This window comes from Chitinispirillales bacterium ANBcel5 (genome assembly GCA_029688955.1).
In the GTDB taxonomy this organism is placed as follows: domain Bacteria; phylum Fibrobacterota; class Chitinivibrionia; order Chitinivibrionales; family Chitinispirillaceae; genus Cellulosispirillum; species Cellulosispirillum alkaliphilum.
Genome location: JARUKZ010000027.1, coordinates 1 through 57,671, shown reverse-complemented (window position 1 = coordinate 57,671; position 57,671 = coordinate 1). Strand labels below are relative to the sequence as shown.

The window sequence follows — 57,671 nt, the reverse complement described above, 5'->3', positions numbered from 1 at the left end:
CTTGAAGTTCGCAGCTCAGATATTTCATTAAAAGTAGGAGCTGTTATCACCTCACCACCTTATCCGAATGCATATGAATATTGGTTATATCATAAATATCGTATGTGGTGGTTAGAGTTTGACCCTCTTTTTGTTAAAGAAAAAGAGATTGGTGCTCGTGCACATTATTTTAAGAAAGATTCTCCAACACCCAATGATTTTAAGAAAAATATGAGTCAGACATTTAATCTTATAAGGACAGTGTTAATTGATGGTGGCTATATTTGTTTTGTTATTGGTCGATCTAAAATACATGGAGAAATTATAAATAACGCAAAACTTATTAATGCTGCGGCAAATGATAATGGTTTCAATCTCGTTTATTCTACTGAGAGAAAAATAGCACCATCACGCAAGTCATTTAACCTTTCGCATGCAAAAATTAAAAAAGAATCTTTATTAATTTTTCAATAAAACTGGTGTTCTAAATGGAAAAATATCGATTGTTTTGGCCCGACTACAAACTATTCGAATATGAAATAGAATTTGCACATAGGGAAATACAGAAAATCACTAATAATACAGATATTAAAAACAATAGTTTATACGTTGAAGTAGTAGGTAGTAGAAACAAGCTAAGAAAACTTACATACTTTTCAGTTATCGAAGATAATAAAAACAGATACGAAACAGATCAGCATATATTGGAATCATATTGTTCTATTCAAAATGGTAATTCAAAACAATCTACCCGATATTCGGTTCATGGAATTCATGAATATAAAGGAAAGTTTAATCCCCAAATAATACGATTTCTTTTAAATTACTTAGGGATTTCTCCAAAGGAAAAAATATTAGACCCTTTCTGCGGCTCAGGAACAACTTTAGCTGAATCGATTCATAATGGCCCCAAATCAACTGGTATAGATATAAATCCTTTAGCAATTTACATATCAAACGCAAAAATCCTTGCCTTAAAATCTTCTCCTGAGCAATTGTCACAAGAATTATCAAGTATTAAAAAAAAATATACCTCTGAAAAAAACAGCAAGGTTTCATTACCTAATACCAAGCGAATCATTTATTTGAGAAAGTGGTTTCCAGAAGACACATTGTATTCAATTGAACTACTAAGAAATGTAGTATTTACTTATTCAAATGAACACAATCCCATTTTTCTTACAATATTGAGCAACCTCTTAAGAGAATATTCCCTTCAAGAGCCACTTGATTTGCGTATCCGAAGAAGAAAAAGCCCTTTCCCAGAAACAAACATTTCTTATCAGTTCTTTAAGAAATGTTCAAATTTCTTAATGCAGCTGGAGAGATTGCAAAAAGTATTTCCAATCCCCAAGAGTAGGTTGTCAAATGCAATCAACTTAGATATCACTAACCTTGATGAAAATAGTATTGATAAATTCAAGTTGTTTGATTTTGATGCAGCAATAACAAGTCCTCCATATGCTACAGCTTTACCATATATAGACACTCAACGGTTAAGTCTTGTTTGGCTTGACTTAATAGAGGCAGATAATATAAATAAATTTGAAACAAATCTTATTGGAACCCGCGATTTCTCTGGAGCTCAAAAAAATATCTGGAAGGCGGAATTAGAAACCAATATATACAATTTACCTGATGAAATCTTCAGTTTTTGTTTATCGTTAAGAGAGTGTCTAAATTCAAATGATGGATTTAGAAGACAAGCTGTTCCGGTAAATCTGTACCGCTATTTTGCTCAAATGCAAAAAATGTTTAAAAATGTTTCACGAATGTTGAAATCTAAAGCAAAATATTCTCTTGTTGTTGGGCATAACCACACAACTATAGGTGGGAATCGGTTTGATATTAATACACCCGACTTGCTAAGAATTTTAGCTGAAGCTAATAATTGGAAATTAAATGAGCAGATACCTTTACAAACCTATAAACGCTATGGTTTAAACCAAAAAAATGCCGTTTCAAAAGAAGATTTAATAATTTTGGAGAATAAATGATTGGTTTTTCTTTACATCCGAATGTTTATGCTACAGGCCCTTATCCTGGTTTAATTCGTATGCTTGAAACAGCTTGGGTTAGGAACACTACTCCAGGTGATGGTGAGTTTTATATCATTTCTGGATTCGCCAATTACAATGGAGGTGTCCGGTTTTATGATGTATTTGAAAAGCACATATCAGCAGGTGGTGGAGTTTCAGCAATATTTAGTGGTAGTACTTCTCAAAGATTGACAAGTAATCAAGTAGTCAAGCAATTATTAGAAATCGGCGCAGATGTTACCGTTGTAAATAGAAAGAGATTGCTCCATGCTAAATGCTATGGAGCCTACACTTCTCAAGGACAAAATTTGGTTGTTTCATCTGGTAACTTTACTGCACCAGGTATGTCTCAAAATGCGGAAGCTTCTTTTTTTGCAGATAATGAATTGATATCAAAAATTGGATTCTCTTGGAAAGATCTTTATTGTAGCCTATCTGATCAAAAATGGAATTTTTATAAACCTTCCTTAGAAAATTTGGAAGATCCGGCATGGAAACTGTTATACGACGAATATGAAAGAGAAGTGAAATTAGATGAGACAGAAGAAACAACCTTAATTATTGTATTAGGACACAGCGACACCGCGAGAATTCAGGCTCAACTTGGCTCCCCGACTTCAAAAGGAACCCAGTATTTTTGGCTCAGCCGTGACAGCTATGATTTTTTTCCTCCTTTAACAATTAGAAATAAACGTGGATATAAAGCGACTTTTTCTTGCTTGATAAATCTAAGATACGTCGATTTAGGTATAGTTGAAGAAAACACCAGAGTTACTTTTGAAGCTGAAAACAACCTTGATTTTAGACTAGGAACAGGGAGATTAAGAGGAACCAAAGTTGCAAATGAAGGAGATATTGCCGTATTGTCGAGAATCACCGAGTTTGATTACGAACTACGGATTATTAAAAAGGAAAATTCTCTTTATAACACATTGATACCTTACGCTATTAGCTTTATCGGTCATCGTGGTAAAAAATATGGATATCTAAATAACCAAGAGTTCGAAAAACTTACAGAAATTCAACTTGGAACTTAAGATATTTTTTTTGGGGGTGGGGATGAAAGACAGAAGAGCCGCTGCAAAGAGAATTGTAATACGGTAAAAGGTTAACAAACAGCAAACAACAGCGGTAGCCAGGTTTCGCTTTGCTGCACCCAAATTTTGCTCCATTTCATTCCGCAAAACTTCTGGCGTACCGCGGACCGTTGTGTGCCATTTTGTACAATCGTTCAAATATTTGTTTGCGCTAAAGAGAAAGAGTAAGAGGCGGGGCGGAGAAAGAGAAAAAGGAAGTTTAAATGGAAAAATGCTATTTATGTCATGATACTCTAACTGATACAAATAAAAGTGAAGAACACATAATTCCCAATTGCATTGGGGGTCGTTTAACATCTTGCGATGTTCTTTGTGAAGAATGCAATAATAAACTCGGCAAAACAGTTGATGCTGATTTCAGTAAAATGTTTCTTCCAATTGCATCCCAATTAAAAATTGATAAAGATCGCGGTGACAACCCGCCAGTTCCTGGCATAATGTCCCTAAGTAATGGTAAGGTAATAGAAGTCTCATATTATGATCATAAAGCGATTCCATCGGAACCATGTCATTTTTACAATGATTTAGATAAAACAGTAACAATATATGGTCACCCGAAAACTATTAAAAATTATGAAAATTTTGTAAAAAAGGATATGGCACTAAGGAGTAAAACTGAATACGAAATAGAAAATTGTGATAACATCTTTGGTGAGATGGTTTTTGAGTTTAATCTCATTAATGATACATTTCAAATTCAATTAAACAAAATAGCAACTAGCTTTGCTATTCACAATGGTGTCAAAGCTAGAGATATTGAACATATTGACCGAGAAAATAAAACAATTAAACCAAATAACTGTGTCCCATACTATCCTCTTGGAACTATTGCTCCAATTATTGAAGCCAATCGTACACTCATTGATCCATATTACCCTTCACACACACTGATTCTCTTTACTTATCAATTACCCAACGGTGCCAAAGAATTGTGGTGTTATATCGAACTGTTTAGCACCTTCCAATTCTATTCGCGTTTGAATCAGTGCTATAAAGGTGAACACATTTGGAAATCATACCAGCAAAAACTGTTTTCCGCAAAAGGTTTATCTGTGGCAGATGTTAATTGCAAGCCCAGTGATCTGCACATCCTTTGCCAGCAGTATAATATTGAATGCAAAGGAACTATTAAAGATATCCAGCGGGCTATTCTTAATGCATCTAATAAACAGAGCTATGAATTGAGCTATTGTCAAACATCAAATGATCTTATTGACAGTATTATCAATGGACTTGCTCTCAATGAAACAAAAGACATGGCTCGCCTCTTACATGCTAAAATGGAATACGACGCTATTGCAAGTAATGGTAGACCATACAATTATCTAAGAATATCGCATTTCGAAACTGTATCATCTACATTACCCGATAGTTCAGCTCACAAGTGTTTAGAAATATCTACACTTAAAGATCCTTCTATAAATCAATATGGTAAAACTAAATTTGCAGTACTTCAGGAATACATTATGAAGAAACATATAGAAGAATTAAAGCAAGGTTAATAACTAAGCAAAACAAGAGCCCCGCCGGAATAAAACTAAGGAGCGCAAAACAAGAATTTAACACTATAAAAATTAACAAAACAGCACACAACATCAAAAAGACAAAATGCCTGCCGCAGGCGCAACACAGGCACTTCGGCTGTTTTGAGACCCGTTGTGTGCAATTTTTCCGCAGGACATAAGATGCCGCGGAAGGAAAATCAGATCGCAGAGGAATTAGGAGCGCAGAGGAGTTGGAGTGCGGAAGGTATAAATACGAGTTAGGCTGACTCACTCTTCTCGCCTGGGGATATTCAATTGAATAAAGGATTGGACAAATGAATTCTATAATTGAAATAATATATACAAATAAAAATTATGTTGAAAGCTATAATAAGGCTATTGATTGTGTTGCAAGGGAAAGAAAATATTTAGCTACTGTAAATGGCTTTCCAATGGAAGGCTCAGAATGGTTTATAACTCATATGATAAAGAATAAATTTCCTCAATATTTTTTATTATCAAATCAAGAAGTAATTGGGTGGTGTGATATAACTCCAAAAGATATACCCGAATTTAGTCATGTTGGAACATTAGGTATGGGAATAATTAAAAATTATCGTGGAAAAGGATATGGCAAGAAATTGTTATTAAAAACAATAGAACATGCAAAAAACATTAATCATTTAGAAAAAATAGAGTTAACTGTATTTGAGTCCAATGAAATTGCAATTAGGTTATATCAATCCTTGGGATTCGAAATAGAAGGAAAAAGAATTAAATCAAGGAAAATAGATAATGAATATGATAATGAAATTGAAATGGGAATATTTTTAGTCTAACAAATGTCTCTACCGGACTGCTCTACTGTCATGGAAATTGTTGGGTATGGTTGATACCAGCCTAACACGCAGTTCGAGCGGACGGGTAGGGCATTAGAAGGCAGATGGAATGAGAAAGACCTGTAAGAGTAAGATTCAAGATCAGATCTGCGCGGATTAAAAAAAGAATCGGCGAGGAAATCGGAGCGGCAGGAAATAAGATGCTCCAAAACCAACGCACAACATCAAGCGTTTTTTCTGCATTCAAGATGCAGAAAAAACCTGTTGAACGCAGAGCTCAGGCCAGGCACTGTTTGTTATATCATTTATAGGAAAAAGTATTCAGAGCTTCTTTTGAGATTCCGGGGGGTTCAGTCGTGAGACAAACAATTTTTTCTTAAACAAGATACTGTATACGCCGATTTCCATCAACACATCTCTCCCAAGAAGTAATATAAGTACTCAATTTTGGTATAGCAAGCCTACAGGCATTCATAAATGCACATTAATAACAACAACATTACATACTAACTATCGCACATTTCACTCCTATGTTACCATTACAGACCTCCTGCCCGGAGGCATTATAAAGACCAGTTGTAATAACCCTGCATTACATTTTGAACATATCAGTGGATGTTTTCCTGTTCTCTGCAGTATCTGCTCCCACCAGCAGGTGAGCGTTTCTTTTGCAGCCAGCGCATACTCACCCAGTAGTTTCCTGCACAGGTTTATATGTTCGGTGCGATCACGGTTAGCAAAGAGACCAAAGTGTCGTATGCGCATAAAGCCACTGGGAAGAATATGCAACAGTAACCGTCTGATAAACTCCACTGCAGAGAGTGTCATTACCTTGCGTTTACAGTCGTTCCTGTAATCGGTATAGGTGAAAGTAACTTTTCCGTCTTTAAAGGAGAGGATTCGTTTCTCACTTATGGCTATGCGGTGCGTGTAATTACCCAGATAATTAAGCACTGCTTTGGGAGATGCAAACGAGGGTTTGATATAAACAACCCACTCCTTTCTGTAGAGAAGACTTATCAGATCGTTTAGCTTATGTTTATGGGTGTACTCTTCCAGAACACCGTAATATTTTATAACCCCTGTGGCAACAGCGTGTTTAAAGTACTCAATGAACTTACCGCGGTACACCTGTTTTATCACCTCTATATGAACGAAGAAGTTGTTTCTGCAGTGTTTCCATCGGTTGTCTTTCAAACGAAGTCCACCTGCGGGGATTATACAATGCAGGTGCGGATGGTCCGTAAGTTTCTGCCCCCAGGTATGTAACACAGCAATAAAGCCGATCTTTGCACCGAGCCACTTCTCCTGAGCAGCAAGCTGGTTTAGAGTATCTTTCACAGCACGGAACAGAAGCGAGTACATTACTTTCTTGTTGCGCAATACAAATGGATTAAGCTCAGAAGGAACAGTGAAAACTGCATGAAAATAGCTCACCGGAAGCATTTCCTCTACCCTGGCCTGGACCCATTGCATTGCACTGTACCCCTGACAGTGAGGACAGTGCCTGTTGCGGCATGAATGGAAATGTGTCTGGGGTTCATGGCAGCTCTCACACTCATACTGATGATAACCCATCGTCTCTGTGCGGCAGTTCATAATTGCGTTAACGGCCTTAGAGTGTTCAAGAGGTAACTTGCCATACTTATGAATGTAATCCTGCAAAGATGCGCTGAATATGTCTGCGAGTTTTATAGTGGTTTTCATCTGCGCCCCCCTTTTCTGGTTTTTGGGGTTGCATGTTTAGTGGTGCTTTTTTTGAGAGGTTTTGTAACTTTAGCAGGCTTTTTCACTGCAGAAGTTTTCTTCTTTGCAGCTGTGCTCCCTTTGGGACGACCTCTTTTCTTTGGTTTAGCTTTATCCACATCTGATCTGACTGATTGAGGGGAAGGGGCATCGAGTGGGCTTTTTACATTGGTAAGCATAGCACTGCTTACGTTAGTATAGAGGTTAGTGGTGTCCAGTCTGGAGTGTCCCAGCAGACGCTGAATTACCTGAATCGGTACACCGTCTTCCAGAAGATGAGTGGCAAAGCTGTGTCGCAGAGAGTGTGCTTTAAGACGGCGACGTAAACCGGTTTTAAAGCCTGCAACAGCGACGATCTCCTGAACTGTACGATTTCCAATGCGCTTACCTCTTACATTTCCTTCGAAAAGGCAGGTGCGAGGCTTGAATTTCAACCAGTATTCACGGAGAATATTCAGGGTTTGTGGAGAAAGAACAGTGATTCGATCCTTTCCCCCCTTACCATGGCGCACGTGAATAATCATGCGTTTGGAGTCTATATCAGAAACATCAAGATTAACACATTCATCGAGTCTTATTCCAGAGGAGTAGATAGTTGCAATAATGGCTTTGTATTTGAGATTCTCTTCAGTGGCGATTACTGCTCTTATCTCTTCCCTGCTTATGATATCAGGATGGTGCTTTGGCTCTTTGAGGCGTTTGTAAGGAGACATAATTTGAGCTTCGGGTAAAACAAATTCACAGAAGCATTTCAGGGCGTACATATGTATATTTAATGTACGGACCGCAAGCTTGCGCTCAAGCTTCAGATAGAGAAGATACCTGTGAAGCTCATCCTTTGTTAGAGTATCAGGTGAGCGTTTAAGCCAACGTGAAAAAAGAATAATAGGTTCCAGATAATTACGCTGAGTTTTTTCAGAGTAACCCAATAAGTGAAGATGAGCGATATAACGGGCACGCAGTGGAGTCATAAGACGCTCCTTTGAAGAGGGTGAGAAATCGCCTTCCACGAGGCAGTTATAATTAACTGGATTAAGCACCCAATTTAAATTATACCCTGCGTGGCCGTTTTTTTTCGTTATGCTATAGATGAAAGTTGGGTAAGAGGTAGGTTTTTACTGCCGAAGGCTTTGTTCAACAACCCCATAAGCTTCCGGGGACGTTATTACATTCGCAGCGGAAGTACTTTGCAGGAACTTAAAGGCGCCGCTCTGGATCGTTTTCTTCTGCAAAGACAGGGGCGAACCTGGGATTCGGTTCCTATGCCAGGAGTTACGATTGATGATTTGTCTTTTGCAAGTATCAAAAAGTTTCGTGAGTTGGCCGCTGCCAGTGGACGTTTAAGCGAGGTGGACTTATCGGCGAACGATCCGGGGTTGCTGGAAAAGTTAAAACTAACCGAAGGCTCCTACCTGAAACGCTCGGCAATACTGCTTTTTCATGAAGACCCTGATAGGTTTATCACCGGGGCTTTTGTCAAAATCGGTTTTTTTGTCTCTGAGTCTGAACTGGCCTACCATGATGAAATCCATTGCTCTCTTTTTTCACAGGCGCACACTGTAGTTGATTTACTCCGCACCAAATACATGAAGGCGGCTATCAGTTACAAAGGTATTCAGCGCGTTGAGCAGTACCCTGTTCCTTATGAAGCCTTGCGCGAGGCGGTACTAAATGCACTGGTACATCGGGACTATGCCGTACCTGCACCGATTCAGATTCGTGTGTATGAAAACAAACTGAAAATCTGGAACCCGGCGATCCTTCCGGAAAATTGGACTGTCGAGACATTGCTGGGGCCACACGCTTCTCAGCCATTTAATCCCGATATTGCCAACGCTTTTTTCCGCTCTGGAGAGATTGAATCCTGGGGCCGGGGCATTGAACGGATTGTTTCCGCCTGCCGCGATGCAGATACACCACCCCCTTTCATCACAATAGATGGCTACGATTTATGGGTTGAGTTTCCATTTTCTGAAGCTTATATGGCAGCGCTGCGAGGTGTATCTGCAACTGAGAGCACTGAGAAAAGTTCGGGAAAAAGTTCGGGGAAAAGTTCGGGGGTGGGTAGAAAAGAATCAACTACCCAAGAAACCACCCAAGAAACCACCCAAGAAACTACCCAAGAAACTACCCAAGAAAAAATTGTCCTTTTGTTGAAGCAACGGCCATCTATTACACGGCGGGAACTGGCACAACAACTAAGATTAAGTGAAGATGGAATAAAATACCATTTGCAAAATTTGAAAAAGCAGGATCGTATACGTCATGTAGGACCAACAAAAAAGGGGCATTGGGAAGTGTTAAAATGAAACAATCGGACAAATACAAGCTCGATGAACGCAATCATGTGGAAAAACCTCTGCTCGATCAGCTGTCCGGTCTTGGCTGGGAAATTATCGACCTGAAGGATGAGAAGCAGACACCGGCCCATACCTTCCGCGACAATTTCACCGAAGTGGTCATGCCGAAGGTGCTGCGAGAGCAGCTCAAAGTGATCAATCCCTGGCTTGAGGAAGATCAGGTTGAAGAGGTTGCTAAACAGTTAACGGCAAGTTTTCCGGGAACGGGCCTTATCGAGAACAACCAGTATGCGCTCCATCTGCTACTGGAAAATACAAGTGTCAGCGAAAACCGTAAAACGGGGGAGCAAAGCCCGACGGTTCGGTTTATCGATTTTCACACAAGCCCATTGACGAACAATCGATTCATCGCGGTTTGTCAGTTTAAGGTTAGAATCTTAGGCACCGAGCACCATATCATTCCGGACATCGTTCTGTTTGTGAACGGCTTGCCGGTGGTACTGATTGAGTGCAAATCCCCCAAGCTCAAAGATGCCATACCCGAAGCCATCAACCAGATGTTGCGTTACAGTGAGCAGCGCGGAGCCAAGGGGGAAGGCAGTGCACCACTTTTCTATTTCAACCAATTTGTTGTTGCTACGTGCCGACAGGATGCAAAATTTGGCACAATAACCACTCACAGCGAAAAACATTTCTATCGCTGGGCCGATCCCTACCCACGCACATTGAATGACCTCGACCACGGATCCGGCAGCCCCAACAGTCAGCAGCGCCTGGTGGCAGGCATGATGGACAAGAGAAATCTCATTGATCTTATCCGGACTTTTACCCTGTTTTCAACTAATGATAAGGGGCAGACGATCAAGATTGTCGGCCGGTATCAGCAGTTCAGAGCTGTTAAGCTGGCGGTAAATCGTTTGATTCAGGGAAAAACCCCGCGTGAGCGCAGCGGCATTATCTGGCATACACAGGGATCAGGCAAATCGCTCACTATGATGTTTATGGTTCGGGAGATGTATCTGCATTCGGTTTTATCAAACTGGAAAATCGTTTTTGTGACCGATCGCACTCAACTGGAGGATCAGCTTAATGAAACCAGTCGCAGCGTTGGTTTTACGGTAAAGGTGGCCGGTAGTATAAAAAAACTCAAAGAGCTTCTGAGCGCAGATACTTCTGATCTGGTGATGGCCATGATCCATAAGTTTCGCGAGGCTGACTTGACCGAAATTTTTCCACAACTCAACGACAGTCCCAATATCCTTGTCATGACGGACGAGGCTCATCGTTCGCAATACAAAATGCTGGGTGCGAACCTGGATAAAGGTATCCCGAATGCCGCGAAAATTGGCTATACAGGCACCCCTATTGACAAGACAGAGCGGGTGTTTGGTGACTACATCGATACATACACCATGCGCCAGGCAATCGAGGATGGTGTAACGCTTGAGATCGTCTATGAAGGCCGCACTCATAATGCAGAAGTACCTGACCAGGAGGGAATGGATGAGGCGTTTACGGACGTGTTCAGTGACTATAACCTCCAGGAGAGACTGGAAATTCTCGGCTATGGCTCGAGGGACGCTTATCTTGAAGCAGATTCGACAATAAAAGCCAAAGCTGGGGATATGGTAGAACACTATCTTACCCATGTGTTTCCCAATGGCTATAAGGCTCAAGTCGTCGCGACTTCAAGGGAAGCAGCGGTGCGCTATAAGAAGCACATTGATGCAGCTTTGAAAAAAAGGGCTGAAGAGTTGCAAGTGACAAACCCCTGCGGAGTAGATCCTGAACAACTTAAGAACATTCAATCGGATGTTATCATTTCCGGTGCACATAACGATCTGCCACATCTGAAACAATATTCGGACAAGTTAAAACATGAACGCAGTATCAAGAGTTTTAAGCTGAGCTATGGTGGTAAAGATGACGGGATTACCGGAGACATGGGCATACTCATTGTCAACAATATGCTTATTATCGGCTTTGATGCGCCCATTGAGCAGGTTATGTATCTTGACAAGGTTATCACTGATCACAATCTTCTTCAGGCAATTGCCAGGGTAAACCGGGTAAGTGATGATACGAAAGAAAAAGGTTTCGTTGTGGACTATGTAGGTGTGGGACATCACCTGAAGAGAGCCATCGATTCCTATGATGAACGGGAACAGAAAGAGATACTGGATGCATTGAGCTATCCGGAAGAGGAGATCCGCAATCTTCACAACAGCCATGCTGAAATTATGGGACTCTTAAAAAAACACCGTTTGACCGATCTTACCGATCATGATGCCTTCTTTGATGTTTTCTATGATGAAGAGTTACGGTTTGATTATATGCAGGCCTTCAAAAAATTCACCAAATGTCTGAATCTGCTCTTTCCGGCCCGGCAGGCATTGGATTTCATGCCTGACTACAACGCTCTTTCAGAAATCAATGTTCTGGCTGGAAAACATTTGCGCGATGAGCGTTTGAGTATGAAAGGAATACCACCAAAGCTGCGTGCGATTACTGACCAGTATCTGAAGTCTAAAAATATCGATCAAAAAATTGAGCCGATATCAATATTTGATGAAGACTTTCAGAAAAATGTCAGTAAGCGTAACCGCACCAAAACCAAAGCCGCAGAAGTGGAACACGCCATTCGCCATTACCTTGATGTTGAACTGGATGATGACCCGGATTTACAGGCCTCTTTTGCGGAGGCTCTTTCGCTGATATTTCAGGAATTTGATGATAATTGGAAGAAAATTTATGAAGAATTGGAGAGACTGCGCGAAAATATCAAGAATGCCAGCAAAGAACCAACTTACGGTCTCCACCGCAAAAAGCAGATGCCATTTTTTCGGGTTTTCAAAAAAGAGATCTTTGGGCTGTCTGAGAGCGACCCTGTGCAACCTGGAAAAGTAGCCGAGGAGCCGCCCAAATATGGTTTCAGTGAAGAGGACCAGATCTCTATTCTGGTTGACCTTACACAACAGGTGTTCTTAATCATAGAACGAGAACTGAAGCTTGCAGGTTTTTGGGAAAGCATTCCTGCTCGCAATAAACTCAGAGCCGAGATTCAAAATATACTTCTGCAGCCAAATTATTCAAAACTGCCAAATGTACTCCAGAACCGGGCCCGGATCATCAGCAGAGTTATGGAAATCGCAAAAAAGAATAACGATACGATCCTTTACTCGGAGTAAGCATGGAACTTGTTTATACAATCAAACGCTCGAATAAACGAAAAAAGATGTCCATAATCGTTGAACGTGACCGCAGTGTGGTTGTTCTTGCTCCGGAATCAATTTCTGAGGAGAAAATCCGTTCTGTAATCGAATCAAAACGGCAGTGGGTTTATGAAAAGACCAGACATGCGCAAAAGTACGCCTTAGCTCATCCACCCGGCAAAGAGTTGGTCAATGGCGAATCAGCTCTCTATCTTGGTCGTCAATATCAAATAGAAATAGTTCAAAACAGCTCAGAGGAGGTCCGTTTTGAGCAGCGATTCCTGATTCCGGAGAGACTTTCAGCAGAGCGCAAGAAGGTACTTCAAATTTGGTACATGGAAAAAGCCAGGGAGAAAATCCTTCCTCGGACTTCAAAATTTGCCAATGAGCTTGGGGTGAAATTCTCCAACATAAAAATTGTTGACAACCGCTTTCGCTGGGGTTCTTGTACAACCAGGGATAATCTGAATTTTAACTGGCGACTGATTAAGGCACCGATGTATGTCATAGATTATGTGATAATTCATGAGCTGACCCACCTATTAGAAGCCAACCACACACCCCGGTTTTGGAATATCATTGGGGCACACTCTTCAAAAGTGGAAAAGGCAAAACAGTGGTTACTGGAAAATGGACAGATTCTCGAGGAAGAGATTTGAAAAGGAACCAGCTTCCGCACGTCACATCGGCAAGATCGGTATAAGTCTGTGCTCCAGCTGAAATAAATGGGCAAGTTTTTTTTAAAGGAAGAAAAGGCGCATATGTATAGTGAATCGAGAGCATTGGGAACCCACCTCCCAACCACATCATATAACAGCGTGTAGCCGGTTCTGGTGGAGTATTGCTCTCTCCGAAATTGCCTCAGCTACGCTACGACAACTTCCGCTACACGCAATCAGCCTACCAGCAGCTAAAACCACACTTTTCCCCCAAATATCCTACACACCTCCAACAAATTTCCTCAAAAAAACCATTTCTTAAGCACTTGAATATGCTTTTTTCTGCGACAAAAACATCTATCCATTCGCAGAGGAGGTATACGTGAGCACGCTATGGCAGAGTTACATCGATCATCTTAATCTTAAAGGTTTTGCTCCCAAAACAATTTTTATAAGCAAAATATTTACACCTCCAGGGCCTTCACCTATATTAATACATTAATTTGCAAGCTAAGAAAAGAAATCCAATCTCCATAACATCAGGGGTTAGATTTAGGGTAAGCAGCGACTCTGTTCAACAAATGGGCCCCAGATGGGTGCAAAAGGTGTTGTAAGTACACAGGGGCGAACGGAAGTGAGCACCACGAGAAAACCTTAGGGATATAGATCCGCCCCGATCAGCGGCTCGTGAGTGTTTTCGCCGGTCTTTTTTTCCGGGGTCATCGAGTCCGCGAGTTTGGCCCCTCCCCGGCGAAATCACGAACAGAGGAGCCGGTGCGGGGCTCCCAGGGCGTTCGTTCATGCAACCCGTCCTGGGTTGCCAGCGTTTCTTAAGGACAGTAAGCCTTTTTTCGAAAAGATGGCCAGGCTTACTGCACAACTCAAAGGGCAATTTGCGGAGCCGGACAGACTTGAGGCTGAGATTAAGATGAATCTGGTGGGGTTGGCTATGAGTGCTAACTATAGGAGTAAAAAATGAGTAATAGTGCTGAAATCAGATGGAAACAACGATTTGAAAACCTTTTAGCTGCAGGTGAACAATTTAAAGATGCCTGTGCAAAAGAGAGTTACTCACAGCTTGAACTTGCCGGTCTTGTTCAGGTTTTTGAGTTCACCTTTGAACTATGCTGGAAAACATTTAAAGACAAACTTTATTATGAAGGATATGAGGTAAACAGTCCCCGACAGGCGATTCGACTTGCCTTTGAACAAGGACTTATCGCAGATGCAGCGGTGTGGTTGGAAGCACTGGAAAGTCGCGACAGGCTTTCGCACACGTATAATAAATCTATTGCCGATGAAGCAGAGAAAGTGATAAAAGAGGTTTACTTCCCAATGATAACAGATGCCATTGCTCGTATAAACGAGGACTATACCAGGTGAAATATGGCTTAACAGAGAAAGAACTGAAACTCATTAAAGACGTTTTAGCATCAAATTCAAAAGTGGAAAAGGCACTCCTCTTTGGATCGCGAGCTATGGGTACTTATTCCTATAATTCAGATATTGATATTCTGCTGGTTGGAAAGGAATTGACCCTTCGCGATGAATCACAGCTCATGAGTCAGATGGAGGCTTTGAATATATCCTACTCTGTTGATTTGATACGAAAGCATACGGTTACATCAGAAGCTGTGAAGAATCATGTGAGAGAATTTGGGGTGGTTATATATGAGAGAGAGGGTGCTGGGCGGGGTGGGAATGTTGAAGAAGGCAGGAGTGAATAAGTTGAGGGTGAAAACGTGGCCGCTGGAACCCGCAATCGCAGCTAGCTGCCATTCTGGGCTAAGGCCGAAGGAGATAATGCGGGATTTGTTTGATAGTTGTTTGATAGTACGCTGGGATGATACTGTATAGGTTAATCTCAAAAAGCGAAAACCTCAACATATAGTGGTTTTTAAGCGATTGGTTTGATTAATGGCTGTTTGATGGAAACTGAAACATGAGTCTGACTTCGAATCAAAAACACTCATCAGTGGCGAGGATTGTTGAAAAAGCAGATAAAGGATACCCGCTGGGTATGTCAGTTTTTGTTCTGAATGGGTTATTATAGAAATGTATGCCGGAGCGTGAGGGAAAAGAGCACTGGAAATGTGGCATTTACTGCACTTAATATATGTATCTTAAAAAGATATTGGAAATCAAAGATGATTAGTAAACTTTTTTCTTTATTGTTTTTATGCGCATGCTCCTTACATTGTATGGAGTTGGATGTCTTTTTGAATTATCATAAATATACAAATTACATTTATACAAGATCCTTTCCCGATGGACCCAGGGATAGCTTCATTTCTACCTATGAGAATTTTCAAATATATGACACATTACCTGTTCCTGACTTTTCATATATTAATAGGGAAACATCAACAACACCAAGGGAAGAGACTGTTTCTGTAGAAGAAATACGCCATCAAAAAATTAGTCTTCATATGTTTTTAACCTATGATATTAACGAGTTTTTAGATATGAAGATGCAGTACAACAATGGTTTACTTGGAGTTAGCTTAGGAATTGAAAAAGAGTTACAATTTTTCAGTTTTAAATACACGTCGTCATTATTTTATGAAAACAGAAGCTTCTCTCGAGGGGTTTATTACTGGGACGCTATCGAGATGAGCTTGGGTTACAAAGATTACAACCTGTACCTTAATCTACCTTCAGTTAATTTTGTCAGGCTAATAACATTTAACGATAATTTTAAATATTTTAGAAGAATGAGTACTCCTGAAATTGGTTGCCAAATCTTGAATATTAAAACAGGGATAGCAGGATTAGGCTATTCTTTTTCATATCTTTTTGCTCAATACGAGTTTAAAAACGGACGTATTGGTGCCATTAGAATAGGAGGCAACCCTATCTTTTTTGATGATGAGGGTTTATTTCTTGTATTAGGTGTAAGCCTACGTTTTGATAATTTTTTTAGTAAAAGACCGTGAATGGATAAAACGAAAAATGGAAAGGAATATGCCCCATGCGGAAAAAGACTTTCGGAGGTATAAATTTAAAAGAACACTGCACCTCTGTTCACCCTTCGCAGTAGTCTGCTACGGAAAACGAGCGCCCTTTGGGTCTACTTCGGCGGCGTTTAGCACAGGTCTGCGTTTTAGACCGCAGATGGTTGCCGGAAATGGGTATTTGGGGTATTTTAAGAAGAATCTTTCAACTTCATGGGATTTTGAAAAAGAAACGACAACTAAAAAATGAAAATACTATTTACAGTAATTCTCCTTCCAATTATAGTGTTTGGACAGACAAAGTCTGACTTTGAAAAGCTAATTGAAGAAACTAATCAATACCTAAATCAATATTCACTACTCTCTCCATTTGCTGATGAATATTATTCAATTTCGACTTTTGGTCTTTCTAAGAAGGAAATTAAAGAAGATTTTGAAGATGAATACTATGATGAAATGTTATCTGAAAACAAGGATTCAATTCAAAGTTATTATATGATAATGTACTTTCAAAGAAAGATTACGGAAAACATTAATCAAATAGTAAAACACCCATACTTTTGCAAAGTTTCTATTAAAGAGTTACTAAATTCTAATGAGCTATCAATAGTAGTTTCTGAAGACAATAAACTTTACAATTTCTCTTTTGATGAAAAAACAGGCGGAACATATCGATCCCGAATTTCTATTACTCATTACACAGAATTTTTTCCACAGGACTCAACTCAATTGGCAGAATTTAATTCGTTCTTTAAATCAGACGGTTATAACGGTATTTTTACACTTAAAACTGATGAAGGCACAAAATATGTTCTGACAAGTAGTGCAAGAGTGTGCTTATCTTGTTTTGAGACGTCTGTTCGCTTAATCACTTTCAAAGACAATGAATTCAAGGAAGAATTCAAGTATTCAGTAAGTAGTAGGGATTGGAATGAAGGGGTTTCATATAATCACGAGACCAAAACTATAGCTGTTGACTATCATATTGATGACCTTACACCACAGTGCTATTGTAGTGGCGAGACTGACGAAGATAAGTTCAGCTTTGATGTATTTGCTGACAATGAGTATTCGATAAATTGCAAATGCAAGTTCGTTTTCAATGGAAAGACATTTGAATTAGTTGAAGAAAGTTGGAAAAAGGTAGATAATGGGAATAGAAAAAAATAGAAACCGCATTAAGTACCAAAATGAGTTGCTAAAAAGTTGGGAAATGGCCACTAAAACAGTATCCCTCCACAAATAGAACCATTAGATTGAGAGGCGATTATGACACCAGACTTCAAAAAGCAGAGTACGTCAAAGATTACAAAATCTATATAATTTTCGATAATGGAAATACATGCGTTTTACCAATTTCTCACCGTGCTACTTTAAGTTCTTGAGCAACATAAAAAAAACACCAAACCCTTCACGCTTACACGGGGCAAGCAAGCCTCTTGGCGCCCCCGTGAGGAACCTAACTTCTGTCATCAGGCGTTACTGGGGGGTGGCCACCTTCGCCTCGGGCGACCCGTAGTCAGAAGAGGTATAGCTTCAGGATACACTAAAAGATGCAGATTTCAAAAATAGAATTACTTTATTCGTGCACGGCCTTCGGCGACCTACTTTGTCATTCCATTCCTTAAGGGTAAGGTATCCAGCGTTAAGAAACGCTGTTTTTGTTAAAAGCCCTTTCTTTCCAGGGCCAAAGAAAGTAGGCACTCGTAGGCCATGGATGGCCGAAGAGCACGATCTTCCGTTCGCCCCTGTGTACTTTCTTTGGCTTAGCAAATATCCAGACATGTTTACCTTGTACAACTTCATCTATGATATTATGATCAATTTTCTTCAGTTGTTTTTTTATGCTATTCTGTTGAAATCAAACAATAGATATTTAATTTTGCTAGTAACTCAAGTTGTTTTATCTTGAAGCGCCAGGACAGCGCTTTACGCCAAACTATTGAATATAACGTTCCCGGGTTACGATCTTTTTTCAATTTTAGATTACTCTTGTCCTATGCTGCCTTCGGCGACCTACTTTCTTTCCAGGGCCAAAGAAAGTAGGCAAAGAACGCCCTAAGAGCCCCGCACCGGCTCTTCTGTTCGTGATTTCGTCGGGGAGGGGCCAAACTCGAAGACTCGATGGCCCAAGAAAAAGACCGGCGAAAACACTCACGAGCCGGTGATCGGGGCGGATCGATATCCCTGACATTTTCTCGTGGTGCTCACTTCCGTTCGCCCCTGTGTACTTACAACACCTTTGCCTCAGGGTATCCCGGTAAGTGTTTTTATTTACTTCCGGGCGACCTGAAAGCAAAAGAGATATAGGTTTAGGATACACTAAACAATGCAGAAAAAGACAAGATATCCACAACTCTTTTGAAAGGATAAGTACAAAGATATCCTTTCCCTTCACGCTTACACGGGGCAAGCAAGCTTCTTGGCGCCCCCGTGAGGAACCTAACTTCTGTCATCAGGCGTTACTGGGGGGTGGCCACCTTCGCCTCGGGCGACCCGTAGTAAGAATTTTGAATGTGAGAATTTGGAATGTGGAATTCGAAGATGGGAACAGGGATAGCAATATATAAGAAGAACTTATTCAAAGTTTTGGGGCTCGTCAAACCAGAGCAGGTAAGGTTAAAAGAGTGCAGATCGAAATACATAAATGGTAGAGAATTGAAGCAAAGGGCTGCATTTGTATGGTTAAATAGAAATAAGGGAAAACCCAAAACCGCGGTAGGGACACTTCATCTTCTGAACATTTCCTCTTCCCGTGGATAGTCCAAACGAGTTACATTATCCGGAATTTTTAACATGACTAAGTTTTCATGTTAAAGAAATAAGGAAATTTTAACATGACCAGGTTTTCATGTTAAAGAAATAAGGAATTTTTAACATGACCAAGTTTTCATGTTAAAGAAATAAGGAATTTTTAACATGACCAAGTTTTCATGTTAAAGAAATAAGGAATTTTTAACATGACCAGGTTTTCATGTTAAAGAAATAAGGAATTTTTAACATGACCAAGGTTTCATGTTAAAGAAATGAGGATATTTTAACATGAACCGGGATGCTACAAGAAAAATTTCATCTTAGATTCAACAACAATTAGAGTACTTCATTCTGCGTGTAGAAAAAGTTGAAAAAGAGGATCATTAATGTAGATATTCTGTTTCCCAAAACGGTCTATTAAAAAAAGCCCCCACCTCCAAAGCAGAAGCAGGGGCTCAAAACAACTAAAGTAGCGTTGGTTTGATCAGTACTACTCAACAACTTCAATGTTAACATTAGATATGGTTACAGGTATATCACTCAACTCACCCAGATTGAACTCTAACCGTGCATTATCATCATTATCATTTTCCATGGTGAATTCTGCAGTAAAGGTTGTCATCTCCGGACTGAGTGAAATCTTTTCGCCATAGTATTCAGTATGCGGCATTTCGTTATGCTTGAAAGCCACCAGAATGTCTCTTGGTTCATCAGCAGAAGCATCGAAAGTGAGCCTGTAGGTATGACCGGTCATCAGGGTAAGGTCTCCCTGAAAGATCTGGATATTCCAGTAATTTGTTCCCTTATTTTTTATCTCGACCCTGGCCTGATTATCAGAGATATCTAAGGAAGCATCGGCATCATGATCGGTAAAAAGAAACCATGTCCAGCCCTTTCTTCCTTCTGAAAAATCACCATTTACCAGCCCGGGTGACTGAAACTCCACCTCTTCCTGAAATCTGGCCCTGATCCTCTTTGGACCATCCATTGTTACAGTCAGAGATTGTTCGGTATCGGTAACCGAACCAGCCCATCTTACAAAGTTAGCATTCTCATCGGGCTTGGCTGTAAGCGTTACAGTTTCACCCAGATCATAATACTCTTTTTCAGGCGAAACGGTGATACTTCCCGGTCCATCAGTATCTACAACCAGCCTTGGGGAACCATCATCATATTTAACTGTATTGATATCTCTTATCCATTGGCGAACAAACTTTCCCGATTCGGTCAGATGTCTTCCGGGTCTCCAGCGTCCTCTGGGAGATGCCCCCGGTCTAAGTGCCGCCGAAGCCTCATCGATATCACCCAATGACCAGTTTGCCATACTCAAATCGTGCTCCAACGCCCAGATAATCCACTCATCAGCTTCGGCCTTGTACACGTTACGGTCATGTTTTCGTCCCCCATCTGCATGTGATGTACCCCATTCAGTGATAAACAGCGCAATCCCATCATCCATTGCCTGCTCTGCAACGTCCCTTAGAGACTGACCATGTGATCCGGCATAAAAATGCAGAGCATAGGCGGTATTATCATCGGAAAGAGGATTAGCTGCCGGTTCATCAACGCGCTGACTCCATGTCCTTGTTCCTGCAATCACCAGATTATCACAATGCTCCCTGATAGCACTTATCACCTCTTCAGAATACTCCGCGATCTCTTCCCAACTCTGGTCGACCGGTTCATTGAAAATTTCCCAGATGAGATTGGGAGTATTGCCATATTTTTCTGCCATGTGTGAGAAAAACTCCTTAGCAGCTTCCGTGTGGATTTCATGAGTATGCCAGTCCACAATAACATAAATTCCGTTTTCTATGGCTGCTTCAATGACCGTTTCTACCAGATGGGTTTGGTTTTCCCGGTTGTATATCCAGCCCACATCTTCGCCGGTGAGATTTTTTTCAACCGCCATTGCTGTTCTGATTACATCGATTCGCCAGTCTTCAACCAACCAGTTGACCACTCGTGGGTTATAATATTTCTGCGGACCCCAGATCGACCAGTATAAACTCATCCCCTTCAACTGGACCGGTTCTCCATGTTCACCAACAATCCTGTTGCCATCAACACGAAGAGCACCATTAAGCTCCACCGGCGTTTCTGTGAATGCAAAAACAGAGAACGTAAGGGTCGAAATCAGTAAACAACTCAACAACATTAAACGTTTAACCATCAAAAATGCCTCCTTTTGGTTGTGTTAGCATTATAAATCTGTACTCTAAATATAGTTATTGATTCAAACACAATGTGGACAACTGAGGACAGGCCAACGTTTTCTCTGCTGAAACGGAAGCTTATTTGCCCTTGCTTCTGAATGAATTTATAAACCAATGCAATAAAACCAGGTCCAGGTGGTAGTAATAGATAAAGAGGTATTTCAATACCTAAATAGGAGATACTTCCTATGCCAGGTCCAGCTATAGAGCCTTAAAGTTTGACGATGATGCGGTTTTGCCGTGTTTTGATCATATCTGCCGGCAGGGTTTTTTAAAACTCACACGAGAGGGCCGGGCGTAGGGTAAGGAAAGTAAAAAAAGGAGCAATTATGTTTAGAGATGAAGTAGATGCGATATTACAGTTAATCAGACCCTATCTTCAAGCAGACGGCGGTGATGTTGAACTGGTGGATACATCAGAAGACGGATTGGTTAAAGTGAGACTTTCGGGAGCGTGCGGAGGATGTCCTATGTCACAAATGACTCTTAAAAATGGCATCGAGCGGAAACTGAAAGAGCATATTGCGGAAGTTCGGGAAGTGGTGTCGGTATAGATTGAACTATGCACGATAAAGGAACCCTTGCCCGCAGGGACTACCTATATAGAGTAGAAGAGAATATTAAAACGCAGAGGCGCAGAGAACGCGAAGGTAAAAAACGCAGAGAGAAAAGAGTAACAGTTAGAAAGGGTGGAGAGGATGGAAAAAGCTAAAAGAATGATTTAAACGCAGAGGTCGCAGAGAACGCAGAGTTGAAGACGCAGAGAGGAAAAAGAGGAATGGGAGCCCGTTGTCCGTAGCAGACTACTGCGAAGGGTGAACTGCGTGTAAACGCTCAGCAATTAGCTTGAAAAATGTCTTAATTACAACTGAATGGAAAGAGTTTATCTAAACGCGAAGCGTTTTCGTCTGCGCCCTTTGCGTTCTCAGCGTTTTAACAATTTTTTCTATGACCAGAAATACATTTATGCCTTGATTGATAGTATGAGTTTTATAACTACCCTGATAGATAGAGTTGAGCGGATAGGAAAAAGCTAAAAGAATGATTTAAAGCAGAGAACGCAGAGTTAAAGACGCAGAGAGGAAAAAAGGAAAGAACGCCCGTTCTCCGTAGCAGACTTACTGCGAAGGGCGAACAAAGGGTAAACGATCCGCGATTAGCTTTGTAGAATGCTTTAATCATAACTTATATCCTCTACGCCGGAATTTTCGGCTACCCCTTCATGCGTTCGTTCTCATCATGAAGAGTAAATAAAAAGAAAAGGTCGGTTTGTAATGAAGAAGAAAAAGCACATAATCGAATAAAAAGCAGAGGTGTTATAACTGATTAAGAACCTCTGTGGACAGTAGTGATTTGAGGTGTCACTAAAGATGTGTGACACCTCTTTTTCAATCAGGAGTTGGTGTTTTTTACCTTACCGGCTCGTGATCGAATCAGCAGTTCAAGTACCGCACCAATACCCAGAACCGATGCTACAGAGCTTACCAGCCAGCCCAGCACAGGGATCCACCCCACAACTCCCAAAACGATATACCCTAAAAGACCTTTCCAGATTACAGGGACATCTGGTTTTTGCATTGCCCTCAAAAGAGCATCACCCACAAAAACAGATACCGCTATGTAGCCCACAAAAAAGGCTATTACTACTGCAAGGATGAAAAACGGGATTACAAAAATCCCAATAACCGAAATCGCCAGAAGAATAATGACCGGAACAATTGCAACAGTAGCGATTATTCCCCACAGAACGGTTTTTGCCGGTTCGGTTTTAATTACCGAAGCGAGTGAGGTGATTTGATCGGGCAGAAGAGCGACTATAAGGAGTAAAAGCACAAGGAGAGCTACAAACATGGCTATCCTTGCACCAACCAGGATCTGAAACAGCGTTTCAGGTGGAACCATCTCCCAGGGCCCGGTGATCTCTACCACGTCTCCACCAACGATAGCACCTTCTGCCTGGGTAATGGTGCCGGCTATAGACACTACATTTCCATTCACATCTGCTCCCTGGTGCAAAGTAACAGAGCCGCCAATTGCTACAGCATCATTTTTTACTGTACCTGCCACCTCAACATTCCCCCCAATAGCTACAGCATCCCTGACCTCTTCTCCCCGGGGCACTGAAATATCGGAGCCAAACCGAATAATCGATCCGTTTTCGGCAAATGCAAAAACAATTAATACCAGTGGAATGATACAAAAAATGTGCAGCGATTTCATAACTATCTCCCGGTTGGGAAAGGGTATCTAAAGACAACAGAAGATAGAAAAGCAAAAATCGCTGCATCATGCAGGAAGGGAGAGTGAAATCACTCTCCTAAAACAACTCTTTTTACCCCTTTTAGAAGGAATTTGGAAAACCTGTCGACTCCGCTATAGATAACAGGCACAACAAAAAGAGTGAGAAATGTAGCCGAGAATAGCCCAAAGGCTACTGCTGTACCCATCGGCCCCTGCATTTCAGACCCTTGACGCTGTGTGACCGCCATAGGAAGAATTCCAAAGATAGTGGTCAGGGATGTGATAAGAATCGGCCGTAACCTTATCCCCGCAGCCTTAACAATGGCATCCGTTTTCTGCATACCTCTTTCACGCAGCTGGTTTATGTAGGTGATCATCACGATTCCGTTGTTCACCACTATTCCAGCCAGCACAATGACCCCCATGAATGCCGGCACCGACAGTGGGTGGCCCATTATTCGTAGTCCGAAGATAACGCCTATAAGCGACAGCGGAACGGTAAACATCACAATAAAGGGCTGAGAGAAGCTTTCAAACTGTGCAGCCATGACCATGTAGATAAGAATCACCGCCACCAGAAAAGCCAGGGCAAGATCAGCAAAGGTATCATTCATATCCTGGTAAGAGCCGCCATATTCCACGAAATATCCAAAGGGCATCGAGGCTTCCATCCCAGCCATCTCACTGCGGATCTCATCAACACGAGACTGTATATCCCGGTCCGTAGTGTTTGCTGTGACTGAGACTCTTCTTACCCTGTTTTCGCGGCTTATCGCTATAGGCCCCCGGTCAATTTTGATATCACCGATATTTCCAACCTGTGTTACTATCCCTTCTCGTGAGATTATTGGAATAGAGGCGATATCCTGGCGGGTATTGCGGTCTGCTTCATCCAGTCGGATTCGGATGTCGTACTCCTCACCGGCTTCACGGAACCGTGAGGCTACCTGTCCAAGATTTGCCTGCTGTATGCCCGTTCCAATCTCTGCCATGGAAAAACCCATCAAAGCAGCTCTGTCTCTGTCGGGATAGATTCTCAGCTCTGGTTTTCCTTCACGCATTGAGATATTAACATCGTGCAGGCCCTCCATTGAGGATAACAGTGCCTGAGTGGAATCGGCGAATTGCTTCAGTTGCTCCAGATCATTTCCGAAGAATTTTATTTCGATGGGATGGGAAGCCCCGCCCATCATGTTACCTTCAGGAAATTCAATCACCACATCATTCAGTTCAGGTATAGACTGGCGCAGCTCATTAACCACCTGTTCAGTTGATCGTTCCCTTTGTGAGAAGGGTACCAGGCGAAAAAACAACTGTCCTTCATTCACATCGGATGGACCACCACCCCGGCCCCCCATTCGCCCCACCATCGCGGCAACTCCTTCGATTTCGGGAATAGCGAGCGCTTTTTCTTCAATAGCACTCAGCAAACGGTTTGTTTCCTGAAGATTAGTACCTACCGGTAAATTTATGGTAACCTGACCCATACCATCATCATCGGAAGGCATAAACTCACCACCCACGGTTGTTGCGGTTATGCCACTGGCTACCATTAATCCTGCCAGCACTATCACTACCACATACCAGTGCTTTAATGCCCAACCCAGAGCGTTTTCATATTTGTTTTGAAAGGAGTGAAAAAATTTTCCTCCATGAGCTTCAACCGTTTCTACATTACGTGTTCTCTTTTTAAACAAAACAGATGCAAGCATTGGAATAATAGTTACGGCCACAAAAAGAGAGGCAACGAGACCAGCCACCACGGTTAAAGCAAGTGGTTGCGCGATTCTGCCTGCAAAACCGCCCGAAAGCGCCAGAGGAATAAAAACAGCCACAGTAGTGAGCGTTGAGGCTGTGATTGCCATCGTCACTTCATTTGCCCCGGTGATCGATGCATCATTTCTGTGCAACCCCTCCTCCAGGTGACGGTAGATATTTTCGATTACCACAACAGCATTGTCGACCAGCATACCTACCGCAAGGGCAAAACCTCCAATGGTTATAACATTAAATGTATAGCCCATTGCATACATTCCAATAAAGGTCGTTACAATAGAGATAGGAATTGCGATGGTAATAACCACCGTCGGGCGCCAGTTTTTGAGAAAGAGCCAGAGCATAAAAATTGCAAGTAACGCTCCGATTAATGCAGACACAGCGGTATTCCCGGTAACGATTTCTATACTTTCACCCTGGTCGAAAATGGTCATGAACTCAATATCGGGAGGCATTATGGAAGACATTTCTTCAAGCTGTTCCCTGATATTCAAAACAGCATCCAGAGTGTTTGCTCCGCTTTGCTTTGTAATCATGAGCACAACACCATCCCGGCCATTGATTCTCATGTAGTTGCGACGCTCTTCAAAGGTATCCTCAACTCTTCCGATGTCATTGATTCTTAAAGGAGCCCCGTTAATGGTAGTAATGACTGTGTTGCCGATACTTTCAAGGTCGGGAAATTCCCCCATTGTTCGGACCAGGAATTCCTGATGTCCCGCATCCACATGTCCGCTCGATACATTTAAATTAGCTGCTCTCAATGCACCTATTACAGCTTCTGTACCTACGCGGTACTGATCCATTCGGGTTTTATTGAGAAAGACATTTATTTCTCTGGTTAAGCCACCCCCAACATGAACAGCAGCAACACCTTCAAGCCTTTCGAGCCTGGGAGAGACGGTGTTTTCCAGATAATACCGTAATTCGGAAGTATTAGACATACCCGATACGCCATAGAGTACAATAGGAAACTGTGACATATCCATTTTAAACACAACGGGATCAGACACATCATCGGGAAGAAATGTTGTGATTCTGGCAATGTTTTCCCTGATGTCCTGACCTGCAAAGTCCAGATTGGTGCCCCACTCAAATCGTGCTCTTACAACCGAAAGTCCTCCAGAAGAGGTAGAGGTAAGGTCTTCAAGTCCGCTGATACTGGACACGGCCTGTTCAATTGGACGGGTTACCAGTTCTTCCACATCTTCGGCAGCAGCACCTTCATAGCTGGTGGAAATAGTTATGATGGGGAATTCAAGATCGGGCATCATATCCAATCCAAGCCTGTTAAAAGAGATAAAGCCAAAGAGGATAATGATACAGATCAGCATGCTTATAGTTACACGCCGTGTAACAGAAAATTTAGATAAATTCATAGTACCCTTACTCCTTTACGTCAATCGAAAGGACTCTGATTGATGTATTTTCTGTAAGACTGACATTATTTTCGGTGAGTACAACCATTCCCTCATCAATGCCAGAGGTAATTTCAGCATAGTCTTCGGTAATAAACCCTGTAGACACCGGGACCAATGAAGGCTTAGTTTCAAAAGGAGCCTCTGAGTCCTCCACAGTAAAAACAAAGGATTCTCCATCTCGGTCTACAATTGCAGCTGTTGGAACCGCAAGAGTGTTCTCCTTAGTGCCGGTCAGTATTTCGACCCTGGCAAACATACCGGGTTTAAGTAACCTGTCGGGATTGTCTATCTGTACTGTAACCCTTGAAGTTCTGCTTACGGGATTCAGTGAGGGGTTAACAGTGTGTATAGTTCCCCTGAAGGTGGTATCGCGAAAGGCATCAACACTAACCAAAGCGGTTTGACCGGGGCTGAGCAGAATAAATTCTCTTTCAGGTACCATGATTTCTATTTGCATTCTTCCAAGTTGAGCCAGTTGGACAATGGATCCCAGTTGAGCATTGTAAATTTCACCATCATTGAAGTTCTTACCGATGATCGTGCCCGCATAAGGAGCCCTAAGCTCAACAGAGGTCTGTAAAAGTGAATGCCCCGCTTTTGCCGATTCGTAAGCAGCTTTCATTTGATCATAGGCCTGTTGTGTTGTACTTCCCCGCTCTTTAAGGGTTTTGATTCTTTCGTAATCACTTTTAAGCTGATTAAGGTTAGCAGCAGATTGCTGGAGCTGGTGATCATCCATTTTAACCAGAAGCTGGCCCTGTCGTACATTCTGCCCTTCCTCTACATAAATTCTGTTGATCCTTCCCGGTGAAGCGGGAGCAACCGAAAGCCTTCTGGATGCATCTATATTTCCGGAAAACCTTAGCCGCTGAGAGATATCCCGCTTTTGAGCAACTGAAGCTCTAACGGGCAAATTGATCACTTCGTGCTGCGCTTCAGCTGATTCTTCACTTTCCTGCTTAAAGCAGCCTGTTGCAACCAAACTCAACAATAACACAGCGGGTATGACAACTGCTCTTTTTAATTGAGAAGCAACTTTACTCGTAAGCATATTACTCCTTCCTTTCTTTTTAATCTAATGTTACCAAATATTCAAGATCTGCAAGCTTTGAGTAAAAGTCACTCAGAGCAGTATAATAGGCTATTTCAGATTGAAGACGCGAATTCTGGGCGTTTAAAAGTTCACTGTTGGGAACGACTCCCTGATGAAACTTATCATAAGTAACTTCATAGGAGCGTCGTGACTGTTCGAGCCCCTTTTGGCTGATTGCAATGGCCTCGTAGGCGTCCTGCAACGCCATGTACTCTGTTCTAACCTGATATTCCATCATACTTCGCAAATAATCAAGTCTATGGCACAGTTGGGTGTATTGAGACTGTGCCTGTCTTTGCTGCTGACGAACGGCACCGCCGTCAAAAATGTTCCATTGCAGGGCAAGAGAAACGGTCCAGTTATCATCCCAACCATCCCCCAGTGAAGAACCACCTTTATCGCCAGAGTAAGATCCTGAAGCAAAAATATTGGGAAGATTTTGAGACCGAATAATCCTCTTTTGATTCTCTATCACAGACAATTGGTTTTCCAAAGCTTTGATCCCAGGATTGTCTCTTCGTACGCTTCGTTTAAGATCTTCTAATTCAGGCATCTCAAATCCCGAAGGAGATGGAATATCATCATCAAGCAGCAACTCTTTATCTATTGGTAAGCCCATAAGATTTGCGAGAAATCCGGTTGCAGCATCGGCTCCACTCTGTGCCTGTCTTCGTGTAAGTTGTTGATTGGAAAGCTGTACCTGTGCCTGAAGTAGCTCGTGCTCTCCACGCATCCCCACTTCAACACCGTTTTTTAAATCTGTTACAAGCTGCTCAAGAAGAGTAATGGAGCTGTCGATAGCTTCAAGACTTCTTCTTGAAGACAGTACTGTGTAATAAGCCTGGGTAACATCTTTTATAAGCTCTTTTTCGGTGGCGATCCTTTCGTTATCCGCTGCATTGGTAGCCTCTTTTGCCATCTGATGACCAGCTCTTGTCCTGCCGCCGGTAAAAAGGGGTTGGTTAACAGTGACTGAGGCGTTATAGATGTTTCTTTCCACATCAAAGCCAGGCAAAGAAAATTGCTGGTCTGCTGGTAAGGGGAGATCAGGAACATCAGGTTCGTTTATAAGGCGTGTATAACTGGCCGAGGTACTTACCTGAGGCATGTAACCTGCAAGCGCTTCCCGAACCCCAGCTTCGGTTTCGGTTACTTTCTCTCTGGCTGCCTTTAGGTTAAAGTTGGACTGAAGCGCCTGTTCTATGCACTTTTCAAGGGTCATCACCCGGTTTTCACCTGAAGTGCTGACAGAGGCAATGCACAGAAGAGACAGTATTGCAATTACCATCGCCTTTCTCATTTTACTCCTCCGGTTTCTATACTGTTTTTATCTGTAACCCAGGGACTTAAAAATTTAAACAACTTTTCAGCTTCTGATTCTAAATCAACTTGTTCACCCTCGGTTTGCCAATTTTCAAAAAGAATTCCATGAATCATCGACAGCATATAAACACTGAACGTTTTGGGATCCAGAGTGGAATCAATTTGTCCCTGATTCTGGCTATCTCTAACAAAATCAATCATCATAGTTTGAATCTCATCCTTTTTGGCTTCCACCTCAGAAAAGAGATCCTTATGCTTCTGGGCCATATCAGCAAACTGAAGTAACCCGCTGCCTGAGAAATCACCAAAAGCTCGGAAAAACCGAACCTTTTCAGCTATTTTTTCAAGGAAGAGGTTCAAAAAATCCTTTAATACCACAGTAACCGGTTCATTTTTCAACAATATTTCTTTACACGTATCGATTATTCTGTTCTGTTCTCTTATGATCAGTTTCAGAACCAACGCCTCACGATCGGGGAAATAGTGGTAGAGAGATGCCTTGGAAAAGCCCGCTTCCCGGGCAATGTCTTCAAGCTTCGCCCCCTGATAACCATCCCTGGTAATCACTTTTAGAGCAGCATCCATTATAAGATCCCGCTTCATGGAGTGTACTTTTCTTATTCTTCTTGATTTTAAATCCATAATACAATCCGGTTAAAATTTAGACTCTTTTAAAGAAAAGATACACTTTTTCGACCCGAGAGTCAAACTTTTAAACCTGGCATATCAATTACTATGCTCAGGTTCGGATTCAACTGAGAAAACAGACTGTTTCTTTAGCAAGCCAGCTCAGTTGGCTACATATGTCGTCCTGTGGCCGGTACTGGTCATAGTGTTTTTTGGTCAAAAGTAAAAAATCGGAAGCGGTTTTGAATGAACCTTTTAGTTCAGAATTTCTTTATTACGGCTGTAACAGTCCTTGCAATGAGAGCTATTAGTTTCTGGGTGTCAGCAGCATTTTCTATTTCCTTGCGGATGGCCCTCATCTCTTCAAGGTTTTCCCCGGATACACAGTTGTGGCGTTTCAAGACACTGTGCTGATAGTTTTCGTATTCTTTTATAAGCTCATCAAGAGCTGGTTTCAATTGCATTCTTTCGTTTAGCCGGGCCCGACGGTATTTAATCTGTAAGTCAGCAATCGTTTGAGAGATTTCCTCAAGAATTTGAGCTTCTTTTGCCATTACCATTCCCTCTGTTAGTCGTTTATAGTCGCAGGAGTTGAACTTTGGGAGGAATCTTGTGGTTTTTCAGAAAGCAAAGACTGATAGTTTCTGAATCTGTTTAGAAGAGAGACTATTTCTTTATTATCCACAGAGATCATCGAGCTTCTCTCAATAGCGTTATTGGTCATAGCAAGGATCTGTTGTATATCCATGTCTCTATAATTTTCTATGAGTCTATAGAGTTCTTTTCCTATGGAGGCAGTTTTAAGGCACTGAATAATAGCTCTTTCTTTAATTTGTTTTTCTTCTTTGGCGACTGCTATAATTTCCTGAGCATACACCTCGAGTTTTTTCCTGCGGAGAGAGTCATTATCGATTTTTTTAGCATCATTGATCTGTTCAATAAGGGCAATTCTTTTTGCATTGCTTCGTACCTGAATAGAACCCCTGTGAAGGTCATCCGCAAGGTTTATCATTCTTATGGTTAAGGCTTTGGAGTATTTCTGTGCTCGTTCTATAGCATCAGATGCAAACAGATGCCCCTGTGGAAGTGAAGAGAAGATTGATGCAAACAGATAGTAGTGTTCTTCGAGGCTTTGTAATTCCTGGTTTATGTTTCTTAAATTTGAGTTACTACTGCCAGCTTCGTCTATAAGAAAGGTTAGTTTCTCATCATTTAATGCCCGTATACTTTCCAGATCTTTTACAACAGCCCCGACATCCTGCGCGGGCATTTCTACGCTTTTTAGAATGATAGTTTTAATTTGATTGAGCGATTCAGAGGCTTCTTCTCTAAAAATCAGGGATAAATTTTTTATTGCTTCCGCTTTCTCTTTTGTGCATCCGCTTATAAGGGGAAAGATAATAAGCGAAAGAACAAATATGGTGCTCTTATTGAGATTCATACAGTGATTCCTTTCTGCAACTTTTATATCAAAGAAGTAAGGGAAAGCTGAATCAATTAGTAACGGGCAAAGCGTTTTTTAAATGTAAGTAATTAAAATAACTAACTGTATAAAGGGTGTGCTAGATCATTTTTTTATGCCTGGGAAAAAATACTTCGCGGATCGATGAACAGATAAAGAATGTAACAACTTTTATTTCCGGGGCGTTTGATAGTTAGAGAGCGCTGGCAAGGGTGTATATTTAAAAACAAAGCTGTACTATTTTATTCTGGAGAAAAGCTTTTGCAGGAGAAGGAATTCAGAGCAGTCTATAATACCTTTGCCGGTAAGGTATATACCTTTATTCTCTGGCTAACTCAAAGCAGGTCATCTGCCGATGATATTCTCCAGGAGGTGTTTTTAAAGGTTTGGAGAAGTGATTCTGTGCCTAAGAATGAGGAGGAGCAGCTTAGGTGGCTCTATTCGGTGGCTCGCAATGCCACAGTTGATCATTTCAGAAAGAGCAACAGATTTAGCAAACTTCGCCAGAATTTTAAACATGAGCTGCTCTGTACCCCCCGGGAAAGCGCAGAGCTTGGGTTTGAGTGGGAGTGGGTTGAAGAGCTTGCTGAGACAGAGAAGGCTATCCTTTACCTTCATCTTCGGGACGGGTATACTTACAGGGAGATTGCTGAGATACTGGATTTGAAGGAAAACAATGTGAGGATAAAGGCATTCAGAGCGCTTAAATTACTTAGAAACAAGTTAAAGAAGAAGGAATTATGAGCGACACAGTACAGAAACATCCTTCTGAAGAGGAGCTTATACAGTACGCCCTTGGGCAGGAGTGTGGGGAGCTTGAGGAGCATATTACCACTTGCAGCCAGTGCTATGAGTTTGTTGAGGAGATGAGAATAGTAAAAGCTGCCTTTTCACACATAGATGAGCAGCCGGTCTCAGGTAGTGTACGGAACAAAATTTTTGAGTCCATAAAAAAGGACACCTCTTTAAGCAAAATATCTCACTTTATTCAGCACTGGTACACCTACCCGTTTTTCATTGGTCTCTTGACCATATTTTGGGTTCTTTTCCTTTACTTTATCTATATCTTTTCACAATAGAAGCCCCGAGTTGTAGTATACCGACGATTATCCCCAAAGCGGCAAAATGTTCCATAGGGATACAGCAAACTTTTCCAACGTTGTTCTTGAATTGGGCTTTTTTGGGTAAATAGAGGCCATTTTTTTCTTTGATCTGCGTGGCATTCTCTTTGCAATTGTAATTTGTAGAAGAGACTTTTTCCGGGAGTTAGCAGATGGATAAGCTTAAACAGAGTATGATTAGCCAAGCAGAAAAGATGTATAAGAAAATTTACCCCTGCGGTCACAAAACCGATCTGTCAGAATGCTTCACTACTTCAGATGAGCAGATTTTTTTCTGGTTTAATACAGAAGATCGGACCACCAGGTTAATCAGGACCGAAAAGGGGAAAGCAAAGGCCAGGTAACAGCGCTCTGTTTTGTGCTTGACCATACACTCTCTCAGTAAAATACCTGAAAGGTGTACGGGTTGTAATGGCACTCGTAATAAAAATAGCGGCAACAATCACGATTATTCTCCTGTGCTCCTACCTGGCAAACAGAATCCCCTCTCTGGCAGGTCTTATAGTTGTAACCCCTATAACGGGACTTATAGTTCTTTTATGGATGGGTGTTGAAGCAAATGGACAGCAGCAAATCATCGAATACTCAAGAGGCGCATTACTTGGCATACTGCCAACGGTTCTTTTCTATTTAGCCATTTTCTTCTGTCTTTCAAAAAACCTCCCCTTCTCCTACACTGTTCTTATCAGCTCTGGATTATGGCTCTTTGGTGCTGTATTACATCAGGTTGTTTTAAGATAACTTCCTTCTGTTTTGACTTTAATAACAATCTACGTTTTTAAAAAACGTATTTTAATACTATGAAAAAGCTATTTAAAAACAGAATCATACTGGTGACCTTGTTCATCTCAGCTCTTGCTGCGCTGTATCACCTGTCGTCGGCCAACTCCCCTCCGGTCGAAACAAATCATCTCACTATTATAGAAAGTGTCGATCACTTTAATGATATCCTGGCCAATTCACAAGATAAGCTGATTGTAGTGGATCTTTATGCCGATTGGTGTGCTCCCTGCAGAATCCTTACCCCTCTTCTTAACGAAATAGCCTCAGAGATGCAAGACCAGGCTTTATTTCTAAAAATTGATACCGAAAAGCACCCCGAGATCATGATGGCTCTACAGGCTGATGTGCTTCCTATGGTATATTTTGTTAAAAATCAGCAGGTTGTTCATGCATTAGCAGGGCTGCATAGTCGAGAGGTCTATGTTGATGCCATTGAAAAATACTCTGCTGAATCAACAGAACCAGCAGCCCATGGCACTATTCGTGATGGTATCAGGAAAGTAGATGCAAACAAACAAGGGGATTTCATCGATATTGTGGTTCATAGAGGGGATTCCATCAGGGTATCCTTTGGAGAACGTGATTATAAAAGATCTTTATCACTTCCCGCATTGGACCGGCATTTTGAGGCTGACCCTGGAGAAGAGCTTTTGCTCTCTATGACCATACGAGATAAGAGTGATTTAGATCTTAAACTGGTGGAACATGTCGATGGTAAAAGTAAGGTAACCAATGGAAATATAAGCGTTTACGATTATAAGGGGCAGGGTGGGATACAGTATCAGGATATATCGGTACAACAAGCCCTGGAAATAGTGAATCAACCCCGTACAGTGGTTCTTGATGTCAGAACAAATCGTGAGTTCAGTCACGGACATATAGAAAACTCTGTACATATCCCGTTAAATGAGCTTGAACGTCGCATTGAAGAGCTCTCAGAGTATCGTGAAAAAGATCTTCTTGTGTACTGCCGATCCGGAAATCGTAGTGCGGTGGCCTCACGCATCCTGCTTCAAAACGGGTTTTCCAGTATCTTCCACCTTGAAAGCGGTATAAGAGGATGGCTCAATGAAGGCAACAATTTGGCAAAAGATTAGGGTTGTTTTGACTATTTTTTCTGATTGAAGCACATTTTTATACGGAAAAAAATGCGCTGTTTAGACATAAATTTTTCAGCTTTGGCACTGTATTTATGGTAAAAAATATTGATCCTGTAACATGCTGAAAATTACTAAGTTAGTTGTTTATTTTGATAAATATCAAACTTTTTTATTGCAAAACTGAACTGGATGTGCTAAATTTCTGACAGTACTATATGAGTCTTGTACGTGCTGGGTTAGGAGCATAACCATGTATTCAATTTCTGATAAGAGAAAATTCGAAAGAAAGCCTTGTTGTGACAAAGCTGTTTTCTACAGAAAAACCGGTGACAACCGTTCTGATGAGAGAGCAGTGTATCTTCGCGATGTAAGCGAGGGAGGTATCTCCGGTACCTATTTTGGTAACGATATCCCCAAAAAAGATGAAACTCTGATTATCCACACCGATTTCCAGGGTCCAAAAGCCGCTAAACTCGCCTGGTCTTTTAGAAGTATCGATTCTATATACATGCTTGGCTTCAAATACATAGATGATTCAGATCACTAAGTAAAAGGGTTTATCAAGTGCCCGGCACACATTTTTTGGTTTTAACAACTTAAAATTCAACCGCTTAAACAGTGCGCTACCCTGCTATTTGGGGTGGTGTATTGTGGGTAGCTGTATGCTTACCGGCATTCAGGGTGTCTCAATACCTGCAGTCATAACCATTTGAATATCAACACATTAAAGAACTAGTGGGCCGGTATTTCCCATAGCCCACTAGTTCTCCGAATGGCTTATCTGGCTACACCAATAGATATCCTCTTTATGTGCGTAGTTCCGTCTATGTCCCTGCAGGTTACTACACACAGATAACTTCCTGCTGCTACTGCTCTTCCAGAACTGTTTTTTCTGTCCCAGTAAATTCCGTAATCCTGAGGTGATTGAGTACTTTTAAGTTCAAGGCCGCTTGCCACCACATTACCGACCGCATCATAGATTACCGCACTGCCATAGCTTCCCCGTTGATCCCTCACCAATGGTTTTCTTGAATGGAGAGCTATGATCATACTTCCATCGGTAGTTCTGTTACCGATCACATTTGCGTAGAAGCGATGAAACCGATGTGGTATACCTTCTCCGGGTCGTATTGGATTGGGTGACGCTGTGATACTCAGGCTATTGTCTCCTCCAAGCTTTATATACTCTTTTCTGGCTATTGAGGGATCGGGAGGGTAAACACCTGCTTTGTCCTTAACTCTGCCAGCAAGCTGAAGGAGATCCTCAAGAGGCGAAATGGTCTCATTTGAAACTAGTGAACCTTCCCTTATCAGGTGAACTTCTGTGACATAATCCTCATTTTCCGGAAAATGAAATTTTGCTCCGTTTAAAACCTCAGGGCTATAAAGACTGCCATTTCGGTAGTAATAGAATGCTTCTGAAGGTGAGAGTGTTTCAAGCTCTTTTCTGTGTATTGGTTCACTGAGTTCAATTTTTAAAGTATCACTTGTAGAAAACATGTCACCCGGGAAATAAACAGCGCTTTTTATGACAGTGCCTGCACCATCTGCCACCTGCACATCTTTTACTGCCAGATATGTTTTTCTTCCGGAATTATCAATAATGAAATCCGCGTTTAATACAGGTGTCCAGTCTGTTTGAAAACCCCACTTCGTTTTCTCCCTAAGAGAAATAAACCATACAGAATCACCCTGAGCTGCATTTGAAGCAGGAGCTAAATCATGTATGGGCAACTCTTTAGATTCACCATAAATCACCCGAAGAGCTCCTCTCAAATCTTCACCCCAAAGCTGAACTGGTTTTGTGAAGTGCAATTCGATCCTGTCCAAATACCCGTTTCCACTGGTGTCCCGGGTAAAGGCAGCTTTTAGAAGGTCTGGTTTATCGCTTATCACCGATACCGTTGCAGGGATAAGAGTATCTTCGGTTATAGTTACGGTCGTTGTTCCTTCACCGGTTCTAAATAGTACAGCACTCCAGGCGCTGTCTGGTATAACGGAAACATCGGCTATTTCAATGTCGCCGGATTCCCAATGGGTAGTGATAGGATCTGATAAGCGCACAAAATTATGAAAACGGTCACGCACCAGCGCATAAAGCTGAGTAGCTTCCTGCTCATCATTAAAATATAGCTCTACCGGTGCTGAAGGTGTATTTAGCATATCACTGGTAATTTCAGAGGTCTTCTGTACATTCACATACTGGGGATATGAAGGCATAACGTAGACAGAGACAGTAGTGCAGTGAGTGTTTTGCTCGGTTGTATTTATACAAGCTCTTATGGTAATGCTGCGCCATGCTTTTGTTGCAGTGATACTGTTGGTTGCTCCTTTTGAATTATAAAGGCTGTCTCCTTTTTGCGGTTCTATAATTTCCCATTCAATGTAGGGGCCAAGAGAATCCATTGGTTCTCCATTCTGATCTAACACAACAGCATTTAGCAAAGAGGTTGTTCCGGCTTTGAGCGTATCATTATCGGCCACTATTATTAGCTCCTGTGGAACCAGCGGAGGCACAACAGAGGTGATAGTTGCCCTTCCCGGCAAAAGGTCTCCCTCTTGTGCTTCTATCACCACCTCTCCATCACCATTTTGATAAACAAGGCCTTTATAGAGGCTGTCGCCCACACCTGTAACGGAGACAGAAGCAGTATCAGAAGAGTTCCACTGAGTGGTTAGGCTATCAGCATATCTGACAAAATTACCATACCGGTCCCGTGCAACAGCATAAAGGGTAGCAGTGGGGAAATCTTCGGTTAGGCTGATTTCGGGATCAGGAGTATTTGTAGTTAGCATATCAGCGGTTATGGTGTGCTCTTTTTGTAGATTTAAATGATGAGGATCACCGGGAGAGACAAACAGAGTGGCAGTGGTACATACGACATTTCCGGTCTCCGGATCCTCAACGCACGCCTCTATGGTTACATTTCTCCATGCTTTAGTGGTTTGATACGTTACTGTTTCGCCCTGGGTTGGAATAATAGTGTCCTGTGAATGTGGATCGATTACTCTCCAGGAAACATAAGGAAGCAAGTCTGATAATTTATTGTCACGCTGATCAAAAACAATTGCGGTTAGATCTTTTTTGTCGCCAGCCCGGACAGTATCGCTATCGATCTCAACTTCGATTCTGTTAGCTACAAACAACGTATGGGTCAGGGATGAAAACATGATCGCATCATAAACGATCTGCTTTGCAGCCAGGGTGTTGACCAGAAATTGGGGTTGAAATGAAACCGCGACCGCTCTTCGAATTACATCTTCATCGGTGGTATCCTGAATAGCGACAAGCACATTAAGCTCAGGTTCTCCCACCTGGGGCAGATTTTGGCCATCTACAAAGCCCTGCTGATACCCCAGCATAGTAGTCCATTGGGGATAAAGAACTTCATACTGATCTGCATCTGCCTGACATCGCCCCTCCCCTACAGGATGAAAATGGAGAATAGTACTGTTAGTTATAGAATCGATGGTGTTAGAGATCAGACCATTGGCATTGGGATACGCTAATGAGCCGTCTCTTTGGAAAACTTTTATCTTTTCATCCTTTTCTCTGGCCAGGCCTATCCAAAGGGAATCGATATGCATGGCATCCCCCATAGGCATCGGTACGTTATCGACTCCATCGAATCCAAAGGTGTTTGCTGCCAGATCAGCAGCATCATCCCCTACCGAGACTATGCCTATCTTTTTGCTTACCGCTTCATCAAAGATTTCCTGTAGTTCGGGTCCATTCCAACCTGTAGACCAACCTCCGTTTGAGTGGATGATTACATGTGGAATCGTATCTTCTCCCCAGAGTTGGGAGACCTGTGACCAGGTAGCAGGTTCATTTCTGCTGTTTAAGAGCGTTTTAATATTGGGTATTCTTTCTATGTTGAGTGCTTCAAGAATAAACTCCAGCGTCTTTTCACCCACGGGCCGTGTAGCAGGATGACAACTGCTCAGTCCTACAGGATCATTCCATATAATAGCTACTCTCAGGGTATCTTCATAGTCAGGGTGTACACGAATAGGAGCTTCCGCAAAAGCAAGGTTGTATAAACCAGACAGAAGCAGAGCAAAAACTAGTAGGTGAAATGACCTGTTCATTTTACCTCCCTTGGGCGGTTCCGAGTTTGGTGCTGAAACGGATTGTTTACACTAATTCTTATTTCTAAAACTAAGTATACCTTCTTGCAATCTCTTTTTTCTTCACTTAAACTGAATAAAGTTCATTTAAACGGTAATACTACTTACATTTCTTTTATTTGCTTGTAACTTTAGTTGCTCGCATCCATTTTATAAGCAGAAGCACTTCTCCGCAGCACCCGTTTCAAATAGTCTCTTAAGCTAGTAATGAACAGCGCTAAGCTTTGTGAATTAATAGATCATGGGAAAGTACCCGAAATGGATACCAAGCTTTTATAATAGTAAGAAGTTATTTAGGAGAGAGATTATGATTAAGCTTACCAGAAAGACCAGAATTGTTGCAACCCTGGGTCCTGCCAGTTCATCTAAAGAGAAATTATGGGAACTTATGAAGGCCGGGGTAAATGTGTTCAGGATTAATTTCTCTCATGGAGATTTAAGCACCAAAGAGCAATTGCTTTGTGATATCAAAGAGGTTTCATCAAAGCTTGAAGCTTATCCTGCGCTTTTGGCAGATCTTCAGGGACCCAAAATTCGTACCGGGAAAACAGAGGATAACAGGGATGTGTACTTAAAAAGTCATTCAGAGGTTGTGGTTACTTCAGAGAACCTTGTTTGTGATGAACGGGCCATTTCGGTAGATTATCCCACGCTCTCTGAAGAGATCGGACCGGGTCAGGAGTTGATGGTTAACGATGGCCATATTCACCTTAAGGTCCTTTCGCTGGATAAGGCAAGAAACCGAATAAATTGTTTAGTGCTCGAAGGCGGCGTTTATTCTTCCCATAAAGGTGTTAACCTGCCCAATGTGGACCTGAAGATTCCCGCTCTGACCGAAAAGGACCGGGAGGATCTTCAGTTTATTCTGAAGCACAATTTTCAGTACATAGCCCTTTCTTTTGTACGAAAAGCACAGGATATAAAAGATTTAAGAGAAATCATTGAGTCTGCCCGGTCGCATCTAAAAATAATCGCCAAAATCGAAAAACCGGAAGCCGCTGAACATATAGAAGAGATTTTAAACGTAAGTGATGGGATCATGGTTGCAAGAGGCGATTTAGGGGTAGAGATGTCCCCCTCACTGATTCCGGTAGTACAGAAAGATCTTATCAAGAAGGCAAATGATACGGGCAAAGTAGTCATTGTGGCGACCCAGATGCTTGAATCGATGATCAAGCACCCCATTCCTACGCGTGCAGAATCCACTGATGTGGCCAATGCGATCTTCGATGGAAGCGATGCGGTTATGCTTTCGGGTGAAACCGCTGTGGGGGACTACGCTGTTGAAACGGTTAAGATGATGGGCAGGATAGCCCTAACTGCAGAAGGTAGTTCCTATTACTATAAAGAAATAATCAATCTATCCATAAGGGATACACATCCTCCCCATGCTTTGGCCGAAGCGGCAGTTTGGGCCGCAAAAGATCTGGGTGGAGTTCCAATTTTGCTCTTTACCATCTCTGGTGATACTGCCTTTTATCTGGCAAAACTAAGAAATCAGTCCCCTGTGTATGCTTTTTCTCCTAATCACAATGTTGTACGAATGCTCTCTTTGGCATGGAATATCTCCTCACACTACCTGCCTATGGCCGAAACAGATACCTCGTCGCTGCAACTCTCTGCCGAAGAGATTTTGCTTAAAAAAAATCATATCCAAAAGGGAGATTTAGTGTTAAACCTTGCAGGAACGACACCTGTTAGAGGAGCGACCAACATTTTACGAGTCAAACGGGTTGGAGAGGAATAAGATGCCATAGCACAATTGCTGCTTTCAGGTATATCGATTGCAGGTTAAAAGGTAAAAGGCTTCTGTAATATTTTTACACCTTTAGCAGTCTGGCTACTCAGGGGGAATGTTGGGTAATTACTATCCTGATCAATTATCCGAAGACCAGCTCTACCAGTCATATAAGCTAATCCCCTATGGCCTGGGGTCATCAATTGTGATGGCTACTATTGTTGCCGCTCTTCACTGGTATCTTGTACCGCAGGTAATAGTATTTGTATGGTTTGCGTTAACATTCATTATTGTGTTAGTTAGATCATTTCTGCAGGTGTGGTTTTACAAGACCAGAAAAAGAGCTGGTATAAATTTTAAAAAATGGCACAGAAGGTACATTCTGAGCTTATTTGCCGCAGGCTTTGTATGGGGAAATGCCGCAATGTTTGCTAACTTTCACCAGTCTGATAAACATCAGATACTGGTGGCCTTTGTGCTTGGAGGGTTAGCTGCCGGTGCTGCAAGTGCATCTTCCATGTTTAAGTATAGTTTCTATTTCTTTGCTGTCCCCCTCCTTTTTCCTCTTATTGTTTACTTTTTAATTAGTGAGGATGGAGTAGACAGAACCATGGGGGTGATTACTATTTTGTACTTTGTTTTTATCTCTTTTACCTCAAGGAATATTTTCAAAACTACAGTAGAATCGCTAATATTTAAATATCAAAACAAAGATCTAGTCAATGAATTACACAGATCGAATCAATTTGCTCTAAATAAGGTAGAGGAATTGAAACAGGAGATAGAAGCAAGAAAATCGATGCAGGGAGAGCTTGAGATCCTTAGCAAATCACTTGAAGAGAAGGTTCATCAGCGTACACAAATGTTGAATGAAACCAACTCAGTCCTTCAAATGGAAGTATCGGAAAAGATAAAAGCAGAAAAAGCTCTCAAGAAAAATGAGTGGAAATTTCGCTCCATGTTCGAAACGGCTCAGGAAGGGATATGGGTATTTAATTCCAATTGTCGCCTGAGATATGTGAATGAAAAAATGGCCCATATGCTGGGATATACTCAGCTTGAGATGATAAATCATCATCGCCGTTTTTTCCTACACCACCCTCCGCAAACAGGTGGCAATTCTTTGCTTTTTAAGGAAGGAATACGGCAGATAACGCTTAAGAAAAAAGATGGTCGTGAATTTTGGGTTCTTGAATCAGTAAGCTTTCTTCCAGGACCAAATGAACAAAGTAAGATGATTTTAGGCATGGTAACTGAAATCACCGAAAGAATCAAAAAAGAGAAAAAGATAGAGGAGCTAAACAGCCAACTTAAGGAAGTAAATAAGGAACTTGATGCCTTTACCTATTCGGTTTCTCATGATCTTCGTGCTCCATTGCGAACTATTTTCGGTTTTTCTGAAATATTGATAGAAGACTATGGGGATAAATTTGATGAAACTGGTCGTATGTATATTGATCATTTGCAAAAGGCTGCAAACAGAATGAAATCTCTGATCGATGATTTATTATTATTGTCAAGAGTATCTAAATCTGACATGAAACGTTTGCGGGTAGATCTGTCCAAAATAGCAAAAGAGATAATCGCTACCCTAAAAACAGAATACCCAAACAGAAAAGTAGAGTATCAGGTTGAAGATAACCTCATTGCTTTATGTGATTCGGGCCTTATAAAAATTGTCCTGGAAAACCTAATCAATAATGCCTGGAAATTCACTTCAGAGAGAGAAACCGCAAAAATTGAAATCGGCTCTATAACCGAAGAAGGTAAAAACGTTTATTTTGTTAAAGATAATGGCGCTGGTTTGGATATGACTTTTGAGCAAAAATTGTTTAAACCATTCCAGAGATTGCACCCTTCAACCCGTTTTTCCGGCACTGGAGTAGGATTAGCAACAGTTAAAAGGATTATAACCAGACACAGGGGTACAATCTGGGTTCAGAGTGAAATAGATAGGGGGACAACATTTTATTTCACTCTGGATGGTTAATTGCAACATAGTTTTATCGGGGACCTGTAGCTATAAGCTCTCTTTCCAGTTCACTTTCTCTTTGGCGCTCCTGGGCATTTCTCATAAAGATTCGTTTCAGCTCGGAGGCTATAAAGCTTGATTGAACGGTCCAGTAAGGGGTGTGGGTTGTAACCACTGCGACTGCCAGTCTCTGGTCTGTATTATATGGATGTCTGGTAAAACCAACAAACCAGTCTGTACGGCCAATTCCCCGTTTTCTCATGTTGCCGGTTTTACCGCCATACTGAAACACATTGAAGCGGGGGGATTGTCTGATTACTCTAAAGGAGCGGCGTGCAGTACCGGAAGCAGGTACACTTTCCATAAGATCCCGAAGATAAAATGCCGTAACAGAGTCAACCGGATTGAGCCAGGTTTTTGATTCTCGGTGATACACAGTAGAATCTGAGCTAACATTCACCACACTGTCTACAATTGTTGGATAAGGCATACGGCCGTTTTCTGATATAGCACTTGCCATCAATGCGCCTAAAAGGGGTGAAAGTGATGTTTCACGGTTGTAGCCTGATGCAAGTTGTGCTATAGTAAAGTCGCAGTCGGTGGGAAACATTTCGGAAGCTTCTGCTGAGAGCTCAAAAGGAACCGTTTGATTGTAACCGAAACGATTTCCATACTCATTTAATGCCCCTTCATCCATTTTAAACAAAGCAAGCCTGCCAAAAGCAGGATTTACCGATAAGGCAAAAGCTCTTCGAAGGGTAAATTCGGTAAAATTGCTTAGTTGTGGTGCAAGCTGGGACCGGTACAGAGAGTGATTTCTTCCGGTATGTACAATTCTACTCAAAGGTGTAAGTCCGCCATTTTCTATGGCAGCAGCGGCAGTAACTGCTTTAAACACTGAAGCTGCAGGAAAAATACTACTAAGATAAAGGTGGTCTCCCAAGTCCTTTTCGCCTTCATTGGTGTACGAGACCAGAGCAAGCACTCTTCCAGTAACCGGGTCAATGGCTACGATTGCTCCGTAACGGGGACGGTAGCGCTGCATAAGTCTGGTGCCATAGTTTTGCAGAGCTGTATCAATGCTTGTTTTAAAAGTAAGAGTATCGTTATTATCGTATATCGTATGAACCGGTGATGGATTCAACTTGTGTTCATTGAGCAGTTTTGAAACGGATTCAAAGTCATAAACCCGAGGAGGAATTTCTTCGTTTTTCTCACTTCTCAGAAAAGAAAAAAAACTTAGTATAGATTTTTCATCCTCTTTGGTAGCAGAGCATTGGGATGTATCCTTTACTTCGACATTAAAATCCTTTAACTGATCCGATACCATCTCTTCAGAAGTCGGAACAGCCATCGTGAATTTTGCGATTGCAGCAGCAAAAGCAAGGAGCAAAAAGAAACGTATTCGACCCTTTTTGGGGGATTAATTTTTTTCGGTTGGATCCGCCGGAACGTATCCTGCGGACCATGGGAGACTCCTTCATCTAAACTCCGTAATGTACTCGGTAAGTAGTTGCTTAAAGAGGCAGTGTGAAAATACAGAGACAGTACCGGATACAAGGCACTGTCTCTGTATTTGTAATGGTTAAAACGTTATTGCAGTAAGAATACTGACATGGTTATCAGAAACCAGGTTTTGATCCTGATCCACTTTGAACCCATAACGATAATCCAGTACCAATGACGCACCTTCTGCGATTTCAAATCCTGTTCGGTAACCATAGTAGGTATAAGGAGTTTTACTGAAGAAGGAATCGTTTCCGGATCTTCTTTCTCCATCTCTATTGTACCTGAAATCAGATCCTATTCTGGTTTTCTGGTAGTATGCTTCAGCCCTGTTGAGCTTTGGGATTCGCTCCATGATCATACTGCCAATAGTGGCAGAAGCTTCAAAACGCTGATCTTTATTATCATCTTTTTTGCCGATCATGTACTGATAGGCACCATCCACAACCAGTACGTTAGCGATATTAAATCCCATGCGACCAAATACTCCGTTGAGGGTATCATCTTTAAGATGATCGACTTTTGTTGAGAGCGGATCCCTTCTGAGCCGTTCCTCAAGATAGTAGGTGTCGAAATGCCCTGGCTGAAATTTTCCCTGAACTCTGCGATACTCAAGGCTTGCCCAGAGCCGCCATACGTTAAGAGATATTCCAGGAGCACCGATACCCCAACCCTTGCGGTCCTGCCGTGTTGCACCCTGAGCATAAAGATCGAGGCTTAAAAGCGGGTTGCGGATCAGTGGTATTCCTATATCGCCGCCAATGATTGAGAAGGATTCGGTTCTCTTCTGAGCGTCTCTTAAAGTTTCGAGATCAGCAATCATTTTATCTGGGTTTATTCCCCTATTTTCCATGAACTCTCTGACATTTTCTGTCAGCTCACCGCTCTCAATGATTTTTTCCAGATCCTCAGCTCCTTTTTCGGCTTTCCATTCTCTTGCCGGAGCATACATGTTTCTGTCGGTAGCGTAGGTAGCACCGATAGAGATACCGTTAACAATTGGCGTTTGGCTGGTTTTAAAAGGCCTGAAAGCCAGGCGACCGGCCATTACCCCACCATCATTTCTGAAATCGAGAAAATCTGCCACCAATGTCTGAGCAGTTATTCCAAATTTTGAAACATCATTGACATAGAGCTGAAGTCCAGGAAGTCTTTGATCGGGATAGCGTAGCATATTGGTGAAACGATCCACTACGAATCCATAGCCAAACGTCACATTTGACAGGGCTCCGAATTTAACGAACAGCGGGTCTTCTTCGCTGCCAAAGCGCACATAGCGAACCTTTCGTGCAAGGGCTTCTGCCCAGTTATCTTTAAAATTCCAGCCCTTATCAGAAAAATCCCCTTTTTCATCTATGAAAAATTCCAGGTCAAAAAAGACCCCAAATTTCCAGATCGGCACATCCACACCAAGATTCAAACGTGTCCACTGCTGACCATCAACTGTTACTATACCGGCACCAAATTCCCAGTTTGGAGATGAAGAGTATGCTTGTGGTGGGGCAGTAGTAACAGCAGCAACAGTTTCTGTTTCGGGCTCTTCTGCGGTTTTTTCTTCTGTTGGCTGTTGCGGCTCTGTATCATCGCTCTGCTCTGCCGGTACAGACACTGGCTGAACCGGATCAGTTGATGCGGGCTGATCTTCTGCTACATCCAGAGCAGAACCATCAGCTTCTGCTATATTTTCAGTTTCTGTTTCCTGTTCATCCACTGTTAGATCTTGGGTTTCGGGGAGTTGCTCTGTAAATGACTCCTCGGTCTCATCAGCTTCTATAGCATCTGCGACCTCTTTTTCTGTGCTTTCTGCCTCAAGTCCTGCCCAGCTTTCAAGCGATTGTATGGCCCGTTCAGAAAGATCACCACTGCTTAGTGAGCCGGATTCGTCCACGGCACCAAATTGTCCGGCCAGAATTGTTAGCGATTCTCCGCTTTGAGAACTCATTTGTACAGAACCTCGTATCACAGCGGCGGTGGGTTTTCCCTGTCGGGTTGATCTGATTGCCACTGCAGTTCCTTCTAAAGTGAAATCGTAACCCTTATGATGGATTACAATATCTGAAAACTTTTCCGGGGAGTTTCTATCGATTAGAATCTGCCCTTCATCAAAATGAACAGAAAGGGATGAGTTATCTATACTAAGACTAAGAGCACCTTTACCCCGAAACAATAAACGAGTGTTTTCTTCAAGATTTATAGTGGCACTCTGCTCAGAATCAAGGAAGAGGGAATCGCCAACTGCCATTACAGAGGATTCTTCAACTTGTTCCCTTTCATCCGAAACGAAACGCCATAGTTTTGCTTCACCATTGTCGATATTCAGTCCAAAACTTTGGGCTAGACCAGTAGTATAGGTTACCAGGACTGCCGAAATAAGCAGTGCCACTTTCTTCATCTCTACCTCCTTAAAAATTTTATTTTGGTGGAAAGTGCCTGAAAAGGGAACAGATCTGCAATAAGAATATAGCAATAAAATCTAATTATATCCAACTTTTCGCTTCTATTTCAACATTTTATATCAATTTAAGCTTTTAATCTTAGAAAAAAAGCTGGTAGTTGATTCCAGCCAATTAAAAAAACGGGAATTCCTTAGTATTAAACTTAGGTATTGAAGGCTTCTGCTCTACTATTAAATATCCTGACAGCATCACTAAATGCTACACCCACAATGTCAATTTTCTCTAAATCGGCATTACCCATCCCAATCTGCTGAGCCTTTTTAATGTGAGCCACATCCCACCTGTTGAGAATAGCAGCTCCAATGCTATCAAGAGCGACGAAATCCTTTGAAGCCAGTACCAGGTTAGATTCAAACGTTTTGCCCCCTATTGGTCCTGTGCCAATCATTGCCGGATGACCGGTTACTATTCCCAGGTGTATGGGGAAACGGTGGCACATCCCGGCAATAAATCCATGAAGATCATTAAAGAAAACTTCATCTGCATACTTATACTTATATCGGGGATGCCCGTAGTAATCTGCGGCAGGGAAAGACATGGCGATATTTTTCATACTCAGCGTCACTTCAGCCAGTTTATGGACTTTGTGCTGAGCGAGGGAGACAATGGTATCGTAAGAGAAGATATGAGGATTAATAACCACCTCTTTTGTGGAACAGTACCTTAGATGCACTTTTTCAAATGGCCCTCTGTTATGGTCAAAAAATTCGACTTTTTCTTCACGTAACACTTTATCGATGCCCAGGTATTCAAAAATCTGGTCTGTTTCGCCCCCACCAGAACCTCCGGTGACTGTAATCTTGTAGGGGTTAAAGCTTTTAACAATCTTTATCACTGCTCTTACCGTTTCGGCCTGTGTGCAGGCGCTGGTATCCTCAGGTGATGCCCAGGTTTCATTGGGCTTAATGGCCACATGTCTGTCTCTGAAAAGGTCACTTAAGGTACCCAGAAAATCCAAAGCCTGCTCTATTGCCGTATTCACTGAAGAATGATCTACTATTGCAACCCGGCTTCTCATACTGTCCTCGTAGATAGGAGATAAAAATGAAGATACAGTGACTAAAAAGGAACAAAATGTATGCCAACACCACAGAACGTATGCGAAAACGACCTGCTGTATAAAAGTCTGAAGAAAACGCCCTGTAGAATCGTAGTCTTTTATAGATTATCTGAAGAATTTTTCTAGGAGGTTGCATGTTAAAGACGACAATAATGGTGACTGAGTCGACCGGAATGCTGGAAAAAGAGATAATTCGTCAGATTCTCCGTAAAGGTAATTGCGTAAAAATTGCTGCCAGAGATACTGAAGAGGCGCAATCGGTTACCCGCGAATGTCCTGTTGTTCATTTTGATTTTGAAAATCCCCGTACTTATTCTAATGCGCTCAAAGGGACTTCCAGTGTTTTTCTGGGATTTCCAATGAATTACCCTCGTGTAGATGACTTTCTTCTTCCATTTATGGAACAGGCGCGTTTTTATGGGGTAAAACATATTGTGGGAATGGGTATAGTCGGTGAAAACAGAGACTCTCCTTTAATGATTGCTGAAAAGTGTCTTCAAAACTGTGGAATGAATTACACAATTATTCGCCCTAATCTTTTCATGCAGTTTTTTAAGGAACTTGCTTCAGATGGGATTCGTCGCGACTCGTTGATTCAATTACCTGCAAATGATGCCAAGATTTCTTTTGTGGATACACGTGATGTCGCTGAGACTGTTGCAGACATTCTCATCAGAGAGAAGTACCAGAATCAAATGTTTGTTTTAACCGGAGCACAAGCACTCAATCATTACCAGATTGCTGATATACTTACTAATGTAACAGGACGTAAAATCAGATACAAACCTATCAGTCATAACCAAATGTGGAAGATTCTTCTTGAAAGAGGTTATACTGAACAGGAGGTGGAATACATGGTTGGTCTTTACGAAATAGCAAGGCATGGTTGGTGCGAAAACATAGCACAGGATCTTGGCTACATTTTAGGACGAGAACCTACTTCTTTTGAACAATTTGCCATCGATCACAGGCATGAGTGGGTATAGCTCTGCGGTTTTGCTTTCTGCTCAGAGCTTTGCTGCTAATGTTGCAATAAAGGGATCACACTGCAAATAGCTATCTTAAGTTTAAGAGAGAGAAGTGTAGCTCATAAGCGCAGGATGTTCAGGCAAAAGAAGAATGCCCCTTAAACAGAGTTGTTTCTGTTTAAGGAAACTTTGATGTGTGCAGTACACCCTTTTTTATTATCATTGTTTTTGAGCATAAGTGATCCCTGGTGGGCCTCTACTATTCGACGGGCTATGCCCAGGCCAAGTCCGGTACCTGCCTTTTTTGTGGTGAAAAACGGATCAAAAATATTGTCTAAATATTCTGGCGCAATCCCTTCACCCTGATCTACTACATCGATTAGTATAGTATTATCATTTTTTTCGTAATCTAAAAACAGATCGATATCTTTATTTTCTGGGCTGTAAAAACTGGCGTTTTGAAATAAATTAAACAAAACCTGTTTTAAGCGTGAGTAATCTCCGTTAGCTTCAAGAGAATTCAGGTTTTTAAGATTATGGAAGACTACTTTGCTTGTTTTCTTATCCCTCTCTTTATTCCATTGATCTATTGCTGAGCAGCACAGGTCAACAAAATTTAACCTCTCAAAGCCACTGGTACTGTCTGTTTTACCCAGCTCCAGAAGGTCTTTCATAAGAAGGTTTAATCGTTCAACTTGTGAGTTTATGTACGTTTTATACATCTGCAAATCTTTAACACCTTCTAACTCCTGGTATAAAGCTTCAAGCAAGGCAGAGATAGCGTTTAAAGGATTTCTGACTTCATGAGCAATTCCGGAAACTATTTTTCCCAAAAGCTTAACTTCATGCTCACGGCGTCGATTCAGCTCCATCTCTTCCCTGGCATCTTCAAGCTCTTTCATGGTTTCCCGATGTTCTTTTCGATGCTCAAGTTCTTTAAGCTCACGCTTAATTGCAGGAACAAGCCGACCTAAATTATCCTTGTTTATAAAATCGTTCACCCCGGCTCTCATGACTTCTACAGCCGCATCTTCCCCAATATTTCCAGAAACCATAATTATAGGAATGTCTAACCCACTATCCTTTATGATTTTTAGAGTATCAAGGCCATTCATCTCCGGCAGGGTATAGTCGGTTATTACAATATCCCATTTCTGACTTTTAAGTGCATCTTTCAGATGGCTTGATTTATCAACTCTTTTACAGCTAAAATCGAAGCCGTGTTTTGACAAGTGGCGATCAATCAGCAGTGCATCGCTTTCGTTATCTTCAACCATTAGTATTCGCAAATTAGACATCAAAGAATCTCCGCAAAACTACAAGGATCTTAGATCCGGCAAATAATACCTTAAATAAGAAGGGGTACAGATCTTATCGTACATTCTACTACAAAATAAAATCTTGCGCACTACATTTATACTATTTTTATATTTAGTGCATAATAGTCTAAACAAATTTAGTGCTGGGTCTAAACTGGTGATAATTTTATGAAGTCTCTTCAGCCTCCTTTTGCTCATACAGCCCTTTTTTTCTAATTTTTCCATTGTTAGACTTGGGAAGTGACTTCATTATCTCAAAATGTTTTGGTATTCTGTTACGTTCCAACTTGATGGAGCAAAAATCTAATATTTGGTCTTTAGATAGTCGTTTTCCCTCTTTAAAAACTAAAAATGCCTTCAGTGCATTACCCAGTATTTTATCTGGCACACCAATTACAGCCACCTCTTCCACACCACTGAGGCCATACAGAACATCCTCAATTTCCTTTGGACTTACTCGCTCTGCTCCGCTTTTTATAATTTCATCCTTTCGTGAAATAAAATAAAGGTAGCCCTCTTCATCCATTTTAAAAAAGTCCCCACTCATGAGTACTTTTTCACCAGGGTATATTCCCTTTTTAAGCACTTTTTTTGATTCTCCCTCTTTATTCCAGTACCCTTTCATCACATGTGCTCCTCTGATAACGAGTTCCCCCTCCCTATGTGGCTCATTTATCTTGTTTCCATTTTCATCTACAAGCCAAACTTCGGTATTTGGAATAGCTTTTCCTACAGATAGGGGACGATTTTTGAGTTCAGCGGGGGGCAGATAGGTAACACGCTTACACTCGGTAAGGCCATACATTGAATATATTCGGGCAGAGGGGAAAATACCCTCTAAAGCTTCAATGTGTGATAGTGCAAGCGCCTGACCGGTATTGGTTATATATCTGACTGATGATAGATCTTCAGGGTTTATATTTTTTAAAACGCTTATTAGTACAACCATTGCAGGTACAATTGGAAATCCTGTAACTTTAAATTGTTTAATTTTTTGTATTGCCTGAAAAGGATAAACAAAAGCTTTTTCCAGTACCAATGTTCCACCAAATTTTATCGTCATAAGTGCCTGGTACAAGCCATAATCGAAGGAAAGAGGAAGATAATTTAATACGATATCAGTATTGGTATTTTCAAGATACTGAGTTATTGAGGTGGCTGCTGTAACCATATTTTGATGGGTAAGCATGACACCTTTAGGCTCATTGGTTGAACCTGAAGTGTATGTTAGAGATGCAAGGTCGATATCGATGCTTCTGTTATCGGGTTCATTCTCTGTTCCAACCTCTAATAAAGAATTGAAATCTATAGTGTTATTGTATGTCGAATTCTGAATATTATTTCGGTTTTGAGAAGAAGATAATGCCTCGTAAGCTGTAAGTATAATTGTGGTTAAGCTGGTTGCATTGTCTATACCCCCCTGAGCAACCTGCTCCTTTCCGTTTAAATCAGTAATTATTAACCGAACCTGACAGTCGTTAAGTATATAAAAAAGCTTTTTACTTTTTACCTGGGGGTTAATGACCAAAAACACCCCACCGGCTTTAAGAATTGCAAAGATCGATATCACTGATTCTATTGAATTTTCAAGATAAACAGCAACTCTATCCTGTTTTTTTATTCCCATTTTGACGAGGGAATTAGCCAAACAGTTTACTTTGTTATTCAACTGCCCGTAGCTTATCTCCCTGCTTTGCTGCACTATAGCGGTTTTTTGGGTAAATTTTTCTGCACTATGAGTAAGAAAATCACCAAGTAGCATAGTTCCTCCGGGTAGGAAACTGATATTTTAATGATAAATAATGTTAAAAAGCGAAGCGAGTGCCAATAAAAAGTGTTTCAATTGAATTAATAATCCGCTTAAAACTATATTCTCTTATGGAGGTACTGGTGAAACAAATAATTACCCTAACGACAGTGATGTTTCTTTTGAGCGCTTGTAACCCTACACAATACTCTGGCACAATTACCTATATTGATCTTGAGGGTGGTTTTTACGGGATTATTACCGAAGAAGGTGAAAGGTACAGACCTATCAATCTACCGGAAGAATTTAGGGAAGATGGTTTGAAGGTAACGTTCAGTGGCAGTGTAGCAGAGGATGTGGTTGGAATACATATGTGGGGTAAACCGTTTGAAATTGATCACATAGAACGAGCAGAGAAACAGTAAAGATTACTCAATCTCTACTCTTACCAATCCCCGTACAGAATTGCCCAGAAACAATTCATTTTCATATAGATCCTCTAATTTTATTATTTCCTGTGTACATATGCCTTTTGCTATCAATTTACTTCTAAGCACACCATTCAGTAGACCACAGTGCTGAGGTGGCGTACGTAGTTTACCAGCCTTTTTGATAAAGACATTACTTCTGGCTCCTTCCGTGACCTCGCCGGATTCATTAAACTGAATAACGTCCCATACTTCACCGTCTTTTATCATCTGCATAGACTCACTATACCATGGCCTATGGCTTGTTTTATGAAAAAGGTAGATATTGTTACTGTTAACAGCTTTGGTTGATACAATGCATTTGTATTTGCTGGTCCTGTTATGTACTTCTATTCCGCTATATTCCCACCTAAGAGTACCATCGGATAGCAGCATGAGCTTTACTTTGCAGCGAGGTACTGAACTAATCGCATTAGCGATCTCAAAAAGAGTGGCTCTAAGCAGATCCTCTCTTAGCAAAAACTGAAAAAACCGGGCTGAGGATTGTAGCCTTTTTATATGATCGTTTTCATATAACGGTTGTCCATATCGGTAATAAATAGACTCAAACAAATAGAAAGGCCGGGCTTCTTGCTGAAGAAATCTGCACTTAACTTTACATTCTTCCCATTCAAGATCTGAACGAGAATCAGCTACAATACCACTTCCAACCCTGTAGCGCCATTTAGCATCATTCTTTTCTTTTTGAAGCGTACGGATGGGTACATTAAAAACAGATTGCCCCTCAGGAGAAACAAAACCCAAAGCTCCACAGTAAATTCCCCTAAATCCATCCTCCAGCTCAGAGATTATCTGCATTGTTCTTACCTTTGGGGCGCCCGTTACAGACCCACAGGGAAAAAGAGCTTTAATGATATCATAAAAGTCGATATTCTCTCTGAGCTTTCCCTTAATTGTTGAAGTCATCTGATGAACGGTTCTGTGTGTTTCAATTTCAAAAAGCTTTTCTGTTTTAACAGAGCTAATGTCGCATATTTTTCCCAGATCATTTCTGAGCAAATCAACAATCATCACATTTTCGCTTCTGTCTTTTTCACTTTGAGCAAGCTTAGCTATAGCCTCATTATCTTCACGAAAAAAACGCCCACGTGGCGCGGTACCTTTCATTGGTTTAACCGTTATTACTGAGTCAGTAATGTTGAAGAAAAGTTCGGGAGAAAAAGAAAGAGCCTGAAATGTTGGTGTTTTAACGAAAGCGCAGTATGGGGCTTTTTGATTCTCTCTGAGTGCACGGTATAGCTCAAATGGTTTACTGCTCTGACTATCAAAAGACACATCAAATGTAAAGTTTACCTGGTAAGTATCTCCGTTAGCTATGTAGTTTTTAATCTTTTTTATCTTTGAGTTATAACTATTATAATCAATTGAGAGATCAAGTGCTGGCTTTGGAACGCCTACGTTTTTCCTATCGATGCTAAATTTTGGTAAGGGTCTGTTCCACTTACTTTTGAAATGGTCAAAAATCCAGGGCGGTGAAAAAGCGGCAAACCACAGTAGTTTGCCTGAAATGTTTTTTTGAAATATCTTGTTTTCCAGGGCAGCCGCAGTTTCATAGCCAATGTACCCTGCAAGCCAATTTTTTTGGGACAATAGAGCAATATCACGAAGGCAGGATTCTACTTTGGAGAACTCGCTTGTGGATACTACCTGTTTGGGGCTGGTAAAAAGATATGAATGAGGGTTTTCTGCTGAAGGTGTAGCGGTTTCAAGCAAAATTACGCAATCAAGCTGCTCCTGCATTCTACCAATCACTGCCAGGTCTGTTTCTGGTATTGCTACTGGTTGGTTATTTCTTTTTATAGTATTAATAGACATCTATGTACACATCACCGATCAGGCCAGATGGACGACCATTCATTCTTAAAATATTATCAAATGAGTTACAAACGGTCAAAGAGATTTCGTTACGCCTTGAATCACACAACGGAGTTATGTCTGCTTCAAGAGGTTGCCAGCTTAATGGGCCCACTATACCTTTATCATTCACCGAGGCATATACAGTACCAGATGCCTGACCGATCCTAAGTATCAGTTTTTTGTACTCATTGGGGATTTCAAAAGATTGGGAGTAACGGGCACTGCCGGATAGGTAGGGATAACCGTACTTTGTCCATGACCCCTGTCCCGCAACAGATGTGTGCTCATCCAATGCCCAACCCTGGCCCCCCTTAAATATAGAAAATGTCCCCAGTACAAGGGGGGGATAAGTTAAAGGCCTGGGCTCTATAACAAATGGGGGCATTCGAAGCGAGATACGATTAAACCCTTTTACTACGCTTTCTTGTATATCGTATATAAGAGTACGACGTCCAAAGAGATTCAAAAGGCTCTCAGCCTCGCTTTTCGCAGCACAATCAAGTAACATTTGCGGATCTACTGGTTTGATCTTCATCCCATTTGAGATAAGTGCAAACGGTTGGTTATTTAAAGGCTCAGCAGACACAAAAAAGCACCTATCAGGAACAGCTCTGACTTCATATATAGATTCATAAAAATGAATGATAGTACCCGTCTCACGGCTAAGCCCCATGCGGGTTGTCCAGTTTGCAAGAGGTAGTGAGTTTAAACTAAGCGGCTTGAATTGCCACTGTTCTTTAAGTACCATTCTATAACTTCTTTGTGGAAGAGTAACTGCATTGAAAGTATTGCCCGATTCTTCCTGGCATGGTGATGGAGTAATTGCTATAAAAAGTGTTTGCATGGGAGATAAACAAATAGTTGCTTTTCCATCATTTTCTGCTGAGTCTATTTTTGAAAACCCTGAAGAGACAGGGTCAATTATAAACAGATTTTTATCTTTAGAAAGTTCAACAGTAACATTTTGCTCCTGTAGGTCTGAGTTATTTTTTATAATATAAATATCGTATGTGTTTCCTTTGTAATAAGAAGTATAAATATCATTACAGGGTTTACCGGAGCAATCTTTAAGAGAAATTTCACCTTTAACGGAAGATACTGCATTAGCTATATCCTGAAGACCAATTATTTTAACAGCACCTTTTTTTGATGAAGAAGTAAGTTTGTCGATTCTTGATGTTACCTGAGGACTTATGCCATCTTCAAAGGTGCCTTCAGGGCCTTGTTCTACAAAAATCACATTACCCTGTTTGGATACAAGCTTTTCAATAAACACAAGTACGCTTCTTGAGATAAAAGGTGCATAGGGTAGAATAAGAACAGTATAATTACCTTTCCTTATGCGATCACTGGTATTAAAGTCACCATTTTGTCTTACCGTACATCTAAGAAGAAGGTCCTCACTGATAATATCAATGTCAACATCAAGGCTCATAAGCTCTTTAACTGTATGCTCAAACTGCTCAAGCCCACGTTGAGCCAACCCACTATTTTGAGGCAAATGTTGCGAAAATAACGTGCTGCATGGAGAGAGAATCGCTATCTGGCGGACCCCTTGCAGCTCTTTAATAAGCGATTGTGTTTTTGAAGAATATGTACACAGCTGAGCTAAATCCCGCCATTCAGAAGAATACCAAAAAACATTGTGGGGCGTTTTTGAATAACTGCGCTGATCGACATTAAAATAAAATCCATCCATAAGAATTTTTGACGGACCACTGAGTAAGCTTTGATCTATCTCACTCTTAAGACTTTGAATTGTGGCTCCCCTGTTAGTACTGTTTCTTCCTATTACGGTTATGGTCTCACGTCGGTACTCATTTGAATTACAATCGGCCAAAGTACGCAAAACTGAGATGTTTTCATCTGTTCCATCTAAGTTTTGCATCCCCACGGCGACTAACCGCTCCTGAGGGACAAAATTATCACGAAGAGAATTCTCCTTTTTATCCATTGCTCTCTCGGGACAAAGCACCCACTGGGATAAACGATATTTTTTTGCCCATTGCCCCAGTACAAGAGCGAAACGCTCATACATCGACTGAAAAATAAAATCATAGACCTGAGCACGAATTCTATAGGAGTGGGAATCTGATGAAAAGATTGCTGGTAACAGGGCTAGTAGGTCTCTTTTGTATTTTGCTCTGTATTTTGTTATCAGATCATCATCCCAGGGAATAGCACACTCATTAGGTTTGTAAGCCGGCATTTCACAGATAAAACCTTCAAATACAGAAGGCATGAAATTAGAAAATCTGGCATGGAAGAGCTCTAGTATTGAGCTGATATACAGTGGTGCTATTTTTGGGTTGAGCACATTTGGTGCAAAGCCGCCCTCAATGTTTTTGATAAATTCTTTTTTGAAGATAACCAATTTGCTGTTTAAATCAGCACTCTTCCATGTAAAAGATTCTTCTCCAGTCTTAACAGCTATCTGCTTCACTCCATTTAATGGGAGATTTTCATCTTTGAGCGGAACTGAGAGTACAACGTATTCGCTTCTTCTATCCAGGGTTACGACTTGCTCTTCGCCTCCAGATGGGCTAACTTCCCTCTGAAACACCAGATACTGAGCTCGAAGCATTTTAGATTGTGTGGTGATTGTTTCAAAAGAGTTACTCAAAGATAAGGAGAAATCATCCGCAAAACGGACCTTAAAATCTGCTCTTTGGGCAATCAGCAGTACGTTTTCAAAAAGATTCATGAACTCTTCAGAAATGAATGGAGGATTCATATCACGGCCAGGTCTAATCGCTACACCACCAAATCCCTTTGATATAAATGCTTTAAGTTGTTTTTCTACTTCATCTAAAGTTAGTTCTAAATTCCATATCCATAGTGCCCAGGGTTTGGAATTTTGCTCTGTTTTGGAGAAAATATCACAAATTTGCTTCAAACCTGTCTCCTGACGTGGGAAGTTACACAATGCCGAAAATGATGTTTAGCACTGTAAAGTTAGGCCCCTCACTATTTAAATTAATTAAATCTTCCACTATCGTCAAAATAAAAGTAAGCTATTTTAATTTAGCCCAAATTATAAGTTACTGATTTATTTCAACGATATGAATCTGGCTGCTATTTTAACCGTTTTTAACCAATTTTGGTATTATTTAACCAGTTGATGGAAGTTTTATGCAAAGCAGCTAAAATGGATTAGTGTAAAATAGGCCTTTACTTTAACTCCTTTTGGCTATATAATAAAAAACATGGAAAAAAAGCACTATTCAATGAAAGACTTAGAAAGCCTGCTATCAGTCATTGAACGCAATAGACAGGAGAATTTAAAAAACTCTCGTGAAGAGTTTTCTGGTCTTTACTCAGATAATTTTTCTGAAAATGAAGAGGATGATTCGGAATCTGCTCCAGATTGCAGTGTTGAGCCCGGAGACGTAAAACTGGTCATCTTTGCAGAACAAAGCCCTTTTCTTACCTCTTTAACTAATATGCTGAGCGCTATGACGGTAGCCGCTTTATTCGATAATCCAGAAAAGGCTATCAATTTCTCGCTTGAGTACAAAGTGAAAAATGTTCTGGTTGATCTTGATAAACCCACCAACTGTTATCAAAGTATCAATGTTTTTTCGGCTTTGCGTACAATCAGCCCTGAAACTAAAGTTTTTGTATGCACGAACAGACCTCTATCAAACAATGCAGGAGGGCTAAAGCATAAAGGTGGAGTAATTTTACCCAAGCCTATGTTTCGAAAACAAACTGAAGATTTAGTAAAACACTTACAGTGATCAATGCACAGTCTTTTGGCAGCATATAATTCACTTTTATTTTAATTGAAGCTATTGGGATTGTTGTCCCCGCGGTTTGTTCGTCGCACCAATAAATTATGGGGCTAAAGGCGTTACTGATTTCAGACCACTGATTTTGGGTTTTTCTTTTTTTTTCCGTGTATTCCGTGGTTGTTAATCTTAGGATTTTTAACCACGGAAGGCACTGAACACACGGAAGAGGAAAGGAGGGTCAGTTTATGGGTCAGTGGAGTGATAGGTCTTGCTCACGGCTTACCATGTCTTGCGAACAAAATCCTATGTCTTGCGCGCTAATAATCAGTGATTCTTGTGCCATGTTTACCATGTCTTGCTAACCAAAACCCATGTCTTGCGCCGCTATTTTGTGTGTTTTGTGACCGAAGTGGTAGTTCTTGCGCATTGATTATCATGTCTTGCGACTAAAAACCTAAGTCTTGCGCTG

The 57,671-nt window shown here is 41.3% G+C and carries 43 protein-coding genes (1 of these 43 running past the window's edge); 25 read left to right on the top strand and 18 right to left on the bottom strand.

The genetic code is table 11. The features are described 5' to 3' along the window. The 5 genes from QA601_13795 to QA601_13775 form a co-directional block, all read left to right on the top strand. Positions 1–453 carry the final stretch of a class I SAM-dependent methyltransferase gene (locus tag QA601_13795; GenBank protein ID MDG5816162.1) on the top strand. It extends 675 nt beyond the left edge of the window, so 453 of the gene's 1,128 nt are visible here — the last part of the coding sequence; its start codon lies beyond the left edge, outside the window; the stop codon is at positions 451–453. Between the two features lie 14 nt (positions 454–467). Next, positions 468–1,976, top strand: coding sequence for a DNA methyltransferase (locus QA601_13790; protein MDG5816161.1), 1,509 nt, complete (start codon positions 468–470; stop codon positions 1,974–1,976). Further along, on the top strand, positions 1,973–3,055 hold the full coding sequence (locus tag QA601_13785) for a hypothetical protein (protein ID MDG5816160.1): 1,083 nt from the start codon (positions 1,973–1,975) through the stop codon (positions 3,053–3,055). Before QA601_13790 ends, QA601_13785 begins: the two co-directional genes overlap by 4 nt. Before the next feature lie 263 nt (positions 3,056–3,318). Next, positions 3,319–4,617 carry an HNH endonuclease gene (locus tag QA601_13780; GenBank protein MDG5816159.1) on the top strand — a complete coding sequence of 433 codons (1,299 nt, stop codon included), beginning with the start codon at positions 3,319–3,321 and terminating at the stop codon, positions 4,615–4,617. Between the two features lie 317 nt (positions 4,618–4,934). Further along, the gene (locus tag QA601_13775; protein MDG5816158.1) at positions 4,935–5,438 is read left to right on the top strand and encodes a GNAT family N-acetyltransferase; all 504 of its coding nucleotides are present in this window, start codon (positions 4,935–4,937) and stop codon (positions 5,436–5,438) included. A gap of 528 nt (positions 5,439–5,966) precedes the next feature. Here QA601_13775 and QA601_13770 read toward each other — a convergent pair. Both QA601_13770 and QA601_13765 read right to left on the bottom strand, forming a co-directional pair. After that, on the bottom strand, positions 5,967–7,145 hold the full coding sequence (locus tag QA601_13770) for an IS91 family transposase (GenBank protein ID MDG5816157.1): 1,179 nt from the start codon (positions 7,143–7,145) through the stop codon (positions 5,967–5,969). Continuing rightward, positions 7,142–8,155, bottom strand: coding sequence for a site-specific integrase (locus QA601_13765; protein ID MDG5816156.1), 1,014 nt, complete (start codon positions 8,153–8,155; stop codon positions 7,142–7,144). The genes QA601_13770 and QA601_13765 overlap by 4 nt, the downstream gene beginning before the upstream one ends. A gap of 216 nt (positions 8,156–8,371) precedes the next feature. Between QA601_13765 and QA601_13760 the strand changes: the two genes are divergently transcribed. The 7 genes from QA601_13760 to QA601_13730 all read left to right on the top strand — a co-directional run bounded on the left by QA601_13760 (position 8,372) and on the right by QA601_13730 (position 17,479). Continuing rightward, entirely contained in the window at positions 8,372–9,493 is a 1,122-nt protein-coding gene (locus tag QA601_13760) for an ATP-binding protein (GenBank protein ID MDG5816155.1), read from the top strand. After that, on the top strand, positions 9,490–12,672 hold the full coding sequence (locus QA601_13755) for an HsdR family type I site-specific deoxyribonuclease (GenBank protein ID MDG5816154.1): 3,183 nt from the start codon (positions 9,490–9,492) through the stop codon (positions 12,670–12,672). Before QA601_13760 ends, QA601_13755 begins: the two co-directional genes overlap by 4 nt. Positions 12,673–12,674: 2 nt before the next feature. Further along, on the top strand, positions 12,675–13,355 hold the full coding sequence (locus tag QA601_13750) for a SprT family zinc-dependent metalloprotease (protein ID MDG5816153.1): 681 nt from the start codon (positions 12,675–12,677) through the stop codon (positions 13,353–13,355). Positions 13,356–14,330: 975 nt separating this feature from the next. Further along, entirely contained in the window at positions 14,331–14,738 is a 408-nt protein-coding gene (locus QA601_13745) for an HI0074 family nucleotidyltransferase substrate-binding subunit (protein ID MDG5816152.1), read from the top strand. Further along, positions 14,735–15,082, top strand: a complete 348-nt coding sequence (locus tag QA601_13740; GenBank protein MDG5816151.1) for a nucleotidyltransferase domain-containing protein — start codon at positions 14,735–14,737, stop codon at positions 15,080–15,082. The genes QA601_13745 and QA601_13740 overlap by 4 nt, the downstream gene beginning before the upstream one ends. Positions 15,083–15,574: 492 nt before the next feature. Further along, entirely contained in the window at positions 15,575–16,291 is a 717-nt protein-coding gene (locus QA601_13735) for a hypothetical protein (protein ID MDG5816150.1), read from the top strand. Between the two features lie 264 nt (positions 16,292–16,555). After that, positions 16,556–17,479 (top strand): hypothetical protein, encoded by a 924-nt coding sequence (locus QA601_13730; GenBank protein MDG5816149.1) that lies wholly within the window; start codon positions 16,556–16,558, stop codon positions 17,477–17,479. Positions 17,480–19,553: 2,074 nt separating this feature from the next. Here the strand turns inward: QA601_13730 and QA601_13725 are convergent. Further along, positions 19,554–21,236 carry a cellulase family glycosylhydrolase gene (locus QA601_13725; protein MDG5816148.1) on the bottom strand — a complete coding sequence of 561 codons (1,683 nt, stop codon included), beginning with the start codon at positions 21,234–21,236 and terminating at the stop codon, positions 19,554–19,556. A 372-nt stretch (positions 21,237–21,608) separates the two neighbouring features. On the opposite strand from QA601_13725, the gene QA601_13720 reads away from it, so the two are divergent. Together QA601_13720 and QA601_13715 are read left to right on the top strand one after the other, a co-directional pair. Beyond that, positions 21,609–21,833, top strand: a complete 225-nt coding sequence (locus QA601_13720) for a NifU family protein (GenBank protein MDG5816147.1) — start codon at positions 21,609–21,611, stop codon at positions 21,831–21,833. Between the two features lie 8 nt (positions 21,834–21,841). After that, entirely contained in the window at positions 21,842–21,991 is a 150-nt protein-coding gene (locus QA601_13715; protein ID MDG5816146.1) for a hypothetical protein, read from the top strand. 680 nt (positions 21,992–22,671) lie between these two features. Here QA601_13715 and QA601_13710 read toward each other — a convergent pair. From QA601_13710 to QA601_13680, 7 genes are all read right to left on the bottom strand, one after another. Continuing rightward, a complete protein-coding gene (locus tag QA601_13710; GenBank protein MDG5816145.1) occupies positions 22,672–23,499 on the bottom strand; it encodes a hypothetical protein in 828 nt (275 codons plus the stop codon). Positions 23,500–23,588: 89 nt separating this feature from the next. After that, complete coding sequence (locus tag QA601_13705; protein MDG5816144.1) at positions 23,589–26,675, bottom strand: efflux RND transporter permease subunit; 3,087 nt, start codon at positions 26,673–26,675, stop codon at positions 23,589–23,591. Positions 26,676–26,682: 7 nt separating this feature from the next. Next, the gene (locus tag QA601_13700) at positions 26,683–27,768 is read right to left on the bottom strand and encodes an efflux RND transporter periplasmic adaptor subunit (GenBank protein ID MDG5816143.1); all 1,086 of its coding nucleotides are present in this window, start codon (positions 27,766–27,768) and stop codon (positions 26,683–26,685) included. 19 nt (positions 27,769–27,787) lie between these two features. Continuing rightward, positions 27,788–29,110 (bottom strand): TolC family protein, encoded by a 1,323-nt coding sequence (locus QA601_13695; GenBank protein ID MDG5816142.1) that lies wholly within the window; start codon positions 29,108–29,110, stop codon positions 27,788–27,790. Beyond that, entirely contained in the window at positions 29,107–29,775 is a 669-nt protein-coding gene (locus tag QA601_13690; GenBank protein MDG5816141.1) for a TetR/AcrR family transcriptional regulator, read from the bottom strand. Before QA601_13690 ends, QA601_13695 begins: the two co-directional genes overlap by 4 nt. A gap of 245 nt (positions 29,776–30,020) precedes the next feature. Further along, entirely contained in the window at positions 30,021–30,314 is a 294-nt protein-coding gene (locus tag QA601_13685) for a hypothetical protein (protein MDG5816140.1), read from the bottom strand. Between the two features lie 14 nt (positions 30,315–30,328). Further along, on the bottom strand, positions 30,329–31,201 hold the full coding sequence (locus tag QA601_13680) for a hypothetical protein (GenBank protein MDG5816139.1): 873 nt from the start codon (positions 31,199–31,201) through the stop codon (positions 30,329–30,331). A gap of 282 nt (positions 31,202–31,483) precedes the next feature. Between QA601_13680 and QA601_13675 the strand changes: the two genes are divergently transcribed. The 6 genes from QA601_13675 (at position 31,484) to QA601_13650 (ending at position 34,773) form a co-directional block, all read left to right on the top strand. Next, complete coding sequence (locus QA601_13675; protein ID MDG5816138.1) at positions 31,484–31,966, top strand: RNA polymerase sigma factor; 483 nt, start codon at positions 31,484–31,486, stop codon at positions 31,964–31,966. Further along, entirely contained in the window at positions 31,963–32,301 is a 339-nt protein-coding gene (locus tag QA601_13670; GenBank protein MDG5816137.1) for a hypothetical protein, read from the top strand. Before QA601_13675 ends, QA601_13670 begins: the two co-directional genes overlap by 4 nt. A gap of 194 nt (positions 32,302–32,495) precedes the next feature. Further along, entirely contained in the window at positions 32,496–32,687 is a 192-nt protein-coding gene (locus QA601_13665; protein MDG5816136.1) for a hypothetical protein, read from the top strand. Positions 32,688–32,754: 67 nt separating this feature from the next. Further along, positions 32,755–33,084, top strand: a complete 330-nt coding sequence (locus tag QA601_13660; GenBank protein ID MDG5816135.1) for a hypothetical protein — start codon at positions 32,755–32,757, stop codon at positions 33,082–33,084. Between the two features lie 59 nt (positions 33,085–33,143). Then, the gene (locus QA601_13655) at positions 33,144–34,223 is read left to right on the top strand and encodes a thioredoxin domain-containing protein (GenBank protein ID MDG5816134.1); all 1,080 of its coding nucleotides are present in this window, start codon (positions 33,144–33,146) and stop codon (positions 34,221–34,223) included. Positions 34,224–34,476: 253 nt separating this feature from the next. Beyond that, positions 34,477–34,773: a hypothetical protein gene (locus tag QA601_13650; protein ID MDG5816133.1), complete on the top strand. Its 297-nt coding sequence runs from the start codon at positions 34,477–34,479 to the stop codon at positions 34,771–34,773. Between the two features lie 230 nt (positions 34,774–35,003). Here QA601_13650 and QA601_13645 read toward each other — a convergent pair whose 3' ends face one another. Further along, positions 35,004–38,318, bottom strand: a complete 3,315-nt coding sequence (locus tag QA601_13645; protein MDG5816132.1) for a hypothetical protein — start codon at positions 38,316–38,318, stop codon at positions 35,004–35,006. 346 nt (positions 38,319–38,664) lie between these two features. On the opposite strand from QA601_13645, the gene pyk reads away from it, so the two are divergent. Together pyk and QA601_13635 are read left to right on the top strand one after the other, a co-directional pair. Further along, positions 38,665–40,104 carry a pyruvate kinase gene (gene pyk / locus QA601_13640; GenBank protein MDG5816131.1) on the top strand — a complete coding sequence of 480 codons (1,440 nt, stop codon included), beginning with the start codon at positions 38,665–38,667 and terminating at the stop codon, positions 40,102–40,104. A gap of 106 nt (positions 40,105–40,210) precedes the next feature. Next, positions 40,211–42,085: an ATP-binding protein gene (locus tag QA601_13635; protein ID MDG5816130.1), complete on the top strand. Its 1,875-nt coding sequence runs from the start codon at positions 40,211–40,213 to the stop codon at positions 42,083–42,085. A gap of 13 nt (positions 42,086–42,098) precedes the next feature. On the opposite strand, the gene QA601_13630 is transcribed toward QA601_13635, so the two are convergent. The 3 genes from QA601_13630 to QA601_13620 all read right to left on the bottom strand — a co-directional run bounded on the left by QA601_13630 (position 42,099) and on the right by QA601_13620 (position 47,047). Continuing rightward, positions 42,099–43,421 carry a penicillin-binding transpeptidase domain-containing protein gene (locus QA601_13630; GenBank protein ID MDG5816129.1) on the bottom strand — a complete coding sequence of 441 codons (1,323 nt, stop codon included), beginning with the start codon at positions 43,419–43,421 and terminating at the stop codon, positions 42,099–42,101. Between the two features lie 231 nt (positions 43,422–43,652). Further along, positions 43,653–45,965 (bottom strand): hypothetical protein, encoded by a 2,313-nt coding sequence (locus QA601_13625; protein MDG5816128.1) that lies wholly within the window; start codon positions 45,963–45,965, stop codon positions 43,653–43,655. A gap of 206 nt (positions 45,966–46,171) precedes the next feature. Continuing rightward, complete coding sequence (locus QA601_13620) at positions 46,172–47,047, bottom strand: DUF362 domain-containing protein (protein MDG5816127.1); 876 nt, start codon at positions 47,045–47,047, stop codon at positions 46,172–46,174. A gap of 176 nt (positions 47,048–47,223) precedes the next feature. Here QA601_13620 and QA601_13615 point away from each other — a divergent pair, with 176 nt between their 5' ends. Then, entirely contained in the window at positions 47,224–48,075 is an 852-nt protein-coding gene (locus tag QA601_13615) for an NmrA family NAD(P)-binding protein (GenBank protein ID MDG5816126.1), read from the top strand. Between the two features lie 140 nt (positions 48,076–48,215). On the opposite strand, the gene QA601_13610 is transcribed toward QA601_13615, so the two are convergent. Together QA601_13610 and QA601_13605 are read right to left on the bottom strand one after the other, a co-directional pair. Then, positions 48,216–49,355: a response regulator gene (locus QA601_13610; GenBank protein MDG5816125.1), complete on the bottom strand. Its 1,140-nt coding sequence runs from the start codon at positions 49,353–49,355 to the stop codon at positions 48,216–48,218. 187 nt (positions 49,356–49,542) lie between these two features. Next, entirely contained in the window at positions 49,543–51,138 is a 1,596-nt protein-coding gene (locus QA601_13605) for an AMP-binding protein (GenBank protein ID MDG5816124.1), read from the bottom strand. A 128-nt stretch (positions 51,139–51,266) separates the two neighbouring features. Between QA601_13605 and QA601_13600 the strand changes: the two genes are divergently transcribed. Further along, on the top strand, positions 51,267–51,548 hold the full coding sequence (locus tag QA601_13600; protein MDG5816123.1) for a hypothetical protein: 282 nt from the start codon (positions 51,267–51,269) through the stop codon (positions 51,546–51,548). A 3-nt stretch (positions 51,549–51,551) separates the two neighbouring features. Here QA601_13600 and pabB read toward each other — a convergent pair whose 3' ends face one another. Together pabB and QA601_13590 are read right to left on the bottom strand one after the other, a co-directional pair. Beyond that, positions 51,552–53,426: an aminodeoxychorismate synthase component I gene (gene pabB / locus QA601_13595; protein MDG5816122.1), complete on the bottom strand. Its 1,875-nt coding sequence runs from the start codon at positions 53,424–53,426 to the stop codon at positions 51,552–51,554. After that, positions 53,416–56,364, bottom strand: coding sequence for a hypothetical protein (locus tag QA601_13590; GenBank protein MDG5816121.1), 2,949 nt, complete (start codon positions 56,362–56,364; stop codon positions 53,416–53,418). The genes pabB and QA601_13590 overlap by 11 nt, the downstream gene beginning before the upstream one ends. Positions 56,365–56,695: 331 nt before the next feature. Between QA601_13590 and QA601_13585 the strand changes: the two genes are divergently transcribed. Further along, positions 56,696–57,208: a hypothetical protein gene (locus tag QA601_13585; protein ID MDG5816120.1), complete on the top strand. Its 513-nt coding sequence runs from the start codon at positions 56,696–56,698 to the stop codon at positions 57,206–57,208. Positions 57,209–57,671: the final 463 nt, after the last annotated feature.

What these genes read in the sequence shown, in the direction of transcription:
- QA601_13790 (MDG5816161.1), top strand. Translation starts at nt 468, where the DNA reads ATGGAAAAATATCGATTGTTTTGGCCCGACTACAAACTATTCGAATAT.
- QA601_13785 (MDG5816160.1), top strand. Translation starts at nt 1,973, where the DNA reads ATGATTGGTTTTTCTTTACATCCGAATGTTTATGCTACAGGCCCTTAT.
- QA601_13780 (MDG5816159.1), top strand. Translation starts at nt 3,319, where the DNA reads ATGGAAAAATGCTATTTATGTCATGATACTCTAACTGATACAAATAAA.
- QA601_13775 (MDG5816158.1), top strand. Translation starts at nt 4,935, where the DNA reads ATGAATTCTATAATTGAAATAATATATACAAATAAAAATTATGTTGAA.
- QA601_13770 (MDG5816157.1), bottom strand. Translation starts at nt 7,145, where the DNA reads ATGAAAACCACTATAAAACTCGCAGACATATTCAGCGCATCTTTGCAG.
- QA601_13765 (MDG5816156.1), bottom strand. Translation starts at nt 8,155, where the DNA reads ATGACTCCACTGCGTGCCCGTTATATCGCTCATCTTCACTTATTGGGT.
- QA601_13755 (MDG5816154.1), top strand. Translation starts at nt 9,490, where the DNA reads ATGAAACAATCGGACAAATACAAGCTCGATGAACGCAATCATGTGGAA.
- QA601_13750 (MDG5816153.1), top strand. Translation starts at nt 12,675, where the DNA reads ATGGAACTTGTTTATACAATCAAACGCTCGAATAAACGAAAAAAGATG.
- QA601_13745 (MDG5816152.1), top strand. Translation starts at nt 14,331, where the DNA reads ATGAGTAATAGTGCTGAAATCAGATGGAAACAACGATTTGAAAACCTT.
- QA601_13730 (MDG5816149.1), top strand. Translation starts at nt 16,556, where the DNA reads ATGAAAATACTATTTACAGTAATTCTCCTTCCAATTATAGTGTTTGGA.
- QA601_13725 (MDG5816148.1), bottom strand. Translation starts at nt 21,236, where the DNA reads ATGGTTAAACGTTTAATGTTGTTGAGTTGTTTACTGATTTCGACCCTT.
- QA601_13720 (MDG5816147.1), top strand. Translation starts at nt 21,609, where the DNA reads ATGTTTAGAGATGAAGTAGATGCGATATTACAGTTAATCAGACCCTAT.
- QA601_13715 (MDG5816146.1), top strand. Translation starts at nt 21,842, where the DNA reads ATGCACGATAAAGGAACCCTTGCCCGCAGGGACTACCTATATAGAGTA.
- QA601_13710 (MDG5816145.1), bottom strand. Translation starts at nt 23,499, where the DNA reads ATGAAATCGCTGCACATTTTTTGTATCATTCCACTGGTATTAATTGTT.
- QA601_13705 (MDG5816144.1), bottom strand. Translation starts at nt 26,675, where the DNA reads ATGAATTTATCTAAATTTTCTGTTACACGGCGTGTAACTATAAGCATG.
- QA601_13700 (MDG5816143.1), bottom strand. Translation starts at nt 27,768, where the DNA reads ATGCTTACGAGTAAAGTTGCTTCTCAATTAAAAAGAGCAGTTGTCATA.
- QA601_13695 (MDG5816142.1), bottom strand. Translation starts at nt 29,110, where the DNA reads ATGAGAAAGGCGATGGTAATTGCAATACTGTCTCTTCTGTGCATTGCC.
- QA601_13690 (MDG5816141.1), bottom strand. Translation starts at nt 29,775, where the DNA reads ATGGATTTAAAATCAAGAAGAATAAGAAAAGTACACTCCATGAAGCGG.
- QA601_13685 (MDG5816140.1), bottom strand. Translation starts at nt 30,314, where the DNA reads ATGGCAAAAGAAGCTCAAATTCTTGAGGAAATCTCTCAAACGATTGCT.
- QA601_13680 (MDG5816139.1), bottom strand. Translation starts at nt 31,201, where the DNA reads ATGAATCTCAATAAGAGCACCATATTTGTTCTTTCGCTTATTATCTTT.
- QA601_13670 (MDG5816137.1), top strand. Translation starts at nt 31,963, where the DNA reads ATGAGCGACACAGTACAGAAACATCCTTCTGAAGAGGAGCTTATACAG.
- QA601_13665 (MDG5816136.1), top strand. Translation starts at nt 32,496, where the DNA reads ATGGATAAGCTTAAACAGAGTATGATTAGCCAAGCAGAAAAGATGTAT.
- QA601_13660 (MDG5816135.1), top strand. Translation starts at nt 32,755, where the DNA reads ATGGCACTCGTAATAAAAATAGCGGCAACAATCACGATTATTCTCCTG.
- QA601_13655 (MDG5816134.1), top strand. Translation starts at nt 33,144, where the DNA reads ATGAAAAAGCTATTTAAAAACAGAATCATACTGGTGACCTTGTTCATC.
- QA601_13650 (MDG5816133.1), top strand. Translation starts at nt 34,477, where the DNA reads ATGTATTCAATTTCTGATAAGAGAAAATTCGAAAGAAAGCCTTGTTGT.
- QA601_13645 (MDG5816132.1), bottom strand. Translation starts at nt 38,318, where the DNA reads ATGAACAGGTCATTTCACCTACTAGTTTTTGCTCTGCTTCTGTCTGGT.
- pyk (MDG5816131.1), top strand. Translation starts at nt 38,665, where the DNA reads ATGATTAAGCTTACCAGAAAGACCAGAATTGTTGCAACCCTGGGTCCT.
- QA601_13635 (MDG5816130.1), top strand. Translation starts at nt 40,211, where the DNA reads ATGTTGGGTAATTACTATCCTGATCAATTATCCGAAGACCAGCTCTAC.
- QA601_13630 (MDG5816129.1), bottom strand. Translation starts at nt 43,421, where the DNA reads ATGGCTGTTCCGACTTCTGAAGAGATGGTATCGGATCAGTTAAAGGAT.
- QA601_13625 (MDG5816128.1), bottom strand. Translation starts at nt 45,965, where the DNA reads ATGAAGAAAGTGGCACTGCTTATTTCGGCAGTCCTGGTAACCTATACT.
- QA601_13620 (MDG5816127.1), bottom strand. Translation starts at nt 47,047, where the DNA reads ATGAGAAGCCGGGTTGCAATAGTAGATCATTCTTCAGTGAATACGGCA.
- QA601_13615 (MDG5816126.1), top strand. Translation starts at nt 47,224, where the DNA reads ATGTTAAAGACGACAATAATGGTGACTGAGTCGACCGGAATGCTGGAA.
- QA601_13610 (MDG5816125.1), bottom strand. Translation starts at nt 49,355, where the DNA reads ATGTCTAATTTGCGAATACTAATGGTTGAAGATAACGAAAGCGATGCA.
- QA601_13605 (MDG5816124.1), bottom strand. Translation starts at nt 51,138, where the DNA reads ATGCTACTTGGTGATTTTCTTACTCATAGTGCAGAAAAATTTACCCAA.
- pabB (MDG5816122.1), bottom strand. Translation starts at nt 53,426, where the DNA reads ATGTCTATTAATACTATAAAAAGAAATAACCAACCAGTAGCAATACCA.
- QA601_13585 (MDG5816120.1), top strand. Translation starts at nt 56,696, where the DNA reads ATGAAAGACTTAGAAAGCCTGCTATCAGTCATTGAACGCAATAGACAG.